Annotated in this window: 58 protein-coding genes and 1 pseudogene (2 of these 59 running past the window's edge); 27 read left to right on the top strand and 32 right to left on the bottom strand. The window is 65.2% G+C overall.

Annotation, left to right across the window (positions count from 1 at the left end; all coding sequences use genetic code 11):
• From FPZ24_RS01675 to FPZ24_RS01665, 3 genes are all read left to right on the top strand, one after another.
• Window positions 1-442: the 3' portion of a hypothetical protein gene (locus FPZ24_RS01675; RefSeq protein WP_146569422.1), read on the top strand. The gene continues 2 nt to the left of window position 1, outside the view; 442 of the gene's 444 nt are visible here — the last part of the coding sequence; its start codon straddles the left edge of the window (only 1 of its three bases is visible, at window position 1); its stop codon occupies window positions 440-442.
• Window positions 443-519: 77 nt separating this feature from the next.
• The gene (locus tag FPZ24_RS01670; protein ID WP_146569421.1) at window positions 520-1,908 is read left to right on the top strand and encodes a DEAD/DEAH box helicase; all 1,389 of its coding nucleotides are present in this window, start codon (window positions 520-522) and stop codon (window positions 1,906-1,908) included.
• Window positions 1,909-1,917: 9 nt separating this feature from the next.
• Window positions 1,918-2,106 (top strand): DUF1289 domain-containing protein, encoded by a 189-nt coding sequence (locus tag FPZ24_RS01665; protein WP_146569420.1) that lies wholly within the window; start codon window positions 1,918-1,920, stop codon window positions 2,104-2,106.
• Here FPZ24_RS01665 and FPZ24_RS01660 read toward each other — a convergent pair.
• The 6 genes from FPZ24_RS01660 to FPZ24_RS01635 all read right to left on the bottom strand — a co-directional run bounded on the left by FPZ24_RS01660 (window position 2,103) and on the right by FPZ24_RS01635 (window position 7,803).
• A complete protein-coding gene (locus tag FPZ24_RS01660; RefSeq protein ID WP_146569419.1) occupies window positions 2,103-2,354 on the bottom strand; it encodes a hypothetical protein in 252 nt (83 codons plus the stop codon). The two genes, FPZ24_RS01665 and FPZ24_RS01660, sit on opposite strands and share 4 nt — an antisense overlap.
• 80 nt (window positions 2,355-2,434) lie before the next feature.
• Window positions 2,435-3,181, bottom strand: coding sequence for an N-acetylmuramidase domain-containing protein (locus FPZ24_RS01655; RefSeq protein ID WP_146569418.1), 747 nt, complete (start codon window positions 3,179-3,181; stop codon window positions 2,435-2,437).
• A gap of 118 nt (window positions 3,182-3,299) precedes the next feature.
• Window positions 3,300-3,923, bottom strand: a complete 624-nt coding sequence (locus tag FPZ24_RS01650) for a glutathione S-transferase family protein (RefSeq protein WP_146569417.1) — start codon at window positions 3,921-3,923, stop codon at window positions 3,300-3,302.
• A gap of 144 nt (window positions 3,924-4,067) precedes the next feature.
• On the bottom strand, window positions 4,068-4,940 hold the full coding sequence (locus FPZ24_RS01645) for a dienelactone hydrolase family protein (RefSeq protein ID WP_146569416.1): 873 nt from the start codon (window positions 4,938-4,940) through the stop codon (window positions 4,068-4,070).
• Window positions 4,941-5,150: 210 nt separating this feature from the next.
• On the bottom strand, window positions 5,151-7,469 hold the full coding sequence (gene clpA, locus FPZ24_RS01640; RefSeq protein ID WP_146569415.1) for an ATP-dependent Clp protease ATP-binding subunit ClpA: 2,319 nt from the start codon (window positions 7,467-7,469) through the stop codon (window positions 5,151-5,153).
• Window positions 7,470-7,608: 139 nt separating this feature from the next.
• Window positions 7,609-7,803 (bottom strand): DUF1192 domain-containing protein, encoded by a 195-nt coding sequence (locus FPZ24_RS01635; RefSeq protein ID WP_146569414.1) that lies wholly within the window; start codon window positions 7,801-7,803, stop codon window positions 7,609-7,611.
• Between the two features lie 61 nt (window positions 7,804-7,864).
• On the opposite strand from FPZ24_RS01635, the gene FPZ24_RS01630 reads away from it, so the two are divergent.
• The gene (locus FPZ24_RS01630) at window positions 7,865-8,845 is read left to right on the top strand and encodes an NAD(P)H-quinone oxidoreductase (RefSeq protein ID WP_146574079.1); all 981 of its coding nucleotides are present in this window, start codon (window positions 7,865-7,867) and stop codon (window positions 8,843-8,845) included.
• Between the two features lie 61 nt (window positions 8,846-8,906).
• On the opposite strand, the gene FPZ24_RS01625 is transcribed toward FPZ24_RS01630, so the two are convergent.
• Window positions 8,907-9,146 carry a hypothetical protein gene (locus tag FPZ24_RS01625; RefSeq protein ID WP_146569413.1) on the bottom strand — a complete coding sequence of 80 codons (240 nt, stop codon included), beginning with the start codon at window positions 9,144-9,146 and terminating at the stop codon, window positions 8,907-8,909.
• Window positions 9,147-9,283: 137 nt separating this feature from the next.
• Window positions 9,284-9,844: a Rid family hydrolase gene (locus tag FPZ24_RS01620; RefSeq protein ID WP_186728973.1), complete on the bottom strand. Its 561-nt coding sequence runs from the start codon at window positions 9,842-9,844 to the stop codon at window positions 9,284-9,286.
• 102 nt (window positions 9,845-9,946) lie between these two features.
• Between FPZ24_RS01620 and FPZ24_RS01615 the strand changes: the two genes are divergently transcribed.
• The 11 genes from FPZ24_RS01615 (at window position 9,947) to FPZ24_RS01565 (ending at window position 20,484) form a co-directional block, all read left to right on the top strand.
• On the top strand, window positions 9,947-10,564 hold the full coding sequence (locus tag FPZ24_RS01615) for a glutathione S-transferase family protein (RefSeq protein ID WP_146569411.1): 618 nt from the start codon (window positions 9,947-9,949) through the stop codon (window positions 10,562-10,564).
• Window positions 10,565-10,664: 100 nt separating this feature from the next.
• Complete coding sequence (locus FPZ24_RS01610) at window positions 10,665-11,519, top strand: UDP-2,3-diacylglucosamine diphosphatase (RefSeq protein WP_146569410.1); 855 nt, start codon at window positions 10,665-10,667, stop codon at window positions 11,517-11,519.
• A gap of 5 nt (window positions 11,520-11,524) precedes the next feature.
• Window positions 11,525-12,547 (top strand): glycosyltransferase family 4 protein, encoded by a 1,023-nt coding sequence (locus tag FPZ24_RS01605; protein WP_146569409.1) that lies wholly within the window; start codon window positions 11,525-11,527, stop codon window positions 12,545-12,547.
• A 68-nt stretch (window positions 12,548-12,615) separates the two neighbouring features.
• On the top strand, window positions 12,616-13,401 hold the full coding sequence (locus tag FPZ24_RS01600; RefSeq protein WP_146569408.1) for a hypothetical protein: 786 nt from the start codon (window positions 12,616-12,618) through the stop codon (window positions 13,399-13,401).
• A 104-nt stretch (window positions 13,402-13,505) separates the two neighbouring features.
• Window positions 13,506-14,186 carry a DUF1013 domain-containing protein gene (locus FPZ24_RS01595; protein WP_146569407.1) on the top strand — a complete coding sequence of 227 codons (681 nt, stop codon included), beginning with the start codon at window positions 13,506-13,508 and terminating at the stop codon, window positions 14,184-14,186.
• A 372-nt stretch (window positions 14,187-14,558) separates the two neighbouring features.
• Window positions 14,559-15,191: a DVUA0089 family protein gene (locus FPZ24_RS16995; protein WP_205012854.1), complete on the top strand. Its 633-nt coding sequence runs from the start codon at window positions 14,559-14,561 to the stop codon at window positions 15,189-15,191.
• Window positions 15,192-15,304: 113 nt separating this feature from the next.
• Window positions 15,305-16,399 (top strand): MBL fold metallo-hydrolase, encoded by a 1,095-nt coding sequence (locus FPZ24_RS01585; RefSeq protein WP_146569406.1) that lies wholly within the window; start codon window positions 15,305-15,307, stop codon window positions 16,397-16,399.
• 83 nt (window positions 16,400-16,482) lie between these two features.
• Complete coding sequence (locus tag FPZ24_RS01580) at window positions 16,483-18,165, top strand: GGDEF domain-containing protein (protein WP_146569405.1); 1,683 nt, start codon at window positions 16,483-16,485, stop codon at window positions 18,163-18,165.
• A gap of 52 nt (window positions 18,166-18,217) precedes the next feature.
• The gene (locus tag FPZ24_RS01575; protein WP_146569404.1) at window positions 18,218-18,418 is read left to right on the top strand and encodes a hypothetical protein; all 201 of its coding nucleotides are present in this window, start codon (window positions 18,218-18,220) and stop codon (window positions 18,416-18,418) included.
• Between the two features lie 24 nt (window positions 18,419-18,442).
• Complete coding sequence (locus tag FPZ24_RS01570) at window positions 18,443-20,125, top strand: long-chain-fatty-acid--CoA ligase (protein WP_146569403.1); 1,683 nt, start codon at window positions 18,443-18,445, stop codon at window positions 20,123-20,125.
• Between the two features lie 116 nt (window positions 20,126-20,241).
• Entirely contained in the window at window positions 20,242-20,484 is a 243-nt protein-coding gene (locus tag FPZ24_RS01565; RefSeq protein WP_146569402.1) for a hypothetical protein, read from the top strand.
• Window positions 20,485-20,541: 57 nt separating this feature from the next.
• On the opposite strand, the gene FPZ24_RS01560 is transcribed toward FPZ24_RS01565, so the two are convergent.
• The 5 genes from FPZ24_RS01560 to sdhC form a co-directional block, all read right to left on the bottom strand.
• A complete protein-coding gene (locus FPZ24_RS01560; protein ID WP_240047568.1) occupies window positions 20,542-21,507 on the bottom strand; it encodes a C13 family peptidase in 966 nt (321 codons plus the stop codon).
• Window positions 21,508-21,660: 153 nt separating this feature from the next.
• A complete protein-coding gene (locus FPZ24_RS01555) occupies window positions 21,661-22,335 on the bottom strand; it encodes a DUF6946 family protein (protein ID WP_146569400.1) in 675 nt (224 codons plus the stop codon).
• Window positions 22,336-22,350: 15 nt separating this feature from the next.
• Window positions 22,351-24,153 carry a succinate dehydrogenase flavoprotein subunit gene (gene sdhA, locus FPZ24_RS01550; protein ID WP_146569399.1) on the bottom strand — a complete coding sequence of 601 codons (1,803 nt, stop codon included), beginning with the start codon at window positions 24,151-24,153 and terminating at the stop codon, window positions 22,351-22,353.
• Window positions 24,153-24,557 carry a succinate dehydrogenase, hydrophobic membrane anchor protein gene (sdhD, locus tag FPZ24_RS01545; protein ID WP_146569398.1) on the bottom strand — a complete coding sequence of 135 codons (405 nt, stop codon included), beginning with the start codon at window positions 24,555-24,557 and terminating at the stop codon, window positions 24,153-24,155. The genes sdhA and sdhD overlap by 1 nt, the downstream gene beginning before the upstream one ends.
• Window positions 24,557-24,988 (bottom strand): succinate dehydrogenase, cytochrome b556 subunit, encoded by a 432-nt coding sequence (sdhC, locus tag FPZ24_RS01540; RefSeq protein WP_240047567.1) that lies wholly within the window; start codon window positions 24,986-24,988, stop codon window positions 24,557-24,559. Before sdhC ends, sdhD begins: the two co-directional genes overlap by 1 nt.
• A 189-nt stretch (window positions 24,989-25,177) precedes the next feature.
• Here sdhC and FPZ24_RS01535 point away from each other — a divergent pair, with 189 nt between their 5' ends.
• The 4 genes from FPZ24_RS01535 (at window position 25,178) to FPZ24_RS01520 (ending at window position 29,668) form a co-directional block, all read left to right on the top strand.
• Window positions 25,178-26,503: a methyl-accepting chemotaxis protein gene (locus FPZ24_RS01535; RefSeq protein ID WP_186729170.1), complete on the top strand. Its 1,326-nt coding sequence runs from the start codon at window positions 25,178-25,180 to the stop codon at window positions 26,501-26,503.
• A gap of 16 nt (window positions 26,504-26,519) precedes the next feature.
• Complete coding sequence (locus tag FPZ24_RS01530; RefSeq protein ID WP_146569397.1) at window positions 26,520-27,884, top strand: methyl-accepting chemotaxis protein; 1,365 nt, start codon at window positions 26,520-26,522, stop codon at window positions 27,882-27,884.
• Window positions 27,885-27,981: 97 nt separating this feature from the next.
• Window positions 27,982-28,680 (top strand): SDR family NAD(P)-dependent oxidoreductase, encoded by a 699-nt coding sequence (locus tag FPZ24_RS01525; RefSeq protein ID WP_146569396.1) that lies wholly within the window; start codon window positions 27,982-27,984, stop codon window positions 28,678-28,680.
• Window positions 28,681-28,696: 16 nt separating this feature from the next.
• Window positions 28,697-29,668: a 50S ribosomal protein L11 methyltransferase gene (locus tag FPZ24_RS01520; protein ID WP_240047566.1), complete on the top strand. Its 972-nt coding sequence runs from the start codon at window positions 28,697-28,699 to the stop codon at window positions 29,666-29,668.
• Here FPZ24_RS01520 and phhA read toward each other — a convergent pair.
• On the bottom strand, window positions 29,665-30,531 hold the full coding sequence (gene phhA, locus FPZ24_RS01515; protein WP_146569394.1) for a phenylalanine 4-monooxygenase: 867 nt from the start codon (window positions 30,529-30,531) through the stop codon (window positions 29,665-29,667). The genes FPZ24_RS01520 and phhA overlap by 4 nt on opposite strands.
• 47 nt (window positions 30,532-30,578) lie before the next feature.
• Here phhA and FPZ24_RS01510 point away from each other — a divergent pair, with 47 nt between their 5' ends.
• The 3 genes from FPZ24_RS01510 to FPZ24_RS01500 all read left to right on the top strand — a co-directional run bounded on the left by FPZ24_RS01510 (window position 30,579) and on the right by FPZ24_RS01500 (window position 32,915).
• On the top strand, window positions 30,579-31,226 hold the full coding sequence (locus tag FPZ24_RS01510) for a TIGR02117 family protein (RefSeq protein ID WP_240047564.1): 648 nt from the start codon (window positions 30,579-30,581) through the stop codon (window positions 31,224-31,226).
• A 154-nt stretch (window positions 31,227-31,380) separates the two neighbouring features.
• Window positions 31,381-32,121 carry a PEPxxWA-CTERM sorting domain-containing protein gene (locus tag FPZ24_RS01505; RefSeq protein WP_240047563.1) on the top strand — a complete coding sequence of 247 codons (741 nt, stop codon included), beginning with the start codon at window positions 31,381-31,383 and terminating at the stop codon, window positions 32,119-32,121.
• Window positions 32,122-32,204: 83 nt separating this feature from the next.
• A complete protein-coding gene (locus tag FPZ24_RS01500) occupies window positions 32,205-32,915 on the top strand; it encodes an esterase/lipase family protein (RefSeq protein ID WP_186728969.1) in 711 nt (236 codons plus the stop codon).
• An 84-nt stretch (window positions 32,916-32,999) separates the two neighbouring features.
• On the opposite strand, the gene FPZ24_RS01495 is transcribed toward FPZ24_RS01500, so the two are convergent.
• From FPZ24_RS01495 to FPZ24_RS01445, 11 genes are all read right to left on the bottom strand, one after another.
• Window positions 33,000-33,284, bottom strand: coding sequence for a hypothetical protein (locus FPZ24_RS01495; RefSeq protein ID WP_186728967.1), 285 nt, complete (start codon window positions 33,282-33,284; stop codon window positions 33,000-33,002).
• Between the two features lie 11 nt (window positions 33,285-33,295).
• Complete coding sequence (locus FPZ24_RS01490; RefSeq protein WP_146569392.1) at window positions 33,296-34,369, bottom strand: glycerophosphodiester phosphodiesterase; 1,074 nt, start codon at window positions 34,367-34,369, stop codon at window positions 33,296-33,298.
• Window positions 34,366-36,381 (bottom strand): acetyl-CoA carboxylase biotin carboxylase subunit, encoded by a 2,016-nt coding sequence (locus FPZ24_RS01485; protein WP_146569391.1) that lies wholly within the window; start codon window positions 36,379-36,381, stop codon window positions 34,366-34,368. Before FPZ24_RS01485 ends, FPZ24_RS01490 begins: the two co-directional genes overlap by 4 nt.
• A 241-nt stretch (window positions 36,382-36,622) precedes the next feature.
• A complete protein-coding gene (bioB, locus tag FPZ24_RS01480) occupies window positions 36,623-37,609 on the bottom strand; it encodes a biotin synthase BioB (RefSeq protein WP_186728965.1) in 987 nt (328 codons plus the stop codon).
• Window positions 37,610-37,613: 4 nt separating this feature from the next.
• Window positions 37,614-37,877, bottom strand: coding sequence for a DUF2442 domain-containing protein (locus tag FPZ24_RS01475; RefSeq protein ID WP_146569389.1), 264 nt, complete (start codon window positions 37,875-37,877; stop codon window positions 37,614-37,616).
• Window positions 37,861-38,094: a DUF4160 domain-containing protein gene (locus tag FPZ24_RS01470; RefSeq protein ID WP_146569388.1), complete on the bottom strand. Its 234-nt coding sequence runs from the start codon at window positions 38,092-38,094 to the stop codon at window positions 37,861-37,863. Before FPZ24_RS01470 ends, FPZ24_RS01475 begins: the two co-directional genes overlap by 17 nt.
• 1 nt (window position 38,095) lies before the next feature.
• A complete protein-coding gene (gene scpA / locus FPZ24_RS01465) occupies window positions 38,096-40,234 on the bottom strand; it encodes a methylmalonyl-CoA mutase (protein WP_146569387.1) in 2,139 nt (712 codons plus the stop codon).
• A 35-nt stretch (window positions 40,235-40,269) separates the two neighbouring features.
• Window positions 40,270-41,052 (bottom strand): enoyl-CoA hydratase-related protein, encoded by a 783-nt coding sequence (locus FPZ24_RS01460; RefSeq protein ID WP_146569386.1) that lies wholly within the window; start codon window positions 41,050-41,052, stop codon window positions 40,270-40,272.
• Between the two features lie 10 nt (window positions 41,053-41,062).
• The gene (gene mce / locus FPZ24_RS01455) at window positions 41,063-41,482 is read right to left on the bottom strand and encodes a methylmalonyl-CoA epimerase (protein WP_146574068.1); all 420 of its coding nucleotides are present in this window, start codon (window positions 41,480-41,482) and stop codon (window positions 41,063-41,065) included.
• Window positions 41,479-42,033 carry a hypothetical protein gene (locus FPZ24_RS01450; RefSeq protein ID WP_146569385.1) on the bottom strand — a complete coding sequence of 185 codons (555 nt, stop codon included), beginning with the start codon at window positions 42,031-42,033 and terminating at the stop codon, window positions 41,479-41,481. Before FPZ24_RS01450 ends, mce begins: the two co-directional genes overlap by 4 nt.
• A gap of 62 nt (window positions 42,034-42,095) precedes the next feature.
• The gene (locus tag FPZ24_RS01445; RefSeq protein WP_146569384.1) at window positions 42,096-43,622 is read right to left on the bottom strand and encodes an acyl-CoA carboxylase subunit beta; all 1,527 of its coding nucleotides are present in this window, start codon (window positions 43,620-43,622) and stop codon (window positions 42,096-42,098) included.
• Between the two features lie 155 nt (window positions 43,623-43,777).
• On the opposite strand from FPZ24_RS01445, the gene FPZ24_RS01440 reads away from it, so the two are divergent.
• Window positions 43,778-44,107 carry a hypothetical protein gene (locus tag FPZ24_RS01440; RefSeq protein ID WP_146569383.1) on the top strand — a complete coding sequence of 110 codons (330 nt, stop codon included), beginning with the start codon at window positions 43,778-43,780 and terminating at the stop codon, window positions 44,105-44,107.
• A 3-nt stretch (window positions 44,108-44,110) separates the two neighbouring features.
• Here FPZ24_RS01440 and FPZ24_RS01435 read toward each other — a convergent pair whose 3' ends face one another.
• Complete coding sequence (locus FPZ24_RS01435; RefSeq protein ID WP_240047562.1) at window positions 44,111-45,190, bottom strand: cell wall hydrolase; 1,080 nt, start codon at window positions 45,188-45,190, stop codon at window positions 44,111-44,113.
• Window positions 45,191-45,373: 183 nt separating this feature from the next.
• Here FPZ24_RS01435 and FPZ24_RS01430 point away from each other — a divergent pair, with 183 nt between their 5' ends.
• The gene (locus tag FPZ24_RS01430) at window positions 45,374-45,775 is read left to right on the top strand and encodes an MAPEG family protein (protein ID WP_146569382.1); all 402 of its coding nucleotides are present in this window, start codon (window positions 45,374-45,376) and stop codon (window positions 45,773-45,775) included.
• A gap of 7 nt (window positions 45,776-45,782) precedes the next feature.
• On the opposite strand, the gene clpS is transcribed toward FPZ24_RS01430, so the two are convergent.
• From clpS to FPZ24_RS01400, 6 genes are all read right to left on the bottom strand, one after another.
• Window positions 45,783-46,139: an ATP-dependent Clp protease adapter ClpS gene (gene clpS / locus FPZ24_RS01425; RefSeq protein ID WP_146569381.1), complete on the bottom strand. Its 357-nt coding sequence runs from the start codon at window positions 46,137-46,139 to the stop codon at window positions 45,783-45,785.
• A gap of 98 nt (window positions 46,140-46,237) precedes the next feature.
• Window positions 46,238-48,352 (bottom strand): TonB-dependent receptor plug domain-containing protein, encoded by a 2,115-nt coding sequence (locus FPZ24_RS01420; protein WP_146569380.1) that lies wholly within the window; start codon window positions 48,350-48,352, stop codon window positions 46,238-46,240.
• A 204-nt stretch (window positions 48,353-48,556) separates the two neighbouring features.
• On the bottom strand, window positions 48,557-49,240 hold the full coding sequence (locus FPZ24_RS01415) for a phasin family protein (RefSeq protein WP_146569379.1): 684 nt from the start codon (window positions 49,238-49,240) through the stop codon (window positions 48,557-48,559).
• 112 nt (window positions 49,241-49,352) lie between these two features.
• A complete protein-coding gene (locus FPZ24_RS01410) occupies window positions 49,353-50,561 on the bottom strand; it encodes a S41 family peptidase (protein WP_146569378.1) in 1,209 nt (402 codons plus the stop codon).
• Between the two features lie 76 nt (window positions 50,562-50,637).
• Entirely contained in the window at window positions 50,638-51,042 is a 405-nt protein-coding gene (locus tag FPZ24_RS01405; protein WP_146569377.1) for a hypothetical protein, read from the bottom strand.
• 147 nt (window positions 51,043-51,189) lie between these two features.
• Window positions 51,190-52,767, bottom strand: a complete 1,578-nt coding sequence (locus tag FPZ24_RS01400) for a PHA/PHB synthase family protein (RefSeq protein WP_146569376.1) — start codon at window positions 52,765-52,767, stop codon at window positions 51,190-51,192.
• Between the two features lie 114 nt (window positions 52,768-52,881).
• Here FPZ24_RS01400 and FPZ24_RS01395 point away from each other — a divergent pair.
• The 3 genes and pseudogenes from FPZ24_RS01395 to FPZ24_RS01385 form a co-directional block, all read left to right on the top strand.
• A pseudogene (locus FPZ24_RS01395) lies at window positions 52,882-54,089 on the top strand (LL-diaminopimelate aminotransferase).
• A gap of 115 nt (window positions 54,090-54,204) precedes the next feature.
• A complete protein-coding gene (locus tag FPZ24_RS01390; RefSeq protein WP_146569375.1) occupies window positions 54,205-54,972 on the top strand; it encodes a sulfite exporter TauE/SafE family protein in 768 nt (255 codons plus the stop codon).
• A protein-coding gene (locus FPZ24_RS01385) for an acyl-CoA thioesterase (RefSeq protein ID WP_146569374.1) crosses the window boundary here: on the top strand, window positions 54,972-55,129 show its 5' portion. The gene runs 268 nt beyond the window's last position; only the first 158 of its 426 coding nucleotides appear in the window; its start codon is at window positions 54,972-54,974; its stop codon lies beyond the right edge, outside the window. Before FPZ24_RS01390 ends, FPZ24_RS01385 begins: the two co-directional genes overlap by 1 nt.

Raw genomic sequence — 55,129 nt, 5'->3', positions numbered from 1 at the left:
GCACCCGTCCGCTCCCCTTCTGATGTTGCTCGCGACCGCGGCCAGCGCGCCCCTAGCCCCGGCGTTCGGCGAGCCTGGGCAGACGTCGCTGACGGGACGAATCGTCGTACGGGTCGAAACGACGATGCGCGCCGTTCCGGTCGCGGTGCGTTGGGTCGAAAAGAGCGGCCCCAAATGCGTACCCATCGGCCAGCTGGCCGGGGCGATCGTCAACGGCACCGACAGCGTCGATCTGGTGCTGAAGGGCGGAGCGCGGTTCAGGGCCCAGTTCGACGACGATTGCGCGGCCCTGGGCTATTATGGCGGCTTCTATCTGAAGAGCGCGTCCGACGGCCAAGTCTGTGCCGGCCGCGACACGATCCGCACCCGTTCGGGCGATTCGTGTTCGATCGGCAAGTTTAAGCGGCTGATCCCCAAGGTCGAAAAGCCTCGCAAACCTTGACTTTTCCGGGCTGATCGGCAAGCGCGCCAAGTGCCTGCGCGGTGCTTCGTCGCGCTTTACTTTCCGGAAACTCCTGAATGCCCTTTGCCGACCTCGGCCTATCGGATGAATTGCTCCGCGCCGTCGGCGAATCGGGCTACACCGAACCGACCCCGATCCAGGCGGCGACCGTGCCCAGCGTGCTGATGATGCGCGACATCATCGGCATCGCGCAGACCGGCACCGGCAAGACCGCCGCGTTCGTGCTGCCGATGATCGACATTCTCGGCCACGGCCGCAGCCGCGCCCGCATGCCGCGCTCGCTCATCCTCGAGCCGACCCGCGAACTCGCGGCGCAGGTCGCGGAGAATTTCGAGAAATACGGCAAGTATCACAAGCTATCGATGGCGCTGCTGATCGGCGGCGTGCAGATGGGCGACCAGGTCAAGGCGCTGGAAAAGGGCGTCGACGTTCTGATCGCGACGCCGGGCCGGCTGATGGACCTGTTCGAACGCGGCAAGATCCTGCTGACACAATGCAACCTGCTCGTGATCGACGAAGCCGATCGCATGCTCGACATGGGGTTCATCCCCGATATCGAGACGATCTGCACCAAGCTGCCGACCAATCGCCAGACCTTGCTGTTCTCGGCCACCATGCCGCCGCCGATCAAGAAGCTGGCCGACAAATTCCTGTCGAACCCGAAGACGATCGAAGTCGCGCGACCGGCCAGCACCAATATCAACATCACGCAATGGCTGGTGCCGGTGAAGGGCCAGGCGTTCGAGAAGCGCAAGGTGCTACGCGGCCTGTTGAAGCAGGACGACGTCACGACCGCGATCATCTTCTGCAACCGCAAGACCGCGGTGCGCGAACTCAACAAGAGTCTGAAGAGCCACGGCTTCCGATCGGGCGAAATCCATGGCGACATGGATCAGTCGGCGCGTATCGCCGAGCTCGACCGCTTCAAGTCGGGCGACATCAACATCCTGGTGGCGTCCGACGTCGCGGCGCGCGGGCTGGACATCAAGGGCGTCTCGACGGTCTTCAACTTCGATGCGCCGTGGCACCCGGACGATTACGTCCACCGCATCGGCCGCACCGGCCGCGCGGGTGCGACGGGGACGGCCTATACTTTGGTCGCCAAGGAAGACGCCGAGAATATCGACAATATCGAGAAGTTGACGGGACAGAAGATCCCGCGGCTGGAGAGCGTGCCGGCCGTCGAGGAAGAGGATGCCGCTCCTCGCGGCCGCCGCACCCGCGAGACCAAGCCCGAACCGCGTCGCGCCGCCAAGCGCGATGAAGCGCCGCGTGAGCAGCCTGCTCGCCCGCGCAACGACGCGCCGCGCGCCGAGCGCCCCGCCCGCGATGCCCGCCCCCCGCGCCGCGAACCTGCCCGGCGCGAGGAAGCCGATGACGGCCCCGATGAGGGCTGGAACGGCCCAATGCCCGACTTCCTCAGCGCGAAGCTCACCACCGACTGAACTGCTGGCATGTCGCTGCCCGATTTCATCAGCATCGTGCCGGTGCAGACAATCGAGAGCCCGTGCGTCAATATCTGCACGATCGGCGAGGATCGGCTGTGCGAAGGGTGCCGCCGCTCGATCAACGAGATCGCGCAATGGTCGCGGATGACGCCGGCGGAACGCCGCGCGGTGATGGCCGAACTGCCGACGCGTTAGCGGCGGGTCGGCATGCCGCGGTCGGCGCACGCGCGGCGTTCGCGCTTGTTCTGGCGGCGATCGTTGAGGCAGTGACGCAGCGCGCGGTCCCATTCGTCTTGCGCCCGCATATCCCCGCCGCCGCGCCCATACGCGGTCGTAGGCGGAGCGACTGGCGGCGGCAGCGGTGAAGGCTGACGGCGAAGTTGCGCAGAGCCCGCGCCGGGCAGCAGCAGCGCGGCAATGGTGCAGATCACGGCTGATTTCATCGCAATTCTCCTTGCGCGCCACCAATACCTGCCCGGCTGAATAGCGGCTGAAGGCGGCCCAAGTTGACACCAGGGTGACACTAGCGCGGCAGGGCATCGAACTGCTTTTTCAGGTCGTAGATCGCCTTGAGCTTCGGGCCATACACCGCGCCGCCGCCCGCGCCGTTATAGCCGTCGCCGAACTTCACCCAATCGTGCGCCTTGATCTCGTCGACCAGCCCGGCCGAGCGGCAGAAGTCGAAGAACCCCAGCACTTGCCAGCGCAAATCGCGGGCGAAGGCGTTGACCATGTCGAACGCCGAGGCGTAGCCAATCAGGCCGCAGTTGAACCCCATCACCTGCGTCCCGCCCCAGCTCGCGCTTTGCGCCGCTAGCTCGACGCCCGACAACGTACGCGCGAAATGATAGGCGTCATATTCCTTCGTCTGGTCGCCGTGGAAACCGGCCCACGCGCCGCCCGCCTTCTCGCGCCACTTGTGCCCTTCCCAGCGCTTGCCCTCCGCGCCATGCCCGCCGAACACGAAATGCGCGTCGAACGCCTTGGGGTCTTCGACGCCCCAGCGATCCCAGAACACATGGTTCTCGAACCGCATCACCGGCTTGCCCTGCGTAAAGGGCCGCCCGCCGCTTTCCACCATCCATACCGCCAGCGCCGCCAGCGTCTCGATCCCGGTCACCGCGCTTAGCCGATCGACCAGCCCGCCGATCGCGTTGTACGTGCGCGCCACATTGCCCAGCGTGGAGCCCGAAGGAGGCAGGGCCTTGATCGGTTTCTTCGGCGCCAGGGCCGCGGCCTTCAGCGTTGCATCGTCCTTGTAGAATGCCATCGAGAATCCCCCCTCAAACTATATCCCGGGCTCCTGCGAAAGCAGGAGCCCAGGGTTGCAGGCGTCATCGCTCGTGGCTCTAGGCTCCTGCTTACGCAGGAGCACGATGACGGGACGATCACGCCAGCTGGTTCGTCTCCATCAGCGCATCGTCGAGTTCGCCGGCGCGCTTATACGCATCGCGCGACGTCAGCCGGTCGGCATACGCCTTGAAGGCATCGCGCTGCGGGATCGTCCCGAACTGCGTTCCCCAGATAACCTGGCTGCCGACATAGACGTCGGCCATCGTGAAGGCGTCGCCCGCGATGTAATCGTGCTTGGCGACCGCCGCTTCAAGCACGTCGATCGCCTGATCGTAGCTGCCGTATCCGAACATCCGACCCTGTTCGTCCGAGGGGATGAACCCGGCATTCTTGTTGGTCACCGCCGCCTCGACCGGCCCCGCGGCGAAGAACAGCCAACGATAATAATCGGCGCGATCGGCGGCCGCGGGCGCCAAGCCCGCATCGGGAAACGCATCGCCCAGATAGGCGCAGATCGCCGCGCATTCGGTGATGACGCTGCCGTTGTGCTGCAGCGCCGGCACCTTCCCCATCGGGTTGATACTTAGATAGTCGTCGCCCTTCATCGAATCGGCATAGTTCATCACGCGCACTTCGTAGCGCGCGCCGACTTCCTCCAGCGCCCAGCGCGCGATCCGCCCGCGCGACATCGGATTGGTGTAGAGAATCAGGTCGCTCATCTTTCTTCTCCGTCAGAACAAATAGGGAACAGATTTAATCCAACAATGCAAGCGGCGTCAATCCGTCGCCCCGGCGGAGGCCGGGGCCGCTAGCGAGGGCGCAACAAGACAGCGGCCCCGGCCTCCGCCGGGGCGACGGCAAATCTACAGCGCCTTCTGGAACAGCGCCAACATCCGCGCCCACGCCTTTTCCGCCATCGCTGCATTGTAGACGCGGCTGTCGGGCGGGCACCAACCGTGCATCGTGCCCTCGTAGACCTCGATCTCGGCGGGGAGTTTGGCGGCAGCGAAATCGGCCTTCAGCACGTCCTTGTCGCCCGGCGCCTTCGCGTCGTCATTGGCGGCAATCGCGATCAGGTAGCTCGCCTTCATTTGCGGAATCAAATTGTTGGGACTGTCGGGCTTGTCGCCGACCAGGCCGCCACCGTGGAAGGTCGCACCGGCCTTGACCCGGATCGGGTTCGAGGCGGCGGTGCGGAACACCATCGGACCGCCCATGCAATAGCCGGTGGTTGCGAGGCCGCGCTTGGTGTCGACCTCCTTCTGTGCATCCAGCCACGCGGTGAACGCTGTCGCGTCGCGCACCGTGCCGTCGGGGCTGAGCGCTTGCGTATAGGGCATGATCCGGGCGCGGACCTCGGGCTGATCGAATGACTCGCCGGGCTTGATGAACGGCGTCGCGGTCGAGCGATAAAACTGGTTTACGACCAGCACGGCATAGCCCGACTGCGCGAGCCGGTCGGCCATCTGGCGGAAGGCGGGGCGCAGCCCCATGATGTCCGGCCACACCAGCACGCCCGGCGCCTTGCCGCTCGCGGGCGCGACGAAATAGGCGTCGCAATTGCCGTCGGGCGTCTTGATCGACACGTCGCGGCCCTTGATCGTCGCGGCGTTGGCGGGGGTCGGGAGGATCGCCATCAGCCCGGCGACGCCGGCCAACGTCCCGAATTGCCGGCGAGAGGGATGGACGCTGGACAGGAAGCGATCGTTATCGGCCGCGGTATGCTCGTCGCACATCATGTCTCTCCCGAGTCGTGGTTTGGCCCGATAATAGGCTCGTCCAGCTAAAGCGCTATCGTGCTCCGGCGAAGGCCGGAGCGATGGAGATCGAAGACCAGAACTGCCAACGCTCCGGCCTTCGCCGGAGCACGGTGAAAATCCGGCGCTAAAACGAAAACGGGCCGGAAATCGCTCCCCGGCCCGTATCGTTAGACACTGGCGCCGACGTTACTTCGCTTCGGCCTTGACCGTCTTGCCGCCCTTCTTGCCCGGCTTCTTGGGCGCGGCGGGTTCGATCGCGAAGGTCAGCGCGCCGTCCTTCATCTTTACCGTCACCTCGCCGCCATGGACCAGCTTGCCGAACAGCAATTCTTCGGCGAGCGGCTGCTTGATCTTCTCCTGGATCAGGCGGCCCATCGGGCGGGCGCCGTAGAGCTTGTCATAGCCCTTCGACGTCAGCCACGCCTTCGATTCGTCGTCGAGTTGGATATGGACATTGCGGTCCGCCAGCTGAAGTTCGAGCTGGAGGATGAACTTGTCCACCACCCGCGCGACGACTTCCGGCGGCAGGTAGCCGAACGGCACGATCGCATCGAGCCGATTGCGGAATTCCGGCGTGAACATCTTCTGCACCGCCTGCTCGTCCTCGCCCTCGCGCGACAGATTGCCGAAGCCGAGCGTTTCCCGCGCCATGTCGGACGCGCCGGCATTGGTCGTCATGATCAGGATGACGTTGCGGAAATCGACCGACTTGCCGTGCTGGTCGGTCAGACGGCCATTATCCATCACCTGAAGCAGGATGTTGAACAGGTCGGGATGCGCCTTCTCGATCTCGTCGAGCAGCAGGACGCAATGCGGCTGCTGGTCCACGGCGTCGGTCAGGAGCCCGCCCTGGTCGAACCCGACATAGCCCGGGGGCGCACCGATCAGCCGGCTGACCGAATGGCGCTCCATATATTCGGACATGTCGAAGCGTTGCAGCGGGATGCCCATGATCGACGCCAGCTGACGCGCGACCTCGGTCTTGCCGACGCCGGTCGGGCCGGTGAACAGATAGTTGCCGATCGGCTTGTCCGGATCGCGCAGACCGGCACGGCTCAGCTTGATCGCCGAGCTGAGCTTCTCGATCGCGTCGTTCTGGCCGAACACCACGCGCTTCAGGTCGGTGTCGAGCGTCGACAGCGCGAGCGTGTCGTCCTTCGACACCGATTTCGGGGGGATGCGCGCCATCGTCGCGATCACCGCCTCGATCTCCTTGGTGGTGATCGTCTTCTTGCGCTTCGACGGCGCCACCAGCATCTGCATCGCGCCGACTTCGTCGATCACGTCGATCGCCTTGTCGGGCAATTTCCGGTCGTTGATGTAGCGCGACGACAGCTCCACCGCGGCCTTGATGGCGTCGGGCGTGTACTTGACCTTGTGATGGTCTTCGAACGCCGTGCGCAGCCCGGCGAGGATCTTGATCGTATCCTCGATCGTCGGTTCGTTGACGTCGATCTTCTGGAACCGGCGGAGCAATGCGCGGTCCTTTTCGAAGTGGTTGCGGAATTCCTTGTAGGTGGTCGAGCCGATGCAACGGATGGTGCCGCCAGACAGCGCAGGCTTGAGCAGGTTCGACGCATCCATCGCCCCGCCGCTCGTCGCGCCCGCGCCGATCACGGTGTGGATCTCGTCGATGAACAGGATCGCGTCGGGCAGCTTTTCGAGCTCGTTGACGACCGCTTTCAGCCTTTCCTCGAAATCGCCGCGATAGCGCGTGCCGGCGAGCAAGGCGCCCATGTCGAGCGAATAGATGATCGCGGGCTTGAGCACGTCGGGCACGTCGCCCTCGACGATCTTGCGCGCGAGGCCTTCGGCGATCGCGGTCTTCCCGACGCCGGGATCGCCGACATAGAGCGGGTTGTTCTTCGAGCGGCGGCACAGGATCTGGATCGTGCGGTCGACCTCCGGCATGCGGCCGATCAGCGGATCGACCTTGCCGTTCTTGGCCTTTTCGTTGAGGTCGACGGTGAATTGCTTCAGCGCGGACTCCGACTTGCCCTTTTCGGACTTGCTCGGCTTCTCATCGTCGCTCGCGCCCTTGGGGGTCGAGCTTTCGGTCGGCGAGCCGCCCTTGCCGACGCCGTGCGAGATGTAGCTGACCGCATCGAGACGGCTCATGTCCTGCTGCTGCAGGAAATAGACCGCATAGCTCTCGCGCTCGCTGAACAAGGCGACCAGCACGTTGGCGCCGGTCACTTCGTCGCGGCCCGAGCTCTGCACGTGGAGGATCGCGCGCTGAACGACGCGCTGGAAGCCGCTGGTCGGCGACGGATCGGTCGCCTTGTCGACCTTGAGCGCATCGAGCTCGGTGTCGAGATAGTGCGCGACGGTGGTGCGCAGATCGTCGAGCTCGACGCCGCACGCCGACATGACCTTCGACGCATGCTCGTCGTCGATCAGCGCGAGCAGCAGGTGTTCGAGCGTCGCATATTCGTGACGGCGCGACGATGCGGCTTCGAGCGCCTTGTGGAGGGTGGTTTCGAGCGCGGAGGCGAAACTCGGCATTAGACAATTACTCCTGACGGGCCGCATGGACGCGCGGCCCTTTCCCAATATGTCGGGATGGTCGGGCCTCGCATCAAGCGCTGGCCAAAATCCGCATCGTCCTGTCGGCAAGAAGCCGGCGCGAAGATGCGGTTCGCGCTCATCGCTTGAATAACTCGTCGGCTATTGCGCGATGGTTAACGGCGCGTTGTTTATGTTGGTTAACGCGGGCGATCTCACCCTCCAGCGCAGCGATGCGCGCATCGAGCTCGGCGACCGACAACGGATCGAGGTCCTGTTTGACCAGGAGCGCGAGCGGTTCGCCGGGCCGCGGCAGATTCTCGTCGGAATCCATGGGTGGAGTCGTTGACCGTGGCGGACGCGAAGTCAATAACGATGCGATGATTCCAGCAACGATGCGGGCGATCGACCCCGAGACGCCCGGCGGTCCCGAGGTTTTGCAGGTCGTCGAGCGCCCGGTGCCGACGCCCGGCGAGGGCGAGGTACTGATCAAGGTCGCCGCCGCCGGGATCAACCGCCCCGAACTGCTGCAACGCGCGGGCATGTATCCGCCCCCGCCGGGCGCACCGTCGATCCTGGGGCTGGAAGTCGCCGGCACGATCGTCGCCTGCGGGCCCGGCGTCGAACCCGAGATGGTCGGCCAGCCAGTCTGCGCATTGATCGCGGGCGGTGGTTACGCCGATTATGCCGTGGCGCCGTACGGCCAATGCCTGCCCGTCCCGCACGCACTCAGCATGGCCGAAGCGGCGGCGATGCCAGAAACGCTGTTCACCGTGTGGACCAACCTGTTCGAGCGCGGTTACGCAGCGGAGGGCGATACAGTGCTCGTCCACGGCGGCACCAGCGGGATCGGCACGATGGCGATTGCGCTGTGCAACCTGTTCGGCGTGACGGTGATCGTCACCGCCGGGTCGGACGAGAAATGCACAGCGGCCACGGAGATCGGCGCGGACCACGCGATCAACTACAAGACACAAGATTTCGTCGCCGAGGTGAAAGCGATCACCGGCGGCAAGGGCGTCCAGGTCGTCCTCGATATGGTCGGCGGCGATTATGTCGCGCGTAACATGCAGTGCCTCGCCGATGACGGCCGCCACGTCTCGATCGCGGTGCAGGGCGGGCCTATGGCGACGATTCCGGTGTTCGAGGTGATGCGCCGCCGCCTGACGCTGACCGGATCGACGCTCCGCCCGCGCTCGGTCGCCTTCAAGACCGCGGTCGCCGACGAGATCGCGCAGACCGTCTGGCCGCTGGTCGAACAGGGCAAGCTCAAGCCTGTGATCGACCGCACCTACGCGCTAGCCGATGCGCCCGACGCACACCGCCGGATGGAAGCGGGCGACCATGTCGGCAAGATCGTGCTGACGCTGGAATAGCGAAGGGCGCCGGTACCCATCGGTACCGACGCCCTTCGAAAACTCGTCGAGTCTAAAGCGCTTAGTTGCTCTTCGACTTGTCCTTACCCGTGGTCAGGATCAGCAGACCGCCACCGACGATCACGGCGAAGATCGCCAGGTTGATCACCGTGCTGCCCAGCTTGTTCGCGTTCTTCGCCGGCGCGCCGGCACGAACGTTGCCGGCGACCGACAGCTTCGCGGCGGGGTTGCTCGGCGACGCCATCGCCACGCTCGGCATCGCAAGAGCGGCGATCGCGGCCATACCGGCGAGTCGTTTCATCACAATCTTCATGTTCTTTCCCTGGTTCGCCGCAGCCATGCCCGGCTTCGTTTTTCCCTAAGCCGTCAGATGTGACAAGCTGATGACGGTTCGCAAGGTCAAAGTGCGATGCGCGGGCATTTTATGGCGCCACTGTTTTACTTGGGACACGCTTGTGCCCGCCCCGCGCCGCGGCGGCGTGGCGCGTAGGCAGTCAATTCGATCTCGACGAGGCCCGGCGACGCATAGAGCTGATCGACTCCGATCGCGGTCCATGTCGGGTATGGCGCAAGGAAATAGCGTTTGCGTACCTTATCGAACACGGCATTGTGTTCGTCCTTGGTGCCGGTGAACGCCGGATTCCGCCAGGCATGATAACTGCGCATCGCGACGACGTCCGCGAACGACGCGCCGGCGGCGCACAATTTGTCGCCGATCAAACGGAACACGCGATCGAGCCGCTGTTCGAAGTCGTCGGGGCCGATCGGCTTCGACGCACCGACCACCGAACCCGAGAAATACAGCCAGTCACCGGCCCGTCGCACGGCGGACAATTGATCCTCGTCGTAAATCTGTTTGTCGAACACCGTCGTCAGGACGACTTCCCCGCCGGGCGCCGGAACGTGGATCGGCGCCGGCAGCGCCTGACCGAATGCGACCCCTGCCCATCCGGCCAGAACGATTGCCACGGTCCCGGCGCGCGCCACGAGTTGAAACATCGTCGTCGTCCTCCCCATGATAAGCGACGCTGATCGATCGCCGCTCTAATTTTGCTGGACACGATCGGCCGCCGCCGCATGACGGAACCAGGAGGCGCCGCGATGTCCAACCTGATTCTGCACGAATATGCCCAGTCGGGAAATTGCTACAAGATCCGCCTGACGGCGGCGCATCTGGGCATCCCGATCGAGCGGCGCGAATACGACATCATGGCGGGCGAAACCCGGTCGCCGGCGTTCCTGTCCGGGGTCAACGCCAACGGGCGCATCCCCGTGCTGCAGGTCGGCGACGACTATCTGCCCGAAAGCAGTGCGGCGTGTTTCTACCTCGCCGACGGTTCCGCGCTGATCCCGGCGGATCGGTTCGATCGCGCCGACATGCTGCGCTGGATGTTCTGGGAACAGTATAATCATGAACCCAACGTCGCGACCCTGCGCTTCTGGTATGGCTGGGTCGGCGAGGAGAATCTGACCGAGGCGCAGCGGCTGCTCCTCCCGGTCAAGCGCGAGGCCGGGGAAGCGGCGCTGACGTTGATGGACGAGCATCTGGCGCGGACGCCGTTCTTCGCCGGGGGTCGCTTCAGCCTCGCCGACATCGCGCTCTATGCCTATACGCATGTCGCCGACGGCGGCGGGTTCGACCTGCATCATTATCCGGCGGTGCAAGCCTGGCTCGACCGCGTCGCCACGTTGCCCGGACACATCGCGATCACCGACTGATCGCCGCCCGGATTGTTGCAAACCTGTGAAATCGCAACGATTCGGAATGTAACAATTCACCGCCATAGCCCCCGAGCGTCAGCAACACGGGGCTAGGCGTATGAACGATCTCAGCAATCTGGCGCGCGACTTCGCAACGTCGCAGCCGGCGATTCCCGAACGCGTGATCTGCCGCCGCCGGCAATATCGGACGATCTGGATCAGCGACGTCCACCTCGGCACGCGCGGCTGCAATGCGGAGATGCTGATCGACTTCCTCGACCATGTCGATAGCGAGAAGATGTACCTGGTCGGCGACATCATCGACGGCTGGCGGCTGAAGAAGAAACTGCACTGGCCGGCGGCGCATAACGACGTGGTGTGGCGCCTGCTCAAACGCGCCAAGCGCGGCGCCGAGGTGATCTACATCCCCGGCAATCACGACGAACTCGTCCGCCAGTTCTGCGGGCTCGATTTCGGCGGCATTGCGATCCGCCGCGACGCTATGCACGAGACCGCCGACGGGCGGAAGCTGCTCGTCCTGCACGGCGACGAGTTCGACGCGATCATGCTCTCGCATCGCTGGCTCGCCTATCTGGGCGACGCGGCGTACGAGGCGATCATGGGCCTCAACCGGCTGGTCAATGCATGGCGCCGGCTGTTCCGCATGCCCTATTGGTCGCTGTCGAAGCACGCCAAGGCCAAGGTCAAGAACGCGGTCGAATTCATCTCCAAATACGAAGAAGTGGTCGCGCAAGCCGCGGCGCATCGCGGAGCCGACGGGGTCGTATGCGGACACATCCACACCGCGGAATTTCGCGATATCGGCGGCATCGCTTATTACAACGATGGCGACTGGGTCGAAGGCTGTACCGCGTTGGTCGAGCATTTCGACGGCCGCATGGAGATTTTGCACTGGGCCGACGAAATCCAAGAACGACAAGCGCCCGCCCCCTCACTGATGCTGGCGGCCTAGACCACGTGCGCATCGCGATCGTCACCGACGCCTGGAGCCCGCAGGTCAACGGTGTCGTCCGCACGCTCCAGTCGGTCCGGGCCGAACTGGAGAAGATGGGACACGAAGTGCTGGTGATCTCGCCGGACCTATTCCATTCGATGCCCTGCCCGACTTATCCCGAGATCCGGCTCGCCTTCGCATCGACCAATGCGGTGGGCGCGATGCTGGAGGAGTTCAGTCCGCAGGCGGTGCATCTGGCGACCGAAGGACCCGTGTGCATCGCCGCGCGGCGCTGGTGCCTGCAGCGTGATTTTCCCTTCACCACCGCCTATCACACCCAATTCCCCGATTACGTTTCCGCGCGGACCGGCGTGAATCCGGAATGGGTGTGGCGCTACATCAAGTGGTTTCATGGGCCCGCCCAGGCGATCCTGGCGGCGACGCCGTCGATCGCCGCGACGCTGCGCGCGCATGGCTTGACCCGGCTGCGCGATTGGGGCCGCGGGGTCGATCTCGCGACCTTCGCCGACGCCCGACCCGATGCGGCGATCCGCGCGCTGCCCGGCCCGGTGATGCTCTATGTCGGTCGCGTCGCGGTCGAGAAGAATATCGAGGCGTTCCTGACCGTCGCGCACCCCGGCAGCAACGTCGTGGTCGGCGACGGTCCCGCGCTCGCCAGCCTGAAAGCGAAATTCCCCGACGTCCACTTCCTCGGGCCCAAATTCGGCGCCGACCTCGCCGCCGCTTATGCCGCCGCCGACGTCTTCGTCTTCCCCAGCAAGACCGATACGTTCGGATTAGTCATGATCGAGGCGCTGGCCGCCGGCACCCCTATTGCCGCTTTTCCAGTGACCGGCCCGATCGACGTGTTGACGCCACAGGTCGGCGCGATGGCCGACGACCTCGATATTGCAATCGCCAACGCGCTGACCCGCGACCGCGCTGCCTGCGCCGCTTACGGCCAGACCTTCACCTGGACTGCGAGCGCGCGCCAGTTCCTCCAGGCACTCGTCCCCATCGTCGACGACGAAGCGGTCGCGGCGTAATACTTGCCTCGCTTGTTGGCCTAGTAACGTTGGCGTAACTATGGTACGATACGACTGAGGAGCGGGTCATGAAAACTTTGCTGCAAGCCGTTGGTGCACTCTTTCTCTTACTGGCTCCCGTGGCGCGGGCGCAGACGTCGGCGCCCACTGCCCCACCTAATGTCATCGAACTCACGTACATCGAGTCGGACGATGCCGGCGCTCAAGTGCGGTTCGCCACGGCGCTACGTGCCCAAGCTTCCGATGATCCCAGCCAGCGCTGGATCGCTGGACGGTTTATGACCGGTGCGTCGCGGCAATTGGCCATTGTCAGTCTGCATTCGAACTATGCGCATTTGCTTGGCTGGGAGACCATGCTCGGCAAAATCAGTCGCGGTGTGCCGGGCGTGAAGGTGCGGAACTCGGTGCTGTCGTTCAACCCGCGCGTTTCCTACAATCCAGGTCGTACCTCTTGGGGCAAGGCACGCAGTTTCGGGTTCAGCTTCATGTATCTTCGACGCGGCGCGACGGATAATTTCGTCCGCGAACAGACGCTGGCGGCGGACCTGCTTCGCAATGCCAAAGTCGTCGACGAGGAATTCATCGGTTATGGCGTGATGTTCGGCGACAACGTGCCTGCCTATCTGTTCCTGACGCCGATGGCCGGCCTGGGCGATTTGGATATCGATCTGTCGCATGTTCACAATACGCTATTTACCGAAGAACAAGATCGCAATCGTGGCAACGTCTTGCGAGAATCGGTCGTTTCGGGGACCAACAACCTGTTCATCGTCGCACCGGAATTCAGCAATGTGACCGACGCGATGCGGAGCGAAGACCCTGCATTCTGGGCGCGCACGTCGCCGACTCCTTGATGGCGCGCGCGGAACTTGCCCTGAGGGCGCATCCGCATTAAGTCCCGTCCACGACACGGCCGCTCCGAAAGGGGCGGCCCTATTTATTTCCGACGGAGAATATCGTGGCCCAGCCGCTCATGCCGCACGCGACCGCTTCCTGGCTGGTCGACAATACCTCGCTCTCGTTCGACCAGATCGCCGAGTTCTGTGGCCTGCATATCCTGGAGGTCAATGCGATCGCCGACGATACCGCGGCGACCAAGCTGACCGGCCGCGATCCGGTCCGCGCGCACGAACTGACCCAGGAAGAGATCGACAAGGGTCAGGCCGATCCGAACTATGTGCTCCAGATGCTCAAAGGTCCGGAGCAGGTCCGCCGCACCAAGGGCCCGCGCTACACGCCGGTGTCGAAGCGCCAGGACAAGCCGGACGGCATCGCCTGGATCATCCGCAACCATCCGGAAATCACCGACGGCGCGATCTCGACCCTGATCGGCACGACGCGCACGACGATCGCCGCGATCCGCGACCGCACGCACTGGAACATCGCCAACATCACGCCGAAGGACCCGGTGACTCTGGGCCTGACGACGCAGCGCGAGCTCGACGCGGCCGTGGCGAAGGCGGCGAAGGCCGCAGGCCTCGAAGCGCCGGTCGATACGCGACTGGAAGGCGACCGCGAGGCGCTGATCGCCGAACTGCGCGGCCAGCGCGAGCAGGCGGCGCGCGACGCCGAAGCGGCTGCGGCGGGCGAGGATGCCGCGCCGGTCGAACACACCGCGGAAACGCTGTTCAAGAGCTGAGGGACGGCCCGATCACGGCGTTGCCCTGGGCTGCGGCGAACCGCGCCGACCCCAGGGTCGCGCAACTTACCGTATATCAAATGCGCAACTGCGCGATCCGCGATACGTAAAGTATTGTAAAATCGCGAAGGTTGATCGGCTGCGTGAAGCACGCTGGCGAATTCGCTTAACGCAAGTCAAGCGGCCTGTCATTTACTAAAGAAATCAAAGCATTGCTTAATGACGTGTCCCGAACCGGCACAATGCTCCCTTTAGCCGCGATAAGTGCTGGTTAATTTTCCGTTCAGCATCTTGGCGAGTTTGTTAATGCCGAGTAAAGAAATCAAAAGGTCGCGATTCGGATTTAACCTTCTCGTGCATTGGGGACTTAAGATGAAAAAAATGAAGATGCTGATGGCTGCCGCGGCGACCGCGACGGCGCTGATGGCCACGTCGGCGCAGGCGACCGACTTCTCGTTCGCGGGCACCCTGCCGAACGCGAACGCCGTTCTGTTCTTCGACTTCACGGTCGGAGCTTCTTCGACGGTCACGTTGAAGACTCTGTCCTACGCTGGCGGCACCAATGCGGCCGGCACGGTGATCGCGCGCGGCGGGTTCGATCCGATCCTGTCGCTCTACAATGTCAGCACGGGCCTGCGGATCGGCCAGAACGACGATGGCAGCTGCTCGCAGGTGGCCAAGGATACGGTGACGGGCGCGTGCTACGACACCTACCTGCAGCAGGTTCTCGCGGCGGGTACCTATCGTGTCGCGGTGACGGCTTATTCAAACTTCGCTCCGGACACGCTGGGCGGCAACTTCGGCGGCGGCGGGTCGTTCACCGATTTCACCGGCAACTTGCGCGATGCGCACTTCGCGTTCGATGTGCTGAACGTTGCGCAGGCGACCGGCCCCGGCGGCGGCGCCGTGCCTGAGCCGGCCACCTGGGCAATGATGCTCATGGGCTTCGGCGCGATCGGTGGCGCTCTGCGTCGTCGTCCGGCGGTCCGCGTTCGCTACGCCTGATAACAGCATCTAAAAGTATTGGGGCGTCGATCACACGATCGGCGCCCCTTTCTTTTGACAAGCGTAATCATCCCCCACTTTTCGCCTGCGGGATCCGTTGCTAGTCGCAACTCATGACCGCCCGCACAGATGCCGCGTTCGTCGCGGATGAAAGCTTCGTCCCGACCAGCCACAAGGGCCTGACCTATCCGTTCGGCGGGGCCGAGCCGGGCGACGGCGAGGTGATGGCGGTCGCGCCGGGCGTGCGCTGGGTACGGCTCAAGGTTCCCGGGCCGCTCAAGCATGTGAATTGCTGGCTGCTCGACGACGACGAGGGCGGCGCGGCGCTGGTCGACGCGGGCATGAACCGGCCCGAAACGCGCGACGCGTGGAAGGCGGTGTTCAAGGGGCCGATGGCGGGCATTCGCGTCACCCGGATGATCGGCACGCATTTCCACCCCGACCATATCGGGCTCGCCGGCTGGATGTGCGACCATCACGCCGCACCGCTGTGGATGACCCGTGGGGAGTGGCTGACCGCGCAGATGCTGGTCGCCGACGCGCGGCCCGAGACGCCGAAGGAAGTCAGCGACTATCGCCACGCCGCCGGCTGGACCAACGAGCAGATCGAGATTGCCGCCAGGCACGGCTGGGCCAATTTCGGGCGGATCGTGCGGCCGATGCCGATGTCGTACCGCCGGATGATCGACGGCGAGACGATCCGGATCGGGGCGCGCGACTGGCGCGTGATCGTCGGATCGGGACACAGCCCGGAACATGCCTGCCTGCTCGACGAGGCGGCGGGGGTGTTCATCGCCGGCGACCAGGTATTGCCGCGGATCAGCCCCAACGTGTCGGTCGGGATCACCGAACCGCAAGCCGACCCGCTGGGCGAATGGTTCGCCTCCATCGCCAAATTGAAGCGCGAAGTGCCGGCCGACGTGCTCGCGCTGCCCGGCCATGGCGATCCGTTCACCGGGCTGCACCCGCGGCTCGACGCGATGGACCGCGAGCATCGCGAACGGCTCGACGAGTTGGAAGCGTTCCTGGCGCAGGAGCCGCGCCGCGCGACCGATTGCTTCGGCCGCCTGTTCCGCCGCGCGATCGGACAGGAGATGCTCGGCATGGCGACCGGCGAAGCGATGGCACACCTTCGGCGGCTCGAGGTCGAAGGGCGCGCGGTGCGCGAGACCGGCGACGATGGCGTCTGGCGGTGGTGCGCAGCCTGAAAATTCGGACGGTCCGCGCGGCGTCGAACATGACAAGCGCGTGATTTACCAATAATTTGCCCCTGGCCTCTAGGCCGTCGGTCATGCGGCGCACTGGCCCCCTGTTCCTGTTTCTCGTGATGCTCGCGGCGTTGATGACGACGCTCACCGCATCCCCGGCACAAGCGCAGAGCGCGGTGACCGGCGTGCCGCTCTCGGTCTGCGTCGCACGCGTCTCGGCCGGCGATACGGCGGCCGCGATGCTGGCGTCGCCCGGCCGATTCGACTGCACGACGCCGCAGACCAGTTTCCACAACGGCGATTATTGGGTGCTGTCGCAACCGCTCGGCACGATCGCCGATGCCGGCGACCGCGAGCGCGTGCGGATCGCCAGCCTGTGGCAGGATCGCGTGACGCTCTACGCGCTCTATCCCGACGGCAAGGTCCGGGGTTGGGCGTATGACGGGGCAGGGATCAGTCGCCACCTTCAGCTCGGCGCGATGATCCAGTGGCGCCTCGATCCGAAGTTGGGAGCGCCAGTTCGCTTTCTGTGGCGAGTCGACGGCAGCGCTAACCTGCGCGGCATTCTCGTCGCTCCAAGGCTAGCGACGGCGCGAGAGGCGGCGCGCGCCAATATCGTCATGGCGGCGATGTATTCCGGCTTTATGGGGCTGTGCTTCGCGCTGTTGATCTACAATCTGGCGATGTGGGGGGCCCTCCGCCATCGGTTCCAGCTCGCTTATTGCGCAATGGTGCTGTCGCTCGGGCTCTATGCCTTCACTTCGTCGGGCGGGCTGGCCTGGGCCAATCCGGCGATGCTCAACAACGACCGGCTACGATTCAACTACATCTTCCTGGCGACGGGGGCGGCGACCGCGCTGATGTTCGCGCGCGCGTTCTTTCCGCCCTCCGTCACGTCTGGCTGGGTGTCGCGCGCCGCAAACTGGCTGACCGCGCTTGCCCTGACCGCAATGGTCGCGTTCGCCCTGCTGGCGCCGTGGCAGATCGGGTTGCTCGACGCTTTCTACTCCATCAGTTTCGCGGTGCTGATCGTCGCGATCGTCCCGATCATCCTGCGCGCCCGCACCGAGCGTAGCCCGCATCTCTGGCTGTTCGCCGTGGCCTGGGCGGCGCCGATCGTGTTCGCGGCCCTGCGTTTACTCGCCAACCTTGCCGTGGTGCGGTGGAGCTTCTGGCTCGACAATTCGACCATCCTGTCGATGGCGTTCGAGGCGATCGTCTCGACCCTCGCCATCGCGTACCGCATCCGTTTACTGAGCAACGAGCGCGACGAGGCGATCGAGCGCGAGATCATCGCCGCGCGACTTGCCGACACCGATCCGCTGACCGGCTTGCTCAACCGCCGCGCCTTCCTGCGCCAGGCGATCGGGCGCGAGGGCGAGCAAGTGCTGATCCTCACCGATCTCGATCATTTCAAGCACGTCAACGAAACGCTCGGCCACGACGGCGGCGACGAAGTGCTGCGGCTGTTCGCGCGCGTGCTGCGGCTTGCCGCGCCCGGCGCGCTGATCACGCGGATGGGGGGCGAGGAATTCGCGATCCTGTCGCCGGCCGATCGCGCCATCGCGCCCGAGGCGGTGCTCGAACGCCTGCGCGCCGCCCGGATGCCGTTCGACATCCACGTCACCACCAGCATCGGCGCCTGCACCGGCCCACTGGCGAGCGAAGCCGACTGGAAGGCGATGTACCGCCGCGCCGACCGTGCGTTGTTCGACGCCAAGCAAGCCGGCCGCGACCGCGCGCGCATCGCGCCGCTGGCCGCGTAAAGAACCGCACAAATCCCTTTGTCGTTACGCAGACGTCGTTTATGGTAAACGCATGCGGCGTCGGCGTACCCTCCTGATTGCAGCGGCCGTGCTGGCCATCGCCGCGGCGGCGCGCCACCCGACGGCGGACATCGAAATCCTGACGCACGAAGCGCGCGACCCCGCGCCGCACCGGATGCAGGCAGCGGTGGATCTGGGCATCGTCGCGGTCAAATTCCTGGTGACGTGGAGCACCAGCCGGGTGGTTTCGTAACTTCTGCCGACTACATCGGTGTCAATGACTGACCCGGAGAGCATCTGGCGCAGCGACGCCTATCGTCATCCGACGCCGTGGGCGACCGAGTTCCCGCCGCTCACGCTGACCGCGATGTTCGAGCGATCTGCCGCGCACCACGCCGCCAAGCCGCTGATCGATTTCCTGGGCCGTCATTATTCCTACGCCGAGACGCTGGACGGCGCGAACCGCGTGGCGGCTGGCCTTGCCAAGCTCGGCTACGGCCCCGGCGATCGTATCGGCCTGTTCCTGCCCAACGTGCCGCACTACCTCGCGGCCTATTTCGGCATCCTCAAGCTCGGCGCGACGGTCGTCAATTTCTCGCCGCTCTACACGGTCGACGAACTGGCGCATCAAGCCGAGGATTCGGGTACGCGCGCGCTGTTCACGCTGTCGGCATCGGCGCTGTTGCCGACGGCGTTGGAGGTACTCGACAAGTCGAGCATCACGCGGCTGATCGTCGGATCGGTGGCGGGCGCGCTGCCCGGGACCAAATCGCTTTTCTACCGGCTGTTCCGCGGCAAGGAAGTGACCAAGCGTCCCGACGACCCGCGCATCATGGCGTTCTCCAAATTGATCGCGAACGACGGCACCGGCGACCATCCCGCGATCGACCCCGAAACCCACGTCGCGGTGATCCAATATACCGGCGGCACCACCGGCACGCCCAAGGGCGCGATGCTCACGCATCAGAACCTGTCCGCCAATGCGCGGCAGGTCGAGGGGATGGACCCCGACCCCCATGGCGAGGATCGCATCATCGGCGTGCTGCCGCTGTTCCACGTCTTCGCCAATACCTGCGTGATGAACCGCACGGTCGCGAAGGGCGGAACGATCGTGATGCTGCCGCGGTTCGACGGCGGCCAGGTGCTCGCCGCGATCGAGCGGACCAAGGCGACCGCGCTGCCCGGGGTGCCGACCATGTATCAGGCGCTACTCGACCATCCCAAGCTGAAGACGACCGACCTCTCGAGCCTCAGATATTGCATCTCCGGCGGTGCGCCGTTGCCCGCGGAGGTGAAGGCGAAGTTCGAGAATGCGACAGGCGCGCGCGTGATCGAGGGGTACGGCCTGTCGGAAAGCTCGGGGGTCGTATCGTGCAATCCCTATGCGAGCATGGGCAAGGTCGGCACGATCGGCCAGCCGATCCCGGCGACCCAGGTGCGCCTAGTCGACAAGGAAGACCCGACCCGGCCCCCGCCCGATGGCGAGCCCGGCGAGATCGTGGTGCGCGGACCCCAGATCATGAAGGGCTATTGGAACCGTCCCGACGCCGATGCCGACGTGTTCGTGGACGGCTGGCTGCGCACCGGCGATGTCGGCCAGATCGACGCGGACGGTTTCATCCGTGTGGTCGATCGGCTGAAGGACATGATCGCGGTGTCGGGGTTCAAGGTCTTCCCAAGCCAGATCGAGGCGGTGCTGTACAAGAACCCGGCGGTGAAGGAGGCGCTGGTGATCGGCGTTCCCGACACCTATCGCGGCGAGCAGCCCCGCGCGTACGTCACGCTGACCGACGGTGCGACCGAGACGCCCGATACGCTCAAGACCTGGCTGAACGCGCAACTCGGCCATCATGAGCGCGTCGATCAGGTCGTGGTCCGCTTGGCCCTCCCCAAGACGCTGGTCGGCAAGCTGAGTCGCAAGGATTTGGTCGAAGAAGTACGATCTGAATCAAGCGGCTAAACCGATCAGGTCATCTGATCGCAACAAAATACCCTGATGACGCGTTTCGGACCAAACGGCAGTTGCGCGCCGTTTAGGTCAGTGCCAATAACCTGTTGCAACCAAGGGAGACTATGATGAGGTTTGCGAAGTATTTGGGGGCGATCGCAGCCCTGTCGATGGCCACGGCACCTGCGCTGGCCGCTCCTGCCAATCCTGCGGCGAGCCTGTCGGTCGCCAAGTCGGTCCGCGCGTCGAGCCCGACCGCGAACGCCAACCAGCTTCACGGCGCCGGCGTGTTTCTCGCCGCGGCTGCGGTGGTCGGCATCATCGTCGCCGTCGTGCTGATCGCCGACGACAACAAGTCGAAGAGCAAGTAAGCTCGACGCAATCGAATACGGAAAAGGGGGCTTCGGCCTCCTTTTTTGTGTGCGCTTCTACTGTTCGAAGATCGAGATTGCCGGGCGCCCGACCATTGGCGTCGCGGTTTTGGGCATCCGCGCTTCGAGCGGGGTCAGCCAGGTCGATACCTTGCTGCCGATCGAGACTTGCGGTTGCGACGGAAGCAAGTCGCTCTTCATCCCTTCCCATTTGGCGATCAGTGCCTGCGCATTGGCACCCGCCGTCGCGAGCGGCACCGGCTGGCGCAGCGCGTTGTTGATCATCGCATCGCCATAGAAGGTCCAATCGCGGTCCGACTGACAGCCGAACGACGTCCGATCGGCGGACGCCGCGGTGAACAGCGCGGTCGTGTCGCTCGCCAGCGTCGGCACGAAGATGCCGGAGAAACAGGCCGACAGGATCAGCAGCCGGTTCTTGATCCCCAGTTCGTCGAACATCCGCGCCATCCGCGCCGGCGGGATGATCCCGAACCCGTCATCGGCGTCGTGATAGGCCAGACCCACCTTGGCGCCATGCCCGGCGGTATAGAGGACGAGGACGTCCTGCTTCTTGTCCATCAATTCGGCGACACGCGCGAGCGCGACGGCCAGGTTGTGCGGGCTGCCGTTGGGCAGTGCGGACGGTCCGTCGCCGTTCGTACCCGCGAGCACGATCGTATGCCCCACCGCATTGTAGCGGCGGCTCAGCACCTTGCCCGCCTCGCGCGCCTCGCGCCCGAAGATCGGGTCGCTGTCGAGCCCGACGACGACGACATAGGCATCGACCATGCCGGGCTTCTGCGGGGTGAGCGCGGCGAGCGCCTTGTCGAGTTTGCGCTGTTCGTCGAGCAGCCATTTGGGCGAGCGGTCGCGCTCGAGCTCCGGGCCGAGGTCGATCGATGCCTGCGCCTCGGTCTCGTTGCTGCCGGACACGAGCCCGGGCCAGCCGCCGACATGTTCGGGCGCCTTGTAGGAGGTCGCCGACTGTCCGGTCGCCGATGCGGTGACCGCCAGGGACGCCACCAGCAAGCTCGCCGTCCGTGCTACCTTGCCCGCCCACCGCATATCGTTCGCCCCTGCTCGGATTCGATGGAACGACCTTCGCGCGCGACGGGGCGGTGTCAAGCGGAGACGTGCAAGCCAAAGCTACATCGGCGGCGCATCGTGCCGAGCCGGCTAACCGGGCTCCGTCACCCAGCCGGTTCTCAGCGCCACGTCATCGATCATGATTACCGTACTGAATTCGCCATCGCGCAAGTCGGGAAGGCCAATCGCCGCGAAAAAGGCCCGAAAATCGTCGAGGCCGATCCGCGCAGAGCTCCAACTTTGAACGATCATGGCCGCTTGGCGTACCCGGTATCGCTTGGCTTCGATGATCGCCGACGCCGTTCGGTGAAAGAGCTGGTAACGCAGGTGGCCGACGGCCTGCGGATCGAGCCCGAAAAGCGCGCACAGCTTTTGCAGTCGCGCCTCCTTTCCTGCGGAGGAACCGGATCGCCATTCATCGACGGTCTTGTCGAAGCCCTCGTCGACCTTGGCCTCTACGGCCAGGACGCCAAGCCGGTCCACGATCCCGACTATCGCGAGAAGATCGCTTTGCGAATGGGATGGACGTCCATCCGACAAATCGGTGCACCGCTCGACAAAGGCATCGACCAGATCGGCGCCGCGCCATTCGGGTGCCTGATCGAGCATCAGCTTGACGCTTTGCGGAATGGCGTTTGCCGACCACCATTGATCGATCAAGCTTTTCGCCGACCGACCTTCCTTCCAGTGATGCGGCGCACCGAGGTGCGGGATGGCATCCTCGGGCGTCAGCAACGGGGCATGAATTCGCCGGATGATCGCCACGTCACGGTGCCTCGATCAGTAAACTCGCTTTTTCGGCTTGATATATTCGACGTCGTCGGTGAGCGTGTAGTCGTGCACCGGGCGGTAATCGAGCGTGACGCTCCCGCCCTTGCCGCCCCAGCCGTCGAACGTCGCGATCGTGTGCTTCATGAAGTTCTTGTCGTCGCGCTCGGGATAGTCCTCGTGCATGTGCGCGCCGCGGCTCTCTTTCCGATTGGCCGCGCCGCGGATCGTGACGACCGCCTGGCACAGCAGATTGTCGAGCTCGAGCGTCTCGATCAGGTCGGTGTTCCAAATCAACGAACGGTCGGTGATGCCGACATCGCCGAGCGACTTGTACACCGCGTCCATGTGCGCGACGCCTTCGTCGAGCAGCGCGGTGTCGCGGAACACCGCGCAATGCTTCTGCATCGTGCGCTGCATGTCGTTGCGGATCTGCGCGGTCGGCGCCGCACCCTTGGCATTGCGGAAATGGTCGAGCCGGGCGATCGCCGCGTCGTCGGCGGCGGTCACCACCGTACCGTGCTTGGTATTGGGCTTCAGGATTTCGGCGATCCGCTTGCCGGTCGCGCGGCCGAAGACGACGAGGTCGATCAGGCTGTTCGACCCAAGGCGATTGGCACCGTGGACCGACACGCACGCCGCTTCGCCGACCGCGAACAGGCCGGGGACGACCGCGTCGGGATCGCCGTCCTTCAAATGGACGACCTCGCCGTGATAGTTGGTCGGGATGCCGCCCATATTGTAGTGGACGGTCGGCGTGACCGGCAGCGGCTGGCGCGTCAGATCGACGCCGGCGAAGATCTTCCCCGTCTCGGTGATGCCGGGCAGACGCTCGTGCAGCACCTTGGGATCGATGTGATCGAGGTGGAGGTAGATGTAATCCTTGTTCGGTCCGACACCGCGGCCTTCGCGGATTTCCGCCGCCATCGACCGTGACACGACGTCGCGCGACGCCAGGTCCTTCGCCGACGGAGCGTAGCGTTCCATGAACCGCTCGCCCTCGGAATTGGTGAGGTACCCGCCCTCGCCGCGCGCGCCCTCGGTGATCAGCACGCCGGCGCCGTAGATGCCGGTCGGGTGGAACTGGACGAACTCCATGTCCTGCAGCGGCAGGCCCGCGCGCAGCACCATCCCGCCGCCGTCGCCGGTGCAGGTATGCGCACTGGTCGCGGAGAAATAGCAGCGGCCGTAGCCGCCCGTCGCGAGCACGGTCGCGTGGCTGCGGAAACGATGGATGCTGCCGTCTTCCATGCAGAGCGCGATGACGCCCTTGCACTCGCCGTCCTCCATGATGAGGTCGAGCGCGAAATATTCGATGTAGAAATCGGCGTCGAAGCGCAGGCTCTGCTGATAGAGTGCGTGGAGCATCGCATGCCCCGTACGGTCGGCCGCGGCGCAGGTGCGCTGCGCGGGCGGCCCTTCGCCCATATTCTGCATCATGCCGCCGAACGGACGCTGATAGATCTTGCCTGCGTCGGTGCGGCTGAACGGCACGCCGGCATGTTCGAGTTCGTAGACCGCGGCGGGCGCTTCGCGGACCATGTATTCGATCGCGTCCTGGTCGCCGAGCCAGTCCGACCCCTTGACGGTGTCGTACATGTGCCAGGTCCAATGGTCCGGCCCCATATTGCCGAGGCTGGCGGCGATGCCGCCCTGCGCCGCGACGGTATGGCTACGGGTCGGGAACACCTTGGTGATGCACGCGGTCTTGAGGCCGCTCTGCGCGCATTCCTGGACCGCGCGGAGGCCCGATCCGCCCGCGCCGACCACCACCGCGTCATAGGTGTGGTCGATGATCTTGTACGTGTCGCTCATCAGCCTGCTGCCGGCCCCGCTGCCGCGACCGTGACCAACGCCGCCTTCAGGATCGAGAAGATCGCCGTCACCGCGATGATCGCCAGGAAATATTCGGCGACGAGCAGCCACAGCACGCGGCCCTCGTCATCCTGATAATCCTCGATCAGCACCTGCAGCCCCAGCCGCGCGTGCCAGCAGGTCGAAATGACCAGCATGATCAGCGGCACCGCGACCCAGGCCGAGGCGATCCAGTTGTGGATGCTGCCATAGTCGAACCCGCCGAGGCGCGTCAGCGAGATCATGAACCAGGCGAGGAAGAACAGGTTCGACCCCGCGGTAACGCGCTGGCGCCACCAGTGATGCGCGCCTTCCTGCGCGCTGCCGAGACCGCGGACGCGGCCGAGTTCGGTGCCGTCGCCCATTACTTCGCTACCCCGAGAATGACGTCCTTGAGCAGGATGCCCCAGAACAGGATGGTGAGGACGAGCGCGCCGACGAAGGTCAGGATCGCGCCGGTCTTGTTGGTCTTGAGCTCGTACCCCGCGCCGGTGTCGAGCACGAAATGGCGGATGCCGCTCATCATGTGCTGGAACAGCGAGAAGGTCAGCCCGACCCCGATGATGTAGCCCAGAATGTTCCAGCTCGGGCCGGTGAACCAGGACAGGAAATAGTCGTAGCTTTCCTTGCCCGCCGCCAGCGCCGCCAGCCACCAGGTGAACAGCAGCCCGCCGACGATCGCCAGGCCGTCGCCGGTGATGCGATGGACGATCGAGGTCAGCATGGCGGGACCCATGCGATAATGGCCGAGATGCGGCGAGATCGGACGCTCTGGTTTGGGCGGTGTGGTGGCCAAGAAAAATACCCCTGCAAGGATGCGTGCGCCCTCTTACCCCTCAGCGTGAGTGATGCAAGCCGTCGCCGTTTCCTAACCAGTCTTTAACCAAGAGCGGGGTAGCCCTTGGCGGTAAATTGTCGCGTCGCCGTCAGACGTTAGCCGGAGCATTCGATCTTGAGCACCACCGACCTGCCCCCGTCCGACTCGATGGCCGCGAAGGTCCGCCTGTCCGAACGGCTACGCATCTTCGATTTCGACGGATCGCTGGCCAGCGCCAGTCACGACGTGTGGAGCGTGATCGAGCCCGACGCGCACGCCATTTCCGAAGCCTATTGGCAGCAGTGGCTGCGGTGCTTCGCCGACGATCGCGTCTGGGCGCCGCACGAGACCGCCAAGATGATCGACCTCGGCGTCGATTTCCTTCGCCTGCGTTTCCTCAAGACCAGCGAACGCGGCTGGGTCGAATCGATCGCGCGTTCGGTCGCCGCCGCTTATGCCGGCAAGGTCGAGCCTGAGGCGCTGCTCTCGATGATCAATGCCAGCGATCGCGCCGCGCTCGACAGCCTGATGCGCCGCGTCGATCGCGACGACGCCAAGCTGCCGACGATGATCGATACCTTGCTCCGTCTCTCGGCGATGGAAGGCGACATCACCGTCGCGCTGTACAACGGCTATGTCGAGCATGCCGCGCAGACCGCGCGCGAAGCGCTCGCCGCCGAATTCCGCGACGGCATCGCCAAGGTCGTCGAACGCTCGAGCCAGGAAAGCCATGCGTTGCGCGACCAGTCGGTCCGCACCTCCACCTCCGCGCGCGGCATGATCGGCAAGACCAGCGAAGTCGCCGCCGCCGCCGAGCAGTCCGCGGTCGCGATGCGCGAAGCCGCCCAGACCGCGGCCGGCCTGATCCGCGCGATCGAGGACGCCCGTACCGAAGTCGAAGCCGCCGCCGAAATCGCCAATCGCGCCAGTTCGCAGGCGGGCCAGGCCGTCGGCATGTCCGAAGCTCTGTCCGACCACGCCAAGTCAATCGAATCGATCCTTGGCCTGATCCGCGACATTGCCGGCCAGACCAATTTGCTCGCGCTCAACGCCACGATCGAAGCGGCGCGTGCCGGTGACGCCGGCCGCGGCTTCGCGGTCGTCGCGCAGGAAGTGAAAAGCCTCGCCAACCAGACCGCGCGCGCGACCGACGACATCGCCGCCAAGATCGCGGCTATCCAGTCGGCCACCCGTTCGACCGTTGATACCAATGCGTCGATCAAATCGACCGTCACAGAAGTCCAGGAATCGGCCAACCGCATTCGCTTCGCGATGGAGGCCCAGGCGCAGACCGTGACGGCGATCACCGCGGCGGTCGATGAGACCGCGCTCGCCGCGGATTCGATGTCGAACACAATCGCAACCATTCGCGAGGATACCGAAGCGGTGGCGACCGAAATCGACAGCGTCGGTCGCGGCTTCGATTCGCTCGACGGACAGCTCGGCCATCTCAAGGCCAGCGCCAGCGATTTCGTGGTCAAGGTAGCGGCGTAATTCCCGGAGGGGGACGATGAGCGAGCAACGGCCGATAACCTGGCCACAGGAATTGGAAGACGCGCTGCGGCGTGATTTGCCCGCGTTCGACTGGGACGGGCAGATCGGCCCGCTGACGGCCGAGATCACGCCGATCGTTGCACCGCATTACCGCCGCGTCTGCGAAATCTTCTGGCGGCATTATCTCGCGCATCCCGGCACCGCGCACGTCCGCGCCTATTACACGCCGGAGCAGCTCGCGCAGGAAATCGAGACCAGCACCGCGTACATGCGCGCCAAGTTCGAGCATCCGATGGGGCGCGAATGGATGGAAATGGCGTGCACCAATGCGCGCAATTCGGATCGCGCCGGCGTGTCGCTCGCGCCACTGCTCGCCGCGCTGACGGCGTGCTATCAGGAAACGCTGATCATCCTCGCCGACGCGTGCGGCACCGATACGGCGCGTCTGGCGCGCTATGCCGACGCTCTGCAGCGGCTGTCGTTCGTCGAAGTCCATCTGTTGACCAGCTACGTTTCGCAACTGATCGAGCACCGGTCGCGCAAGGCGCGGCAAGCGAGTTCGGAGAAATTCCGCGAATCGATCGCCGGGTCGATCGGCGCCGCCGCCGAACTCGGCACACGGATTCGCGCGCAGGCCGGCCGGACCTCCGCGTCGGCCAAGGGCATGATCGGCAAGACATCCGAAGTCGCCGCCGCCGCCGAGCAATCGGCGGTCGCGATGCGCGAAGCCGCACAGACCGCGGCGGGCCTGATCCGCGCGATCGAGGACGCCCGTACCGAGGTCGAAGCGGCGGCCGATATCGCCAACCGCGCATCGAGCCAGGCTGGCCAGGCGGTCGGCATGTCGGAAGCGCTCAGCGACCACGCCAAGTCGATCGAATCGATCCTGGGCCTGATCCGCGACATTGCGGGCCAGACCAATTTGCTCGCGCTCAACGCCACGATCGAAGCGGCGCGAGCGGGCGATGCCGGCCGCGGCTTCGCGGTCGTCGCGCAGGAAGTGAAGAGCCTCGCCAACCAGACCGCGCGTGCCACCGACGACATCGCCGCCAAGATCGCGGCGATCCAGTCGGCCACGCGCTCCACGGTCGATACCAGCGCATCGATCAAGACGACCGTCGCCGAGGTCGAGGAATCCGCCGCGCGCATCCGGCTCGCGATGGAAGCACAGGCGCAGACCGTCACCGCGATCACCGCCGCCGTCGATGAAACCGCGCTCGCCGCGGATTCGATGTCGCACACGATCGCGACGATCCGCGAGGACACCGAGAACGTCGCGCGCGAGATGGGCGTGCTGGCCGACGATGTCGGCGACGTCGACGATCGGCTCGGCGGATTGAAGGGCGCGGCCGACGATTTCTCGGTTGGTGTGGCGGCGTAGTTGTCATCCCAGCGAAAGCTGGGATCTCAAGCCTAATCGCGTGACCTCACGAGACCCCAGCTTTCGCTGGGGCGACGGTTGGGGTTATGAGTCGCGCATGACCAACATTCTCCTGACCGGCAGCAGCCGCGGTATCGGCGCGGCGATCGCGACGAGCCTGTCCGCGACCCCCGACGTCACCTTCGCCGGCCACGGCACCGCGAGCGGCATCCCCGCCGATTTCGCCGACCCGGCTGGCCCGCGCGCATTGTGGGACACGGCGATCGAGAAGCTCGGCAGCATCGACGTACTCATCAACAATGCCGGCGTGTTCGAGGCCAATCCGATCGACCTCGACGACGCCGAATGGGTGGCGGGTTGGGAACGCACGATGCGGATCAACCTGACCGCGAGCGCCGAATTGTGCCGCTTCGCGATCCGGCATTGGCAGGAGCGCGGAGTCGGCGGGCGCATCGTCAACGTCGCCAGCCGCGCCGCCTATCGCGGGGACTCGCCCGCGCATTGGCACTACGCCGCCTCCAAGGCCGGAATGGTCGCGATGACCAAGAGCATCGCGCGCGGCTATGCGGCGCAGGGCGTGCTCGCCTTCGCGGTGTGTCCCGGCTTCACGATGACGGGCATGGCGGAGGACTATCTGGCGAGCCGCGGCGGCGACAAACTGCTCGCCGACATCCCGCTCGGCAAGGTCGCCGATCCCGAGGAAGTCGCCAACGCCGTCTGCTATCTCGCGCTGACCGCGCCGCCGTCGATGACTGGGGCAGTGATCGACGTGAACGGGGCCAGCTATGTCCGCTGAGCGTCCGCCAGCAAAAGTGGGAACCGGTTTTGCGTCCGGCGGCGCGACCACGGATAACGTCGATTCCTGGAAAACGTCGTTTCCCTGCACCCGCGCCGAGGCCGAGGCGATCGACGCGGGGGAAATCGCGATCGACGCGGTGCTGATGACGACCGAGGAGATCGAAGACGACCGCGAGCGCTGGCGGCTCGATGCTTACACCGAGACGGAGCCCGACGCCGCGATGATCGCGGCATTCCGCGCGCTGGTGCCGAGCGCGGCCGCGGTGGCACCGGTGATCGAGGCGCTGACCGCCGAGGACTGGGTCGCGATGAGCCAGGAGGGTCTGGAGCCGATCGCCGAAGGCCGCTTCGTCGTTCACACCAGCGCGCATCCGGTCAGCCCTCCCGCCGGCGGCCGCGCGTTCCTGATCGACGCCGGCCGGGCGTTCGGGACGGGGCATCATGCGACGACGTCGGGCTGCCTCAAGGCGCTCGACGCGATGGCGGCACGCGATTTCGCCTCCATCATCGACATCGGCACCGGCACCGGCCTGCTCGCCTTCGCCGCCGCGCATTTGTGGCCCGAGGCGCGGATCGTCGCGACCGATATCGACCCGGCAGCGATCGACGTGACGCGCGAGAACATGACGGCAAACGGGATCGCCGGGATCGACCTTATCGTTGCCGACGGCGCGCTCGATCCCGCGATTACCGCTGGGGCGCCCTACGACCTCGTGATCGCCAACGTGCTGGCCGGGCCGTTGGTGTCGATGGCGCCCGAACTCGCCGCGATCGCCGCGCCGCGCGCGACGATCCTGCTTGCCGGCCTGCTCGAAACGCAGCGCGCGCAAGTTGTGGATGCCTATTCTGTCTGCGGCTGCACGCTGACCGGTGCGGAGATACGTGGCGACTGGACGATCCTCACGCTGACCGCCGGTGCCGAACGTTACGTCCCGACCAAGCCAATCGACCCCAAGGGGCGCGACGGCTGGGCGCTCGATATCTAGGCTTTCGAGCGCGCGTAGTCCTGCGTGCCGTGAGTGATCACGTCGTCGCCCGTCACGATCTCCGCCACCGGAATGTCGGGCTGCGCCTTCTGTTCATCGTACAGCGGGGCGAAGTCGGTTTCGACGGTCACCCGGAGCAGTTCGTCGAAGCTCGGAATGACGAAGTAATTCTGCTGGAAATCGTCGATCCGATATTCGGTGCGCATCACCCGCGCCAAGTCGAACCCGATCCGGTTGGGGCTGGGATCGTCGAGCGCGAAGCGGCTTTCGGCATAGCTCGACACGATACCCGACCCGTAGATCCGCAAGCCCTCCGGTTCGGCGATCAGGCCGAATTCGACCGTGTACCAGTAAAGCCGGCCGAGATACTTCAGCGCCTCCATCCCCATCGCGCGCTGGCCGCCCTTGCCGTATGCTTCGAGATAATCGGCGAACACCGGGTCGGCGAGCATCGGGACGTGCCCGAAGACGTCGTGGAAGACGTCGGGTTCCTGGAGATAATCGAGCTGATCGGGCCGGCGGATGAAATTGCCCGCGACGAAGCGGCGGTTCGCCATGTGATCGAAGAACACGTCGTCGGGAACGAGGCCCGGCACCGCCACGACCTGCCACCCGGTCAGCGCCATCAGGCGGTCGCTGAGTTCCTCGAAATCGGGAATGCCGGGCTTGGACAATTTGAGCACGTCGAGCCCGCGCAGATACGCTTCCGATGCACGGCCGGGCAGCAATTTCGCCTGGCGCGCGAATAGGGTGTCCCACGTCGCATGTTCTTGCGCCGTGTAGTGCGACCAGTCCTGCGGGATCGTCCAATCGGGCGAGGCGCCGGGCGGCGGGGAATCGAGAACGTGCGTATCGGTTGCCATTGAAACCATCTATCACGGACGACGTGGCGAGCGAAATCGGATTGCGCGTGCGACGTTGGCTGGGGCGGATCGCGACGGGGCTGATGGGAATCGTGCTCGCTTATGCGGCGACGGGCATGATCGGCGGCAGCATTCCCGCCAACGCGGCATGGGTCCAGCCGGCCGAGGGCATCCGCATCTTTATCGAGGATAACGGTATCCATACCGGGATCGTCATGCCGGTGTCGGCGGCGGGCGTGGAGTGGCGCGGCACGTTCCCGGCGAGCGACCTGTCCGACCCGCGCTACGCGAATTTCGATCATGTCGCGGTCGGCTGGGGCGAGCGCGCTTTCTACATCGAGACGCCGACCTGGAGCGATCTCAACCTGGCCGTGGTGGGTCGCGCGGCGATCGGCAGCAACCGCACGGTGCTGCATGTCGAGCATGTCCCGGCCCCCGCCACCGGCACCGCGGTGCGCGCGATCGTGCTGACGCCGGACCAGTATCGCCGCCTCGCCGCGTTCGTTCGCGAGACGCTTGGCCCGCGCGGCAAGATCGCGGGCGGCTACGGCCCGGACGACGCATTCTACGACGCGCGCGGCACGTACAGCGCGGTCGTCACCTGCAACGAATGGACCGGCCGCGCGCTGCGCCATGCCGGGGTGCGCGTCGGCGCGTGGACGCCGTTCCCGGTCACCGTGATGGGATGGTTCTGACACCCCGCGCGAAACGTCCCGTTTCGGGACCATCAGGTCGTCTTACCATTTACCTAATGCTGCGTTCATCATAGACTGTTTCCCGGAGAATCAGCTGTATCACGGCCATCCGATTCAGTCGGGGTCATATGATACTGCAATAAGGGGAGTATCGATGAAGCATCTTCTGGCCGCAGCGACGTTCGCGGCAGTGTTCGCGGCAATGCCGGCGGGCGCGCAGGTCGTCTACACCAACGATTTCGACGGCGGTGCAACCACCGGGCCGGGCGTCGGTGTCACCATCGACAATGGCGGCGATACGCGGGGCGCGACGACCGGCACGTGGAACGCCAATGGCTGGAAGAACAACTTCCTGATCAACACGTCGGTCAACCCGATCACGACGACCGAATTCTCGTTCACGGGACTGGGATCGCACACGTCGGTATCGCTCGGCGGCGTGCTCGGCCTGCTCGATAGCTGGGATTCGACCAACGGCAGCCCGGCGCCCGATCTGCTCGAAGTGCTGATCAACGGCAGCGTCGTCGCGACGTTGACCGCCAACAACGCCAGCGGCTCGGTCGTCGACGCGCAGGGCGGCAACGTGATCGCCCTGTATCAGCAGGTCGATACCAACCAGTTCTACAGCGACACGCTGGTCGATTTCACCGGCTCATCCTGGGCGACGTTCGCGCATACCGGGTCGAACCTGACCGTCGGGTTCCGTGCGGCGGGCGGCGGTTGGCAGGGCGGCAGCGATGAAAGCTGGGGCCTCGACAATTTCAGCGTCACGCTGAACGGCAACGCCAACGGCGCGGTACCCGAGCCGGCGACGTGGGCGATGATGGTGATGGGCTTCGGCGCGGTCGGCGGTGCCCTGCGCAGCCGTCGCAAGGCGACGCTCCGCTACGCCTGATCGCGGTGGAATGTTTCAGGAAGGGGCGCGGCTCGACAGAGCGGCGCCCTTTTCTTTGCGCGCACCGCGTGGAGAATGCGTGAATGAACGCCCCCTCTCCCACGAACCTCGGTCCACCCTCCAAGGCGCAATGGGCCGCCGAATTCCCCCGCATGCTCGGCACGATCGCCAGCATCCCCAAGGCCTGGCCCGAATTGATGAAGGCGCCGCCGGGTGACGGCCGGCCGATCATGCTGTTGCCCGGCCTGGTCAATTCGGACCGATCGAACATCGTCATGAAGCGCTATCTGACCGCGCTCGGCTATCGCGTCGAGGGGTGGAAGCTCGGCCGCAACACCGGCGCGCGCGCGATCGGCGGCGAGGGCGAGAAACTGCTCGCGCGGTTGCGGCAGTATCACGACGATGCAGGGCAGCCGGTGACGCTGATCGGCGTGAGTCTGGGCGGGATCATCGCGCGGTTCGCGGCGCATCGCGAGCCTGCGCTGGTCCGTGAAGTCATCACCGTCAGTTCGCCTTTCGCCGGCGATCCGCGCGCAACCAACGTCTGGCGCGCGTTCGAATGGCTGTCGGGCGAGAAGATCGACAGCCCCGACGTGATGGCGCGCCGCGAAGAGATCGCCGCGCCGCTACCGGTCCCCGCCACCGCGATCTGGAGTGCGAGCGACGGCTTGGTCAACGGCGCGATCTGTCACGACGACCATGCCCGGTCGATCGAGATCGTCAGCAGCCATATGGGCGTCCAGATGCACCCCGCGACGCTCCGCGCAATCGCCGAGGTGCTGGGCGGGAATTGAGGCCTCGTGCTCCTGCGAAAGCAGGAGCCTAAGCCGCAAGCACACCGTTCTTGGCTCTGGGTTCCTGCTTTCGCAGGAACACGGCTAGCGGTTCCGCCGCGCCTCGTCCGCGCGATAGCCGTCATACGGCCCGCAATTGGCGGGGTCCTTGTTGCAGGCCTTTTGCCAGGCGCGACGCTCGCGGCCTTCGCGTTCCTCGGCCTTGCGCATCTTCTTGCCGTAGTTGCGATCGGCCTCCGACTGGCTGGTCGTCGTCCAGTCCACCGCCTTGCCCGCGACCCGGACCGGCGCGGTCACGACGCTGCCCACGGTGGAGAGACACCCGCCGCTCAGCAGCGGCAACAGGGTGACGATGGCGAACTTACGCATACACATCCGATCTACTTGCCGGCGCGGAAAGCCTCGCGCGCGGTCGCGCCAATTAGCGGAAAATCGGTGAAAAATCCATCAATCCCCGCCGCAAGCTGGCGTCGGATCGCCGTATCCACGTCGCCATGACCCTTGGGATCGGCACCGCGCTTGAGGCTGGCGGGGAGGAAGAAATTCTCGGCGCGGAAGGTCCAGACATGGACGCGCAGGCCAGCCTTGTGCGCATCGGCGACCAAGGTCGTCGGCGTGCCTTCACCCGTATCGACCATGTCCTTGTTCGGCCCGATCCCCCAGGCATAGGCCGCGACCGCCCTCAGGCCCTCGGGCGTGATCATCGCCGCATAGCTCGGCGTCGCATTGTCGGCGGGGCCGCCGCTCGAGTCCATCAGCTGGATCAGACGATTCTTGGTCAGCGTATGGAGCAGCTTGAGGTTGTTCACCTCGAAGCTCTGGATGAACACCGGCGCGTCGGCCGAATCCCAGCCCGCCGCCTTCAGCTCGGCGACCAGATGCTTTTCCATCGGCAGGCCGATCGACGCGAAATAGGTCGGGTGCTTGGTTTCGGGATAGATGCCGATCGTGCGGCCCAATTCCTGCGACCGTTTCTTCGCCAGCGCGATCACCTCGGCCAGTGTCGGGATCGTGTAGAGGCCGTCATATTTCGCATTGTCGGGACGCAGTTGCGGCAGGCGTTCCTTCGCGCGCAGCGTCTTCAGTTCGGCGAGCGTGAAATCCTCGGTGAACCAGCCGGTATGCGCGACGCCGTCGATCGTCTTGGTCGTCTTGCGGCCAGCGAATTCGGGATGGTCGGCGACGTCGGTGGTGCCGGTAATGTCGTTCTCGTGCCGCGCGACGAAGACATTGTCCTTGGTCAGCACCAAATCGGGTTCGATAAAATCGGCGCCCTCGTCGATCGCGAGTTCGTAGCTCGCCAGCGTGTGCTCGGGTCTTTCGCCGCTCGCGCCGCGGTGACCGATGACGATGGGGGGTGAGAGCGATGCCATGCGCGTACTCTGCCCTGCCACGCCCGGCGACGCCAGCGCGATGGCGAGCGCCGCGATCGCGAAGGCGCGCAACGCGGTCATTCGAGTTCCAGGATGACCTGATCGACCGCCAGGCTGTCGCCGGCCTTGGCCTCTACCGACTTGACCGTCGCGGCCTTCTCCGCGCGCAGGATGTTCTCCATCTTCATCGCCTCGACCACCGCGAGCGGCTGGCCCGGCTGGACTTCGTCGCCGACGCCGACGTCGAGCCGCACGAGCAAGCCCGGCATCGGCGCGATGAGGAACTTGGAAAGATCGGGCGGGACCTTCTCGATCAAGTGATGCGCGAACGCGGCGACACCAGTCGGCAATACCCGCGCGACATGGCTGGCACCGCGCGCGGTCAGCTTGAAGCCGGTGCGCGTGCGGGCGATGCGAACGGTCAGGTCGCTATCGGCCAGTTCGGCGTTCACGACTCGGTCGCCCGGAGTGTACTCAAGCGCAATCGCGTGCGCCGCGCCATCGACCGTCACGCCGTCGGTCGAAATCGACACGTCGTGATCCACCCCGTCGATCCGCACCGTCCAGGCCGAGGGCGGGCGCAAGCGCTTGCCGAGCTGGCCGTCGATTCGCCGCGCGCGGTCTGCCTCCGCCGTCGCGGCAAAGGCGGCGATCGCGGCGAGCGACTTCAGCAATTCGGACGATGCCGGTGCGCCGTGGAAGCCTTCCGGATATTCTTCGGCGATGAATCCGGTCGTCAGCGCGCCGTCGCGGAAGCGTGGGTGCTGCATGAGTGCCGACAGGAAATCGAGATTGTTGCCGGGTCCGTCGATCTCGAAGGCATCGAGCGCGGCGATCTGCTCATCGATTGCCGCCTCGCGGGTCGGCGCCCAGGTGATCAGCTTGGCGATCATCGGGTCGTAGAACATCGACACCTCGCCGCCCTCGGCGACACCGTCATCGACGCGGACGTAAGCCTCCGTCGCCGCCTGGCCATAGGGTGTGTCCTCGCTCGCAGGTGGGTCGTAGCGGACGAGGCGACCGATGCTGGGCAGGAACCCGCGATACGGGTCCTCCGCATAGACGCGGTTCTCGATCGCCCAGCCGTCGAGCTGCACCTGATCCTGCGTCAGCGGCAATTTCTCGCCCGCCGCGACGCGGATCATCAGTTCGACCAGATCGAGCCCGGTGATCGCCTCGGTCACCGGATGCTCGACCTGCAGCCGGGTGTTCATTTCGAGGAAGTAGAAGCCCTGGCCGGTGGTGTCCGCGCCCGACACGATCAGCTCGACCGTGCCAGCGGAATAGTATCCGACCGCCCGGGCCAGCGCGACGGCCTGCTCACCCATCGCCTTGCGCATCGCCGGCGTGACGAACGGCGACGGCGCTTCCTCGACGACCTTCTGGTGGCGGCGCTGCACCGAGCATTCGCGCTCGCCGAGGTAGAGGATGTTGCCGTGCTGGTCGCCCATCACCTGGATTTCGATGTGGCGCGGGCTTTCGATGAACTTCTCGATGAACACGCGATCGTCGCCGAACGACGCGAGGCCCTCGCGCTTGGTCGCCTCGAACCCTTCGCGGACGTCCTGCTCGCTATAGGCCAGCCGCATGCCCTTGCCGCCGCCGCCGGCACTGGCCTTCATCATCACCGGATAGCCGATGTCGCCGGCGATCCTGACCGCTTCGTCGGTGTCGGCGATCTCGCCCAGGAAGCCGGGGACGACGTTGACGCCCGCGGCCTTGGCCAGCTTTTTCGATTCGATCTTGTCGCCCATCGCGGCGATGGCGTTGGGCGGCGGGCCGACGAACGCGATCCCGGCGTCGGCACATGCGCGCGCGAAACTCTCGCGCTCCGACAGAAAACCGTAGCCCGGATGGATGCAGTCAGCCCCGGTGATCTTGGCCGCGTCGAGGATCAGTTCGGCGAGCAGGTAGCTCTCACCCGCCGGCGGCGGCCCGAGCCGCACCGCTTCGTCGGCCATCAGCACGTGCGGGCTGCGCGCGTCGGCGTCGGAATAGACCGCGACCGTCGCAAGTCCCATCTTCTTGGCGGTGCGCATCACGCGGCACGCAATCTCGCCGCGATTGGCGACCAGGATTTTCTTGAACATCAACGTCTCTTTACGAAAGATCTCAGGAGCGTCCCGAGAAGCAGGATCAGCGCGAAAATTATGGTGACGGTCGTGGCGCTGCGAAGCGCGATATCGTTCGCCACAGCAACACATTCCGTACGTGGCGGCTCATTGACAGGACAAATGGCCGATCCTCGCACGACGGCGAACGCGATTACCGCCAGAACCGCACACGCGATCGAACATTCGACGATTGAGGGACCGCGGAAGACGGGCTTTTCGCTCACACCGCCTCCACAACGCGCTGCTCCGCCGCCATCGGTGCCAGCCCGAGCTTCGCGAACAAAGCAGCGTCCTTGTCCTCGCCGGCATTGCCCGCGGTCAGCAGCTTGTCGCCGGTGAAGATCGAATTCGCGCCTGCCAGGAAGCACAATGCCTGCGTCGCGTCGCTCATGCTTTCGCGGCCCGCGCTCAGTCGCACCATGCTCCCCGGCATCGTGATCCGCGCGACCGCGACCGTGCGGACGAACTCGATATCGTCAATTTTCGCAAGCGGCGTGTCGGCGAGCATGTCGCCCAGCACCGTCCCCTTGACCGGCACCAAGGCGTTGATCGGCACGCTCTCCGGATGCACCGGCAGGCTGGCCAGCGCGTGGATGAACCCGACACGGTCGCTCCGCGTCTCGCCCATACCTACGATCCCGCCGCAGCACACGTTGATCCCGGCGTCGCGGACATTCTCCAGCGTCTCGATCCGCTCATCGAACGACCGCGTCGAAATGACGTTGGCGTAATTCTCCGGCGAGGTGTCGATATTATGGTTGTAGTAATCGAGCCCAGCCTCGCCCAGCGCCGCCGCCTGGCCCGGCGTCAGCATGCCGAGCGTCATGCAGGTTTCCATCCCCATCTGGCGCACGCCGCGTACCATCTCCGCCAGCGCGGGGATGTCCTTATCCTTGGGATTGCGCCACGCCGCCCCCATGCAAAAGCGCGTCGAGCCGTTGTCGCGCGCCTGCGCCGCCGCCTGCAGCACCGCGCGGACGTCCATCAATTTGGTCGCCTTTAGGCCCGTCTCATGGTGCGACGATTGCGAGCAATAGCCGCAATCCTCGGGACAGCCGCCGGTCTTGATCGACAGGAGGGTCGACAGCTGAACCTCGTTCGCCGCGTGATGCTGGCGATGCACCTCGGCCGCGCGGAACACGAGTTCGGTGAAAGGCAGGTCGAAGAGTTTCGCGATGTCGTCGCGCGTCCAGTCGTTGCGAGTCACGTACTTAAGCTGCTTTCGCCGGGGCTGGCGCGCCACGCAGCAAGCCCTCGGTGCTCAAATCCTCGTCGATTTCCGGCCAATGGATACCGTAGCCTGCGCCTGCTTTCTCCCACTTGGCACGTTGCGCAGACGTCGCCTTCGACAGGCGCGGATACCACGTCAACGGCACCGAGATCGTGCGGCCGTCCATCAAATCGACGATTAGGCTGGCATCGTCGAAACGGACGTCGAGCACGCGCTCATCGGTCACCTTAGCCGAAATATTCATACCATGCCTCCAGCAGTTGTTCGCGATGTGCTTCGACCACGGCGACGATGCCACCAATCTCATGCGCGCGAAAGCCGCGGCTCTTTGCGACTTCGATGCCGTCGAGCCAGACCTTGATCGTCGCCTCACCGCGATCGACGTGAATATGCGGCGGTTCGTTGGGTTCGTGGCTGTAGAAATAGAGTCGGAATGCGCCGATCCTGAGCACCGTCGGCATGTTATTCCGCCGCCTCGCTTTCGGGCGGCATGTTGTGACCGAGCAGCCGCAATACGTCTTCCGCTGCCTTGATCAGGTTGGTGCCAGGGCCGAAAATCGCCTGGACCCCGGCGTCGTGCAGGAAGTCGTAATCCTGCGCCGGGATCACACCGCCGGCGATGACCTTGATGTCGGCGCGGCCGGCGTCGCGCAGATGGCCGATCAGTTCGGGAATCAGCGTCTTGTGCCCGGCGGCAAGGCTGGACGCGCCGACCACGTCGACGTCGCTTTCGAGCGCGAGGACGGCGGCTTCCCGTGGCGTCTGGAACAGCGGGCCCGGGACCACCTCGAAGCCAAGATCGCCGAACATGCTGCTCACCAGATTGGCGCCGCGATCATGGCCGTCCTGGCCCATCTTGGCGACGAGCATGCGCGGCTTGCGGCCCAGCCGGCGCTCGGTCGCAGCGACGCCGGCGACGAGATTGTCCCAGCGCGCGTCGTTCTCGTACGCGCCGCCGTAGATGCCTTTCACCGGAGTCGGCACCGTCGCGTAGCGGCCGAAGCCTGCCTCCATCGCCGACGAGATTTCGCCGAGCGTGGCGCGCTGACGGGCGCAGTCGACCGCGAGCTCCAACAGGTTCGCCTTGCCCGCCGCGCCGGCTTTCAATGCCTCCAGCGCCGCCTGGCACGCCGCCTCGTCACGGCCCACCTTGACCTTGCGGATGCGCGCGATCTGCGCTTCTCGAACGGCGTGGTTGTCAACGTCGAGGATGTCGATCGGGTCCTCGTCGGCCTTGCGGTATTTGTTGACGCCGACGATCACGTCCTCGCCGCGATCGACCCGCGCGGCGCGCGCGGCGGACGCTTCCTCGATCATCGCCTTGGGCCAGCCCGCCGCGACCGCTTTCGCCATGCCGCCCTCGCGCTCGACCCGCTCGATGATCTCCCACGCGCCGTCGACCAGTTGCTCGGTCAGGCTCTCGACATAATAGGAACCGCCCAGGGGATCGACGACCTTGGTCATCCCGGTCTCTTCCTGGATGACGATCTGCGTGTTGCGCGCGATCCGGGCGGAGAAATCGGTCGGCAGCGCGATGGCTTCGTCGAGCGCGTTGGTGTGAAGGCTCTGCGTACCTCCCAGCATCGCCGCCATCGCCTCGATCGTCGTACGCATGACGTTGTTGTACGGGTCTTGCTCGGTGAGGCTGACGCCCGACGTCTGGCAATGCGTGCGCAGCATCTTGCTGCGCTCGTCCTGCGCGCCGAGCTGCGTCATCACGCGATGCCACAGCACGCGCGCCGCGCGCAGCTTCGCGACTTCCATGAAGAAGTTCATGCCGATCGCGAAGAAGAAGGAGAGTCGCCCGGCGAACTTGTCGATGTCGAGCCCGGAGGCGACGCCGTATTTCACATATTCCATGCCGTCGGCGATGGTGAAGGCGAGCTCCTGGAGCTGCGTCGCCCCCGCTTCCTGCATGTGATAGCCGCTGATCGAGATCGAGTTGAACTTCGGCATGTTGGCGCTGGTGAAGGCGAAGATGTCCGAGATGATCCGCATGCTCGGTTCGGGCGGATAGATATACGTGTTGCGGACCATGAACTCCTTGAGGATGTCGTTCTGGATGGTCCCGTCGAGCTGCGCCATCGGCACGCCCTGTTCCTCGCCCGCGACGATGAAGAAGGCGAGGATCGGGATCACCGCACCGTTCATCGTCATCGACACCGACATCTGATCGAGCGGGATACCGTCGAACAGGATCTTCATGTCGTCGATCGTGTCGATCGCGACCCCCGCCTTGCCGACGTCGCCAGTCACGCGCGGATGGTCGCTGTCGTAACCGCGGTGGGTCGCCAGGTCGAACGCGACGGAGAGGCCTTTCTGCCCCGCCGCCAGGTTGCGGCGATAGAAGGCGTTGGAGGCTTCGGCGGTCGAGAAGCCCGCATATTGGCGGATCGTCCACGGCCTCCCGGCGTACATCGATGCCCGCACACCGCGGGTGAACGGCGCGAAGCCCGGCAGGCCGGGATCGGTCGTGACATCGGCAGCTGTGTAGAGCGGCTTGACGTCGATCCCCTCGGGCGTCCGCCACGTCAGGTCAGCGCCCTTCACTTCCTTCGCAGCGAGCGTTTGCCAGTCGTCCAAAGTCGGCTTGTCAGTCATCGCAGTGCCTTACGCCCGGCCGCACGCAAACGCCACTATGCCCCCTTAAACGCCGCCTTACGCTTCTGGAGGAACGCCATGCCGCCCTCCATCGAGTCCGATGTACCGCGCGCGGCGCGCTGGTTCTCGGCCTCGCGCTCCATCGCCGACGCATAGCCGGCCTCGAACGCATGGTTGAGCCCGCGCTTCATCAGCCCCAGCGCGACGGTCGGCCCCGCCGCCAGTCGCTCCGCCAGCGCGAACGCTTCGGCATCGAGCGCCTCGTCCGCCACCACGCGATGGATCATGCCCCACTCCAGCGCCTTCGTCGCCGGCACGCGCTCGCCCAGCATCATCATCTCGGTCGCGCGCGCCTTGCCGATCAGGCGGGGCAGCATCCAGCTGGCGCCGCCGTCGGGGACCAGCCCGATATTGACGAACGCCTGAAGGAAATAGGCGGCCTCGCTCGCGACGCAGAAGTCGGCACCCAGCGCCAGGCTGCACCCGATCCCGGCCGCCGGCCCGCGCACGGCGCTGACCACCGGCACGCCGAGATCCGCCAGCGCCGCCATCGTCGGGTTATAGCTCTGCGTGAGCGCGGCGTAGGTCGCGTTGCCGGGATCGTCGCTCCCCAGCGCGCCGCCGCCGACGTCGGCGCCCGAACAGAATGCCCGGCCCGCCCCCGTTACCAGCACCGCACGCGCACCGCCGAGATCGGCGATCGCCGCGCGCAATTCGACGAACATCGCCGGCGGTGCGGCGTTCAGCCGATCGGGCCGGTTGAGCGTGACGACCAGCACGTCGCCGCGACGCTCGGTCAGGATATGCTCGTACGCCATTCGATCCCCCTCAGTGGTCGCCCTTCGGCGTCTCCATGAACTCGGTCAGCACACCGCCCATGTCGCGCGGGTGGACGAAGAAGATCGGCGTGCCGTGCGCCCCGATCCGCGGTTCGCCGAGCACCTTCGCGCCCTTCGCCTCGAACCATGCCTTCGCTTCGTAAATGTCGGGCACCTCGTAACAAACATGATGCTGCCCGCCTGCCGGGTTCTTCGCGATGAACGCAGCGATCGGCGAGCTTGCATCGTACGGCTCGATCAACTCGATCTGCGTGTTGGGCGTGTCGATGAAGCACACCTTCACCCCCTGCGCGGGCAGATCGAACGGCTCGCCGATCGCGGTCGCGCCCATCATGTCGCGCCAATAGGGGATGGCGTCGGCGATCGATGGCGTCGCCACCCCGACATGGTTGAGCCGGCCGAGCTTCACTTCGCGGCGGGCGTCGGGGCGGGCTGCGGCGCGCGGACCGGCGGCGTGCCGAGCGTGTAGCCGCATGCCGCGAGCACCTTCGTGATCGGCGCGGCCGAGGGCGGGCCGGCGAAGGTCGCGTTGACCGCGACACCCGCCGCCGTCGTCGTGGCCAGCTTGATCGCCTTGCTCGTCGCCAGCGCGGCGGTGATCGTCGTCACCGCCATGTCGTCGCGAATGAACGCGCCCTTTTCGACGAACTCCCAATTGGCGCCCATCGGCGTGCCGCCGTCAATCGTCAGCGTCACCGGCCGGTCGGGCGGGCCGCCAAGCGCGGTTTTGCTGAGGAATTGAACCGACACGACCTGCTGCGCGCCCGAATCGCATTTGACCACCAGTCGTCCGCTGCCGTCGCTGGCCGGGGCGCTGACGACGGTGGTCGTCATCGCCGGATCGGTCTTGGGTCGCACGACGACGGTCCAGGGCGCGACCGGGGCAGCAGCAGGCGCGGGTGCGGGTGCAGGGGCCGGGGCGGCTGCGGTCTGAAGCAGTAGCGAGAGGATGGAGATCATGGCCGACCTTTCGGGTTGGAGTATCGGTGTTCTAGCCGGTCAACGCGCGCCGGCAAAGTTCGTCACAGCGGGATATTGTCGTGCTTCTTCCACGGATTCTCGAGTTGCTTACCGCGTAGCTTGCGCAGGCCCAACGCGATGCGGCGGCGAGTCGAGTGCGGTTGGATCACCTCGTCGATGAAGCCCTTGCTCGCCGCCACGAACGGGTTGGCGAAGCGGGCTTCGTACTCGGCGGTTCGTTCGGCGATTTCCTCGGGCGTACGCCCACGGAAGATAATCTCGACCGCGCCCTTCGCGCCCATCACCGCGATCTCGGCGGTCGGCCAGGCATAGTTCAAGTCGCCGCGCAGATGCTTCGACGCCATGACGTCATACGCCCCGCCATAGGCCTTGCGGGTGATGACGGTAATCTTGGGAACCGTCGCTTCGGCGTAAGCGAATAGCAGCTTCGCGCCGTGTTTGATGATGCCGTTATGCTCCTGCGCGGTGCCGGGCAGGAAGCCGGGGACATCGACGAAGGTCACGATCGGAATCTCGAACGCGTCGCAGAAGCGGACGAAGCGCGCGGCCTTTTTCGAGGAGTTGATGTCGAGCACCCCGGCCAGCACCATCGGCTGGTTCGCGACCACGCCGACCGTCCTGCCCTCGATCCGCCCGAAGCCGACGATGATGTTGCCGGCATGGCCCGGTTGCACTTCGAAGAAATCGCCTTCGTCTACCGTCTTCCGAATCAGCTCGTGCATGTCGTATGGCTGGTTCGCCGATGCCGGGATCAGCGTGTCGAGGCTGTTCTCGATGCGATCCCACGGATCCGCGGTCGGGCGCTCGGGCACCGATTCGCGGTTCGATGCCGGCAGAAAATCGACGAAGTCGCGCGCGGCGAGCAGCGCTTCGATATCGTCGTTGAAGGCATTGTCGGCGACGCTCGTCTTGGTCGTGTGCGTGACCGCGCCGCCCAGAGCCTCTTGCGTCACGACCTCATTGGTCACCGTTTTCACCACGTCGGGACCCGTGACGAACATGTAGCTCGAATCCTTCACCATGAAGATGAAGTCGGTCATCGCCGGCGAATACACCGCGCCGCCCGCGCACGGCCCCATGATCAGGCTGATTTGCGGCACGACGCCCGATGCCAGCACGTTGCGCTGAAACACTTCGGCATAGCCGCCGAGCGACGCGACGCCTTCCTGGATGCGCGCGCCGCCGGAGTCGTTCAAGCCGATGACCGGCGCCCCGATCTTCATCGCCAGGTCCATGACCTTGCAGATCTTCTGCGCATGGCGCTCGGACAGCGATCCGCCGAACACGGTGAAATCCTGGCTGAACACGCAGACCAGCCGGCCGTTGATCGTGCCGGTTCCGGTGACCACGCCGTCGCCGGGAATGACCGTGTCCTGCATTCCGAAATCGACGCAGTTATGCTCGACGAACATGTCGAGTTCCTCGAACGATCCTTCGTCGAGCAAGACGCTGAGCCGCTCGCGCGCGGTCAGCTTCCCCTTGGCGTGTTGCGCGGCGATGCGTTTTTCGCCGCCGCCCAGCTTGGCGGCTTCGCGGCGACGGGCGAGTTCTGCGATGGTCGATGACATGGAACGGGCTTTTTGGCCTTTTCGAAGATGAACGCAACTCTCAGCCTGGCGACCGGTTGCGACATATTGGCACGACCGGCGACACAGATCGGCGACACGTCGATCCCAGATTGCTCCTCGACCGGACGTATCGGTCGCCACAAGGAGTACGGACCATGAAGAAGCTGACTGTTATACTGGCGGGCCTGGGCATGGCCGCCGCCACCCTCCCCTCGGTCGCCAGCGCGGCGCCGTGGACCAGTATTTCGCAGCGCCAGGCGAACCTGAGCCAGCGGATCGATCAGGGTGTGCGTTCGGGCGCTCTCGACCGCCGCGAGGCGTTCCAGCTGAAGAGCCAGCTGCGCGACGTCGTCGGGCTCGAATATCGCTACGCCCGGTCGGGCGGCCGCATCGACATGCGCGAGCGCGCCGACCTCGACCGCCGCTACGACGCGATCAGCGCGCAGGTGAAGTTCGAAAAGCACGACCGCCAGCATCGCTGGTAATCGTTAGACGATGCGAGAAGGGGCCGGTCCACCGGCCCCTTTTTGCTGCCTAGCGCAGGGGCTTTCCCGAGAATCCTTCCAGCGGTCGAGGATCTGCGAGTCGCCGGGCAGGTTGTCGATCTTCGCCACGCTGACGTCCTGATATTTCGGCTGGATCGCCGAGACCTCGGTTTTCGCGACCGGCGCAGCGCCAGGGATCAGCGGCGTCGTGCCGGTCGCGAAACTGGTGGGAGGTATCAGCGGTAACGTCGGATCGATCTTGCGATACGGGCCGGGCATCGGCTCGCCGCCGCGGTAGCGCGCGTTGCTGAACGCCGCCGCGGTGCCCCAATAGCCCTTCCAGCGGTGGAAGAAGTGCGCCCCGATAGCATCGGTCATCACCAGCGCGCGGTTCCACGCCGGGGTGACGGCATAGGTATGGTAATGCGTCGCGAGCCCGACCGCGCCCATCACATAGCCGTTGAGCGCCGCCGCCGCGATCCGCGTCGCGCGTGCCATGCCGGCAGCTGACCGCGGTCGCGCCATCGCGCCGTCGCAGGCATAGCTGAACTGGCAACCGGTCGCGCGTTCGGAGCCTTGATAGATCACGCCGCACACGGTGCTGGGGAAGGCCGGGTGCCGCACGCGGTTGAGGATGACCTGCGCGACGGCGCGCTGGCCGTCGTCGCTTTCCGAGGCCGCCTCGTAATAGATCGCGGTCGACAGGCAATCGAGCGCCCGCCCGCGGTCGAGCGCGCTGGCACCCGCCATCGAGAAGGGCTGCGCCGGCTTCACGGTACCGTCGAGGTCGGGGGTCAGCACGGCGTTGGTCGGGATCGCGAGTGCGCTGATGTCGATCGTACCGGTCGTACCGGTGGTCGGCGCGGCATCCTCTTCGGCGACGTACAACGCGGCGGCGCCCGGGAAATGATCCTCGCTCTCGTACCCGATCGGTGGGAGCGGCGGCGCGGGCGCGGCGACGGGCGGCGAATAATACGCAACCACCGCTGCCTTGGCCGAGACGGCGAGCACGGGCAGCCCGATCAGTAATGCGAACAACGCCGCGCGGCTGTTCCGGATCGTCGATGTGCGCCAGTTGGTCATCACTGCCCCAGCCGGACCCGTCCGGCGCGTGAGCGCCTAGCGCAAAAACCCTAACGGATCGCCGCCGATTTTCGCCGTGTCCCGAGGCGAAACGATTGATGGTTAAGGCAAGATTTGCGCGCGCCGCCGCCGCCATGACATACTCTTCCAAGAGCGCACGCGCGCCAACCGGGGAGGAACGTCATGATGCAGTATAGCTGGACCGCGATCGTCACGATCGTCGCATTGCTGGTCTATATCGGATTGGGCCTGCAGGTCGCCAAGGCACGCGGCACATCGGGCATCGAGGCGCCCGCGATGACCGGGCATCCGGTGCTCGAGCGCGCGGTCCGCGTCCACATCAACACACTGGAATGGCTGCCGATATTCCTGACGGCGCTGTGGCTCTTCGCGATCTACTGGAACCAGAAGGTCGCGGCGGGGCTGGGCGTCGTCTGGATCGTCGGGCGTTTGCTCTATTCGAGCGGCTACATGGCCGACCCGTCCAAGCGCAGCACCGGGTTCCTGATCCAGGCGCTGACGACGCTGGTGCTCTTGCTCGGTGCGTTGGGGAAGATCGTCTATACGATGGCGGTAAGCGCCTGAGCCTCGGTCACGCTTTCTCGAGAGTACACTGCAGCGGATGCTGGTTCTGTCGGGCGAAGTCCATCACCTGGCTGACCTTGGTCTCCGCCACTTCGTAGGTGAACACACCGCACACGCCCACGCCCTTCTGGTGGACGTGGAACATCACCCGCGTCGCCTCCTCCACCGACATGCGGAAGAATTGCTGAAGGCACAGGACGACGAATTCCATCGGCGTGTAGTCGTCGTTGAGCATCAGCACGCGGTATGGCGTCGGCTGCTTGGTCTTGGTGCGCGTGCGCGTCGCAACGCCGACACCGGTGCCTTCGTCGTCACCGGGCCGTTCGGGCGGCAGAGCCATATTGATGGTCGAAAAGTCGTGCATGACGGATGCGGAAATATGGCATTGCGGCCGTCAAGGGCAAGGGGTGACCGCCGCATTAACCCCGCTTTTCGGGTACGTAGGTCGATGCGACCCTCGATCTAGAAGTTGCCGCGCACCGACAAAGCGAAGATCGGCCCGATCAATTGGTTGTGCTGCTCGCGGAACGACAGCGGCGAGGTCGTCCGGAACCCGGTATAGGCGAAGCGGTCGAGCCGATGCCGCGCGTTCAGCAAGTTCAGTACCGTCAGCCGTACGGTCATTCCCGCCAGGCCCTTGCGCTCGACGAAGCTGCTGATCCACCACGGCCCCTCCCAGGCGCGTTGAACCTGGGTCGGGTAATAGGACTTGTTGAAATGGTCGTACGACGCCTCTGCGCCCCAGGCGAAGCGGCTGCGCGGGACGTCCTGCCTGAACGCGAAGTCGATCCACGCATCGTGATTGCCGCTGATCGATCGTTCGACGCCGGTCAGCGGATCGCGGACGCGGGTGCGCTCCGTACCGATCGTCGCGTCCAGCTTGGCACCGCGCCAGCCGATCGGGTCGAACTGCAACGTGCTGGTACTGACGATCCCGTAGCGCGTTGCCTGCGGTAGATTGCCCACGCCTTCGTCGCTGGCGCCGATCGGGACGATGTCGATGATGTCGGTGATGCGGTGTGCATAGGCGCGCAGCCGGGTCTTGCCCCAAGGACCGAGTTCGCGCCCGATTTCGCCCTCCAACTCCCAGCTTTGCGGCGGGACGAGGTCGGGATTCCCGGCATTCTGCCGATCCTGGTTGAGGTTGGGTTGCGACAGGAAGTCGTAGAAGCTGATCTGCCCGACACGGCGGCGCAACTTCAGGCTGGCATCCCAACCCGCCGATGGTCGCCAGCCGAGCGAGATGCTGCCCTTGGGCCGGAAGAATTTGCGCGGCGCGAGGTTGCCGTCGACGCGCGTGAGCGTGCTCGATTCGGCGCCGAGCACGACTTGAAGATCGAGCTTGGGGCCGAGCGGGCGGCTGAACGTCGCGGTACCTTCGTACCGCGTTTCCTCGACCTTGCCCGATCCGCCGGGAAACGGAATCGGCTCAAACACGCCGGCGGTCGATAGCGAGGCCAACGAACCGCGCTGGTCGAGCGAGTTGTAGGCGCGCTCGAACGACAGCTGCCAGGCGTTCTTGCCGGTCTTCCACGAATATTCGGCGCGACCCACGGTCTCGCCGATATACGAAATGCGCCCGAACAGCGTCCCCGTGGCGGGCGCTCCGCTGTCGAACGTCGTGATCTGCTTCTGAAAGAGCGGTTCGTGATCGAGGTGCCGGACGCCGATCAACTTGAGCCGGCCGGGGCCGAGCCGGAAATCATAGTCCCCGCTGACGTCGTAGAGAAAGCCGTTGACCCGGTTGCGGATGATTCGACTGCGGTCGTCCCCGTCGACCCGATCGCGCGTGTCGCCGTTATACTGACGTCCCCAATACGGCGTGCCCGACAGCGTCAAATTGCCCTTGGCCGAACCGGGGCCTCGAAAAGCGAATTTGGCTTTGAACGTGACCACCTCGTCTTCGGCGTGGAAGATCTGGTATCGCCGTTCGGTCAACGCGCCGAGGCTGTCGGTGATCACCACCGGGCCGCCGAACCCGCCGCGCCCGGTCTGGTCCTCCGCCGATAACGTATAGTCGAGCCAATCGATCTTACCCGAATAGCTGACCGATCCACTGAACGGGTTGAGCCGCGCGAAATGGGCGCGGAAATCGGGGGTCCATTCGAACTGACCCTTGCCGCCGCTCGCCGTGACGATGACGTTGGCGACCTGGCCGGCGAGCCCGGCAATCCCCAGACTGGCAGCGTCGACGAGTTCGATCCGTTGGACGTTGGCGGCAGGCACCTTCTTCAGTTCATCGACCGCGCCGCCCGATTTGTTGGCGATCCGCTCACCGTTGATCAGCACGTTCTCCGACGCCTGGCCGAGCCCGCGCTCGAGCACGTCGGCGATCTTGATCGTGAAACCCGGCACCTGGGTCAGCATGTCGTACGCGGTCTGCGGCGCGAACCGCGCGAAATCGGCAGGCAGATAAACGCGCTTGGCGGAGGCATCCGACACCGGCTGGGGCGCGGGCGCGACTGCGGGATCGGACGACGTCGTGGGGGTGGCTTGCGCACTGGCAAGCGACGGGCTGGCCAAGGCGACCCCTGCGAGCAATGCTGTACGCAATCCGAAAACAACCCGACGCGACATCAACGAACCCTCCCCACGCGCGTGACCACGCGTTTGTGACTACATCTGTAGTCGGAAGCTCGTCCTCGTCAAGCTGTGTTAAGTGATTAGCACACGGGTTGGAACCGTCAACGACGATTGTTTTTTGTTGAGGGCACGAAAAAGGGCGGCCGCCGGTTGCCCGGCGGCCGCCCCGATTTCTCAGCCTTGCGGCGAAGGTATCGCTTACGCGGCGACCTTCAGCTTCTCGGCGGCAACCGCGACGCGGTTCGAGATCGGCTTGGCGACGTCGCCGGCCAGCTTGATGAAGGCTTCGGTGTTCTTCGAGGTCTCGGCGACCATCGAATCGAACTGACTGCGGACGAAGTCCGAGTGCAGCTTGAAGAATTCGGTCGGCGACTTCACGCCGGCGAAGCTCTTGAACGCCGCGGTGGTGCCTTCGAACTGCCTACGCGCATAGTCGGCATAGCCCTGGCCAAGCGTCTGCAGGCCGGTCGCGGCGATCTTGCCGGATTCGACGAGCGCTTCGACGTTGCCCTTGTTGAATTCGTTCATGTCTTCGAACGCCTTCTGGCCCTTGGCCGCTGCGTCCTTCGCCTTGGCGGTGAAGTCGGTGAAATAGGCCTGGCCCTTTTCGGCCGCGTCCTTGATCGTGTCGGTCATCTTGGTCACTTCCTTTTTGATGGCCGGCGCGGCTTCGGCGACGGCGGCGGGAATGGTTTCGGTTACTGCGGTCACAACTGCTTTCGCGGCGGGGGTCTCGACGACCGGCCACACCGGCTGCTCTGCGGCAGGCGCTTCGGCGACGACGACGGGAGCGGTCTCGACCGGCGACGCCTTCACGACGGCCGGCTTCTTGGCCGCGGGCTTGCGCGCCGGGGTCTTCGAAACGGGGGTCTTGCTCGCCATCATCGTGCTCCGCAACGTCATTGCTGCAGTGCACAAATAGTCATCGGGACGCGATAGTCAAGCGTTTTTTGTGCACTGCAACATAATTGCAATCCACACGTCGCCGCCGCCGTTACGAGGGAGCCTGGACGCGCTCCAGCAACGATACCGCATTGCGATTGCTCGGGTCGATCGACAGGACGCGTTTCGCCGCCGTGGCGGCCGCCTCCTTCCGTCCAAGCTCCTCGGCGAGTAGCGCGTGGAGATACCAGGTATCGGCACTAGCCGGAAACAGCCGCACGCCCTGTTCGGACACTTCGAACGCCAGGTCGGTCCGTTTGTCCGCGTCGATGGCCTCGGCGGCGTCCCAAATGGCCTGCACGATGTTGGCGTATCGGTTCGCCGGGTCGTTGCGGTACGTTTCCATGACGCCGCGGACCTGCCCGGCGCCCCCTGTCTCGACCGCCTTGCGGATCAGCGCCAGCAACGATGCCCGCGGCTGATAGCCGACAGCAGTCGCCAGTGCCGGGTCGCGGCCTGCCGCGTAATCGGCGAATGTGAGCGGTGCCGCTACATCCACCCACGTCCACGGGTCGTTACCCTGTCCGGTCTGCCACCAGAAGATCGACGATCGCACGTTGATGCCGCTGTTCGGCAGCGTCGCCCTGAATGCGTCGCCATAGGAATTCGGCTTCGAACTCGCCGGCTCGCCGATGAAGACCGCGCCGCTCAGGCGATCGAGGTCGTCGAGGATGAATTGGCTGGCGGAAAACGTGCCGCGCGCGGTCAAGACGAACAGGTGCGTATCGTCGTTCTCGATCTTGATCAGGTCGCGGACGAGCCCGTTCCTGAGATCGCCGTTGCCACCCTGATTCAGTCGCAGATCGAGAATGACGGCGCGGGGTTTCTGCGCGCGCGCCTGGGCGAGAACCTTGGCGCCGAACTGGTCGAGACTTTCCCCGTCGAGATCGCCCACCCGGTTGAGTTGGATGTAGAGACTATTGCTCTGCGGCAGCGCGACCATGCGGTGGAGCTCGAGCGGCGCCTGGAGCCAGATTGGCTGCGGGCCGGTGCGGGCATCGACCCAGCCCTCGGGCGTGACGAGCGAGATGTCGGTGTCCGCCGGCCAGGGGGGATCGACCGCCCCGGCGGCGACGGTGACCGTCCACTTGCGATTCCCCTTCCGCAGCGTCAGCGTCGCCGCATCGCGGCGATCCGACAGCTTTAACGCCTGCAGGATGTCCGGCATGCCGAGATATAACGGCGCCATCAGCTTTGGCCCCATGGCATTGTCGCGCGAAACGAGTTCGGACGCGCGGCGGATCGCTTCGTCTACCGGCACGCCGCCGATCGCTTCGACCTCGGCGCCGATCAGCGCCGCTTGCGCCGGGGTGGCGGCGCGGACGAATAGCCCGTCGTCAAACAGATAGAGTTTGAGCGGCAGCGAGGGGGAACGCCATCTTGCGATCCTTGCGCGGATCGACGCGGGTATGTCCGTCGCCGACCATCGCCGCGATCCGCATCATCCCGACGATGATCTCATTGCGCTGCAAGCTGGGGATGCGGGCATCCAGATCGGCCACCGCCGCTGTGAACGCCTGTCGCGAGACGGCATGAAAGACATTCGCGTGCCGCCGTTCCAATTCGGCGGCCATGAACCGCAGATCGGCGCGCCATTGTTCGGCGGTCAATGTCGGCACCGCCGCCGCCGATGCCGGTGCCGGCGGCACCGCTTGTCCCATCGGCGCCGCAATCGCGACTGACGGCAACGACCCGCAGCATAAAGTCGAAAGCATCACGGCATTTACGAAAGCTTTGTGCATGTCCACTCCCCGGCAAGCACTGTGTGCGGTGCAGGTTCTATGCCATGATCGAAAACGAATGTAATCAACGTTTAGATACGCACCCGAAATCATGCCTGTGTTCGATATCGAACAGGCATCGTCCGGAATCGAACACTCGGCCGTCGATTAGCGCGCCTTCACATAGCGGCCCGGCGCATCCTCGATCGCGGCGAGCTTACCCTCGCCCGGCACACGCGCGGGAACTTGTTTCGCGCCCAGATCGCGGATCCATTCGATCCAGTCGGGCCACCAGCTGCCCTTGTGCTCGGTCGCGCCGCTGACGAAATCGGCGAGCGACTTTGCGTCGGAATCGCCGGTCCAATACTGATATTTACCTGCGGCGGGCGGGTTCACGACGCCGGCGATATGTCCCGACCCGGCCAGCACGAACTTGAGCGGCCCGACGAAATGGTGCGTCACCTTCCACACGCTCTCGGCCGGCGCGATATGATCCTCGCGGCCCGCCTGGATGTAGCTCGGCGTCTCGACCTTCGACAGGTCGATCGTCTCGCCCAGCGCCTCGACCAGACCCTGCGCCAGCTTGTTGTCGCGATACAGGTCGGTCAGATACGCCTTGTGCCACTTGGCGGGCAGGTTGGTCGTGTCGCCGTTCCAGTGGAGCAGGTCGAACGACGGATGCTTGTCGCCCATCAGGTAGTGGTTGACCACCGGCGACCAGATCAAATCCTTGCCGCGCAGCAGGTTGAACGTCGCGGCAAGGTAGCGCCCGTCGAGATAGCCGTCGCCGGACAGCGTTTCGATCAGTTGCAGGTACGAATCGTCGATGAAGTTGAGCAACTCGCCCGCTTCGGAGAAATCGATCTGCGCCGTGAAGAACGTGGCGCTCTTGACCTTCTTGGCCTCACCCTTCGCCGCCAGCACCGCGAGCGCCGCGGCGAGGGTGGTGCCCGCGACGCAATAACCGATCGTGTGCACCGACTTGACGTCCAGCGCGTCGCGGATCGTGTCGATCGCGTCGATCTGCGCGGCGATGTAATCGTCCCACACCACGTCCTTCATCGACGCATCGGCCGATTTCCAGCTGACCATGAACACGGTCAGCCCTTGCTCCACCGCCCAGCGGATGAAGCTCTTCTCGGGCGAGAGATCGAGGATGTAGAAGCGGTTGATCCAGGGCGGGAAGATGACGAGCGGGGTCGTCGCCACCTCGTCGGTCGTCGGGCTGTACTGGATCAACTGGTAGAGCGGCGTTTCGTGGACGACCTTGCCCGGCGTCGTCGCGATGTTGCGGCCGACCTCGAAGGCCTGCGTGTCGGTATGCGTCAGCTGGCCGCGCTGGAAATCGGCGAGCATCTTGGCGAACCCCTCAGCCAGGCTCGCGCCGCCGGTGTCGAGCGCCTTGTTGAGCGCTTTGGGGTTGGTGAAGGGCGAATTGGCCGGGCTCATCGCCTCGACCAATGTCCGCATCGCGAACCGCGCCCGGTCGCGCGCCGCATCGTCGAGCCCCGGCGCCTGATCGACCGACTTCATCATCGCGTCGGCCATCACCGTATAGCCCTGGCGCATCAGGTCGAAGACGGGGTGCTCCCACTCCGGCCCCGCAAAACGCCGGTCCTTGGGATCGACCGCGTCGCGACCGGCGGCGGCGACCGGCGCCAGCACTTGCCCCCAAGCATCGAGCACCGCGCGGACGCCCGCGGCGGGGGTGGCGGTGGGATCGGGCTGGGTGGGATCGTCGGCCATGACGGAGTCCTAGAATATCCGTGTGACATTTGCACGCCTCGGTCGGCGCACGATAATTTCACGTCGGACGGTTTGGACTTTCGCCGACGCGCGTCGCGGTGCAGAAGCACCGACATGTCCGACGATTTCTACCGCATCAAGCGCTTGCCGCCCTACATCATCGCCGAGGTCAACGGCATGCGGGCTGCGGCGCGCGCAGGCGGCGAAGACATCATCGACCTCGGCATGGGCAATCCCGACCTGCCCCCGCCGCCACATGTCATCGAGAAACTGGTCGAAGTCGCGCAGAAGCCCGACGCCCACGGTTACTCGCAGTCGAAGGGCATTCCCGGCCTCCGACGCGCGCAGGCAAACTATTACGGTCGCCGCTTCGGGGTCGAGGTCGATCCCGAAACCGAAGTCGTCGTTACGATGGGATCGAAGGAGGGGCTCGCCAGCCTCGCCACCGCGATCACCGCGCCGGGCGATGTGGTGCTCGCCCCTAATCCGAGCTACCCGATCCACACGTTCGGCTTCATCATCGCCGGCGCCACGATCCGTGCGGTGCCGACCACACCCGACGAGCATTATTTCGAAAGCCTGGAGCGCGCGATCGCCTATACCGTGCCACGGCCCAGCGTGCTGGTGGTCAACTACCCATCGAACCCCACCGCCGAGACGGTGGATCTCGCCTTTACGAGCGCCTCGTCGCTTGGGCGCGCGAGAACAAGGTCTGGATCATCTCCGACCTCGCTTATTCGGAGCTCTATTACGACGGCAACCCGACCGTCTCGATCCTGCAGGTCAAAGGCGCGAAGGACGTCGCGGTCGAGTTCACGTCGCTGTCCAAGACCTATTCGATGGCCGGCTGGCGGATCGGGTTTGCGGTCGGCAACAAGCAGTTGATCGCCGCGATGACGCGGGTGAAGTCGTATCTCGATTATGGCGCCTTCACGCCGATCCAGGCGGCGGCCTGCGCCGCGCTCAACGGCCCGCAGGATATCGTCGAGAAGAACCGCTTGCTCTACCACAAGCGCCGCGACGTGCTGGTCGAAAGCTTCGGCCGCGCCGGGTGGGACATCCCCAGCCCCCGCGCGTCGATGTTCGCCTGGGCGCCGTTGCCACCGGCACTCTCGCACCTAGGCAGCCTTGAGTTCTCCAAACAATTGCTGACTCACGCTCACGTCGCGGTTGCCCCAGGGGTGGGCTATGGCGAAAACGGCGAGGGCTTCGTGCGCATAGCGATGGTCGAAAACGAGCAACGGCTGCGCCAGGCGGCGCGCAACGTGAAGCGCTATCTGCAATCGATGGGGGTCAACACTCCCGGCGCGTCGGCGGGCTGAGCCACAGTCGCGTGACCGCTGACAAACAGAGCAGTGTGTTCCGGCGAAGGCCGGAACGCTGGCAGTCTGGCCGCGCGACGGCCGCCGCTCCGGCCTTCGCCGGAGCACGATAGCGATGATCGACTGGCATTATTCGCTGGCCGGCGTGCTGGTCGGTCTGGTCGTCGGGCTGACCGGCGTCGGCGGTGGATCATTGATGACGCCGCTGCTGGTGCTGGTGTTCGGCGTGGCGCCGGCGACCGCGGTCGGCACCGACCTGCTCTACGCATCGGCGACCAAGGCGGTCGGCACCACCGTGCATGGCTGGCGCGGGACGGTCAGTTGGAAGGTGGTCGCACGGTTGGCGATGGGCAGCGTGCCGGCGACAATTGTAACGTTGTTCGCAATTGGCGCGTCGAGCAAAGCTCATACCGGTTATGCGATTTCGGTCGTGCTGGGCGTAGTGCTGATCCTGTCGGCGATCGCGGCGCTGTTCCGATCGCGGATCGTCGCCTACCTGACGCCAAGGGTCGATAATGTCGGGCGCGAGCATCCGGTGATCCTGACCATCCTGCTCGGTGCGGTGCTCGGCGCGCTGGTGTCGCTGACCTCGGTCGGGGCAGGCGCGCTGGGGATGACCGCATTGTTGATTCTCTATCCCGACCTGCCGGTGAACAAGCTGGTGGGGTCGGACATCGCGCACGCCGTGCCGCTGACCTTGCTCGCCGGGACGGGGCATTGGCTGCTGGGATCGGTCGACGGCGCGCTGCTGGTATCCTTGCTGTGCGGATCGATTCCGGGGATCATCGCCGGCAGCCTGATCTCGTCGCGCGTGTCGGACCGCTTCCTCAGCCCGATCCTGGCAACCGTATTGCTCCTCGTGGGCATCAAGTTGCTGTTCTGATGGTCCGTGACGGCTTCGCCTTTTCGACCGCGTTCAAGGTCCGTTACGCCGAAATCGACGGGCAGAAGGTCGTCTTCAACTCGCGCTACCTCGAATATACCGACGTCGCGGCGACCGAATTCTGGGAATGGACCGCGATCGCCGACGCACTCGGCAG

It is taken from the genome of Sphingomonas panacisoli (assembly GCF_007859635.1).
Classification (GTDB): Bacteria; Pseudomonadota; Alphaproteobacteria; order Sphingomonadales; family Sphingomonadaceae; genus Sphingomonas; species Sphingomonas panacisoli.
Note: the sequence above shows the minus strand (reverse complement) of the source record. Positions and strands in the feature narration are given on the sequence as shown.

Excerpts from the sequence above, each read along its gene's own strand:
- FPZ24_RS01470 (WP_146569388.1), bottom strand. The coding sequence starts at position 38,094 with ATGCCGACGGTGCTCAGGATCGGCGCATTCCGACTCTATTTCTACAGC.
- FPZ24_RS01440 (WP_146569383.1), top strand. The coding sequence starts at position 43,778 with ATGAAGAAGCTGACTGTTATACTGGCGGGCCTGGGCATGGCCGCCGCC.
- FPZ24_RS01490 (WP_146569392.1), bottom strand. The coding sequence starts at position 34,369 with ATGACCGCGTTGCGCGCCTTCGCGATCGCGGCGCTCGCCATCGCGCTG.
- FPZ24_RS01615 (WP_146569411.1), top strand. The coding sequence starts at position 9,947 with ATGTCCAACCTGATTCTGCACGAATATGCCCAGTCGGGAAATTGCTAC.
- FPZ24_RS01420 (WP_146569380.1), bottom strand. The coding sequence starts at position 48,352 with ATGTCGCGTCGGGTTGTTTTCGGATTGCGTACAGCATTGCTCGCAGGG.
- FPZ24_RS01565 (WP_146569402.1), top strand. The coding sequence starts at position 20,242 with ATGAGGTTTGCGAAGTATTTGGGGGCGATCGCAGCCCTGTCGATGGCC.
- FPZ24_RS01645 (WP_146569416.1), bottom strand. The coding sequence starts at position 4,940 with ATGTGCGACGAGCATACCGCGGCCGATAACGATCGCTTCCTGTCCAGC.
- FPZ24_RS01405 (WP_146569377.1), bottom strand. The coding sequence starts at position 51,042 with ATGCACAAAGCTTTCGTAAATGCCGTGATGCTTTCGACTTTATGCTGC.
- FPZ24_RS01525 (WP_146569396.1), top strand. The coding sequence starts at position 27,982 with ATGACCAACATTCTCCTGACCGGCAGCAGCCGCGGTATCGGCGCGGCG.
- scpA (WP_146569387.1), bottom strand. The coding sequence starts at position 40,234 with ATGACTGACAAGCCGACTTTGGACGACTGGCAAACGCTCGCTGCGAAG.
- FPZ24_RS01660 (WP_146569419.1), bottom strand. The coding sequence starts at position 2,354 with ATGAAATCAGCCGTGATCTGCACCATTGCCGCGCTGCTGCTGCCCGGC.
- FPZ24_RS01635 (WP_146569414.1), bottom strand. The coding sequence starts at position 7,803 with ATGGATTCCGACGAGAATCTGCCGCGGCCCGGCGAACCGCTCGCGCTC.
- FPZ24_RS01655 (WP_146569418.1), bottom strand. The coding sequence starts at position 3,181 with ATGGCATTCTACAAGGACGATGCAACGCTGAAGGCCGCGGCCCTGGCG.
- FPZ24_RS01535 (WP_186729170.1), top strand. The coding sequence starts at position 25,178 with ATGGCCGCGAAGGTCCGCCTGTCCGAACGGCTACGCATCTTCGATTTC.
- FPZ24_RS01475 (WP_146569389.1), bottom strand. The coding sequence starts at position 37,877 with ATGAATATTTCGGCTAAGGTGACCGATGAGCGCGTGCTCGACGTCCGT.
- FPZ24_RS01500 (WP_186728969.1), top strand. The coding sequence starts at position 32,205 with ATGAACGCCCCCTCTCCCACGAACCTCGGTCCACCCTCCAAGGCGCAA.
- FPZ24_RS01625 (WP_146569413.1), bottom strand. The coding sequence starts at position 9,146 with ATGAAACGACTCGCCGGTATGGCCGCGATCGCCGCTCTTGCGATGCCG.
- FPZ24_RS01670 (WP_146569421.1), top strand. The coding sequence starts at position 520 with ATGCCCTTTGCCGACCTCGGCCTATCGGATGAATTGCTCCGCGCCGTC.
- FPZ24_RS01575 (WP_146569404.1), top strand. The coding sequence starts at position 18,218 with ATGCGGCGTCGGCGTACCCTCCTGATTGCAGCGGCCGTGCTGGCCATC.
- FPZ24_RS01415 (WP_146569379.1), bottom strand. The coding sequence starts at position 49,240 with ATGGCGAGCAAGACCCCCGTTTCGAAGACCCCGGCGCGCAAGCCCGCG.
- FPZ24_RS01505 (WP_240047563.1), top strand. The coding sequence starts at position 31,381 with ATGAAGCATCTTCTGGCCGCAGCGACGTTCGCGGCAGTGTTCGCGGCA.
- FPZ24_RS01400 (WP_146569376.1), bottom strand. The coding sequence starts at position 52,767 with ATGGCCGACGATCCCACCCAGCCCGATCCCACCGCCACCCCCGCCGCG.
- FPZ24_RS01600 (WP_146569408.1), top strand. The coding sequence starts at position 12,616 with ATGAAAACTTTGCTGCAAGCCGTTGGTGCACTCTTTCTCTTACTGGCT.
- FPZ24_RS01580 (WP_146569405.1), top strand. The coding sequence starts at position 16,483 with ATGCGGCGCACTGGCCCCCTGTTCCTGTTTCTCGTGATGCTCGCGGCG.
- FPZ24_RS01460 (WP_146569386.1), bottom strand. The coding sequence starts at position 41,052 with ATGGCGTACGAGCATATCCTGACCGAGCGTCGCGGCGACGTGCTGGTC.
- clpS (WP_146569381.1), bottom strand. The coding sequence starts at position 46,139 with ATGCACGACTTTTCGACCATCAATATGGCTCTGCCGCCCGAACGGCCC.
- FPZ24_RS01435 (WP_240047562.1), bottom strand. The coding sequence starts at position 45,190 with ATGACCAACTGGCGCACATCGACGATCCGGAACAGCCGCGCGGCGTTG.
- FPZ24_RS01530 (WP_146569397.1), top strand. The coding sequence starts at position 26,520 with ATGAGCGAGCAACGGCCGATAACCTGGCCACAGGAATTGGAAGACGCG.
- FPZ24_RS01430 (WP_146569382.1), top strand. The coding sequence starts at position 45,374 with ATGATGCAGTATAGCTGGACCGCGATCGTCACGATCGTCGCATTGCTG.
- FPZ24_RS01390 (WP_146569375.1), top strand. The coding sequence starts at position 54,205 with ATGATCGACTGGCATTATTCGCTGGCCGGCGTGCTGGTCGGTCTGGTC.
- FPZ24_RS01665 (WP_146569420.1), top strand. The coding sequence starts at position 1,918 with ATGTCGCTGCCCGATTTCATCAGCATCGTGCCGGTGCAGACAATCGAG.
- FPZ24_RS01610 (WP_146569410.1), top strand. The coding sequence starts at position 10,665 with ATGAACGATCTCAGCAATCTGGCGCGCGACTTCGCAACGTCGCAGCCG.
- FPZ24_RS01630 (WP_146574079.1), top strand. The coding sequence starts at position 7,865 with ATGCGGGCGATCGACCCCGAGACGCCCGGCGGTCCCGAGGTTTTGCAG.
- FPZ24_RS01650 (WP_146569417.1), bottom strand. The coding sequence starts at position 3,923 with ATGAGCGACCTGATTCTCTACACCAATCCGATGTCGCGCGGGCGGATC.
- FPZ24_RS01450 (WP_146569385.1), bottom strand. The coding sequence starts at position 42,033 with ATGATCTCCATCCTCTCGCTACTGCTTCAGACCGCAGCCGCCCCGGCC.
- FPZ24_RS01585 (WP_146569406.1), top strand. The coding sequence starts at position 15,305 with ATGACCGCCCGCACAGATGCCGCGTTCGTCGCGGATGAAAGCTTCGTC.
- FPZ24_RS01620 (WP_186728973.1), bottom strand. The coding sequence starts at position 9,844 with ATGTTTCAACTCGTGGCGCGCGCCGGGACCGTGGCAATCGTTCTGGCC.
- sdhD (WP_146569398.1), bottom strand. The coding sequence starts at position 24,557 with ATGGGCGACGGCACCGAACTCGGCCGCGTCCGCGGTCTCGGCAGCGCG.
- phhA (WP_146569394.1), bottom strand. The coding sequence starts at position 30,531 with ATGGCAACCGATACGCACGTTCTCGATTCCCCGCCGCCCGGCGCCTCG.
- sdhA (WP_146569399.1), bottom strand. The coding sequence starts at position 24,153 with ATGAGCGACACGTACAAGATCATCGACCACACCTATGACGCGGTGGTG.
- FPZ24_RS01445 (WP_146569384.1), bottom strand. The coding sequence starts at position 43,622 with ATGTCATCGACCATCGCAGAACTCGCCCGTCGCCGCGAAGCCGCCAAG.
- FPZ24_RS16995 (WP_205012854.1), top strand. The coding sequence starts at position 14,559 with ATGAAAAAAATGAAGATGCTGATGGCTGCCGCGGCGACCGCGACGGCG.
- FPZ24_RS01570 (WP_146569403.1), top strand. The coding sequence starts at position 18,443 with ATGACTGACCCGGAGAGCATCTGGCGCAGCGACGCCTATCGTCATCCG.
- clpA (WP_146569415.1), bottom strand. The coding sequence starts at position 7,469 with ATGCCGAGTTTCGCCTCCGCGCTCGAAACCACCCTCCACAAGGCGCTC.
- FPZ24_RS01495 (WP_186728967.1), bottom strand. The coding sequence starts at position 33,284 with ATGCGTAAGTTCGCCATCGTCACCCTGTTGCCGCTGCTGAGCGGCGGG.